Genomic DNA, 57671 nt, shown 5'->3' on the forward strand with positions numbered 1-57671 from the left:
CTATTTAGCCAACAATGGGGGCGAGGAGGATTCATATGGAGCGAAATGCAACGTCGGTGCGAACGATCAGCCTGCTGGAGCTGGCGCCCTATGTTCGCTTGGTGCAGCACATCCAAAGCAACGACAGCTACCGCCTTCCTCCGCGCATCATCTACGATTACGAGTTGAAGTTTGTCGTAGCAGGCAGCTGCGAGTACACGATCGACCAAAAGCTTTATAAAGCTGGACCGGGAGATATGATATTCCTCTCTCCCATGGTCAGGCATTCATGCATCGTTCCCAAGGACAATAGGTTTCACTACTACGCAGTCCATTTCGATCTTCTCTATATGGGAGAAGCATTCGATTTTTCTGTCGAGGATGTCTATCTCAACTGGAATTACCTGCAAGAAGCTTTTATACCCGTTGAGCCCGAGCTAACGGATCGCCCAATCGTCCGTCTATCCGATATCGAGCTGCCGTACGTTTTTTCAATCTCCGATCGTCATGGTTGCGAATCGTTGCTGCGCTCGATGTATGCTGCTTTTGCGGAAAGAGAATTCGGAGCAGAACTTCTGCTTAGAGGCGAATTGCTTAACTTGCTCGCGCTGATCGTCCGTGAACTGACTACGACGGGTGGCAAAAGCCTATATCATCCCCGCAGCGAACGGGTCGGACAAGCCATCCGGTGGATGGAGACCCATTATCGGTCACCGATACAACTTCATGACATCGCATCATCCGTTCATCTGTCCCCGAGCCGCTTTCGTGAGCTGTTTAAGGAAGAGACGGGCAAGTCGCCTATCGAGATGCTTGTTGCTATCCGGATGAAACGGGCAAAAGATCTGCTTCTTCATTCTTCGCTGTCGGTAGGGCAAATTGCCGAAGAGGTCGGTTACCCCGACATTCATTATTTCAGCCGATTGTTCAAGCGCGTTGAAGGCTTGTCGCCACTCCATTACGCCCAATCCCTCCGTTCCAAATTCCGGTGAATATTGCAACAAAGCCGTCGATTTGTCCAAATACGCTCACTCCCCCTTTCGTTACACTTAAAGTGCGTACTAGAACTAGAATTCAAAGGACGAAGGTGGATGCATGAGCAGCAAATACGAAGTCGCCGTCTATTACTTTCCGAATTATCATGTCGATCCGCGCAACGAAGCCGTTCATGGCGAAGGCTGGACGGAATGGGATCTTGTCCGCCGGGCGACACCTCGCTTCCCAGGTCATGAGCAACCCAAGGTGCCGCTGTGGGGATATCTGGATGAGTCCAAGCCCGAGACTGCAGAGAAGCAGATCGCCCATGCAGCAGATTATGGGATCGACACCTTTATTTACGATTGGTATTGGTACGAGGACGGTCCATTTCTAAATCGGGCACTGGAGGAAGGATTCCTTAAAGCGAGCAACAACGATCGGCTCAAATTCTCCCTCATGTGGGCTAACCACGATTGGATTAACATCTTTCCATACAAACGGGGAATGGACCATACCCTGCTGCACAGTGGCCAGGTGTCGCTGTCAGCGTTCGAAGCAGCCTGCGACTATATGATCGAACGTTACTTCTGCCATCCCTCTTACTGGCGAGTAAATGGAGGCTTGTATTTCTCCGTATACGAGTTAATGAGCCTGATCCAAAGCCTCGGCGGTCTCTCGCAGACAAAGGAGGCGCTGGCTGCCTTTCGAGACAAAGTGCGGGCGGCCGGTCTTGGAGAGTTGCATCTTAACGCGGTCGTCTGGGGCATTCAGAACCTGCCTGGCGAACGAACGCTGGAGAATCCCGGTGAACGCGTGCGAGACCTGGGCTTCGATAGCGTCACTTCCTATGTATGGGTTCATAATGTACCTATGGACACTTATCCAACGGTAGATTATCAGGCTTACGCCAAACTAGCCGAGGCCGGTTGGGAGAGCTATCGCCAGGATTTCAACAAGTACGGAATACCTTATTTCCCTAACGTATCGATGGGCTGGGATAGCAGTCCCCGTACCGTTCAATCGGATATCCACGCCAATCTTGGCTACCCATTTACACCAATTCTGGCCGACAATACACCCGAGCAATTTCGCAAGTCGCTCGCCGCAGTAAAGGAGTTCCTGGACCGCAGCGGAACCCTCCCCCCAATCGTTACGATCAACTCTTGGAACGAATGGACCGAGGGTAGTTACATTGAGCCGGACACCGTACACGGCCTAGGTTATCTCGAAGCTATTCGCTCCGTGTTCGGAGGATAAATCCCGCTGCCCGTAGAGAGTAACGGATTGGATGTAAATCCGTTACTCCTGTTCCTTCCGTTGCCGATATTCCAACGGCGCTAGGCCGCAATATTTTTTAAATACTTGCGAGAAGTAGGAGAAGTTGGAGTAGCCCACTTTGGATGCGATGAGATTGACCGGAATGTTCGTATTCGTCAATAGCGACTTGGCGATTTCCGTCTTCTTCATCGTAATATAATCATTAAGCGCTATCCCCTTTACTTTCTTAAACAACCGCGACAAGTACTCTGGATTCATGTAAATCGCTTCGGCAATTTCCGCACGGCTGCAGCTCTTCTCAATATTTTGATCAATGTAGGCTATAACTCGCTCAATTGGATCCGGGACAAGGTTCGCATCCGTGGTATGCTCTTCCACATAGTCCAATACAAAATTGACCAGATCCAGCATTTTACTAAGCGACGTGTAGGCCTGAATGTACTCGGAGTAAGGGTAACGATTAAAGAAAACTTCGCTCGCATCCAGCTTCATCTGTTTGGCGACGGCAAAAAAAAGCTGAATGAAATCCTGATGGAAGCGCGCAAGAAATTCGGCGTGAATCCTGCCTTTCCCTTTCTGCTGCTCCATGTAATTATGAATTTCGCTGCGCACCTTCCGGCTGCCGCCATTGGCTATGAGCATCACCCATTCCTGCATATCCGGCACTCCGTATGAGCCTTCCTTAAGGTAGTTCATATTTTGTCTCGTAAATACTTTACTGTACAAAGCAACATTGTGCTGACGCATCTGACAGAGCGTCTGATAATGCTGCTTAAGCATGTCGGCCAGCCCAATATCCGAGAAATAGCAAATGATCGAGCAGGAATGTTTCTTTTGAACATTCACGATCAAATGTTTAAGCAAGCTTTCAACTGGAGCGTCGAACGAACCTTCCGTATATAGAATGGCCATGTAATTCGCATCATCCAACTGAGCGAACAATACCTTTAAGTTATACGGCTCCATCAACTGAACCACTTCGCGCTTCAACTCGTCTTTGCCTGCCTGCTCGCTCGGTTTTGCATATTGAATGAGCACCGACCGAAAAGAGGTTTGGGCAGTAAGGCGTATGTTCAGATTGTTTAAGTCGCGCTGGAGCTGCTGATAGGAGTGGCCTGAGTTAAGCAGAAAGCTGCGAAGATAATTCTCCAGTAAAAAAGGCTCGTTTTCCCGCCAATATGCTCCATATTCATAAAGCTCCCGCCGCTCTGAGTTCGCCTCGATTTGCAGAATTGCGCGTTCGATCGACGCTTGCACGTCTTCGTAGCTGGCCGGCTGAACAATGTAGTCAAAGCTGCCAAGCTGAATGGCTTCTTTGGCGTACTCGAATTCGGAATGGGCAGAAAGAAAAATACACTGCAAGTCCGGATAATCTTCTTTCACCCGCTTGAACAATTCCAACCCATTCTCCCTGGGCATCTCGATGTCGCAGAGCAGTACTTGTATCTCCTTTTCCTGGAGCAGCCTCCTCGCTTCATCCGCGCTATAGGCGTGATAGACATAAGTAATGCCAAGCTTCTGCCAATCCACGCCTGTCAAGACGCCTTGCACAACGTCATATTGGTCATCTACGACTAGTACATTCATTCTGTCCCGTCCTCCCGTTGCAGTCTGGACCTAAGCGGCAAAATCATTTCGGCTGCTGCTCCGTTTTCCGTATTAAAGAAAACCAGCCATGCCTTGTCACCATACAGCAAAGATATACGATGACGCAGATTACTGATTCCAACATGAACATCGGTATAGATCGTGGAATCGCCTTCATTCAGCTCTTCCAGAATCGAATCGTTAAATCCATCTCCGTTGTCTTGAATTGTAATGTCTACATAGTTGCCTTCATCCGTTTCCAGTATAACGGCTTTCACATGAATACGCAGTTGCTCTTCCGGCCTCGTTGCGTATTTCACGCTATTCTCTACGAAAGTTTGAATAGACAGCGGAGGCAAGGAAAAATCCATCAAAGCCGTATCGACCTGCCATTCGCACACAGGCGGAATGTGATGAGCGATATGCTGAATACGGATATAGTTTTGTACATGCTCCTTCTCTTGAGCAAGAGATACCAGCTGCAAATTATCTTTAAAGTTGTAGCGCAAGTGATTGGATATGGCTAAAATCATTTGCTGCATCCGCCCAAAGCTTTGCTGCTGCGCCATACCGTATAAGCTTTTTAAGCAGTTGAGATAGAAATGAGGGCGAATCTGAAGCTGCAAATGCTGCATTTCTGCCTTCTGCCGCCTTATTTCCTCCTCATACGCCGAAATTTTTAATTGCTGAATTTCATTCGACATATGCGTAAAGGCAGCATCTACCTGCTTGAATTCTTCAATCCGATATTCCTCGCGCCGCTCGGGATCAGAACCCTTTCCAATACGATTAACCAGCCGCAGCCACGGCAGCAATAAAGATCGGTTCAACATGACAAGGCGAATAAAGACGAGTACAACCACAACCAGCGACAAGGAGAATAGAATGGCGAATCCGCCCTTAAATGCATTAGGTTTGGGAACGGCAAACATCAATTGAATTTCACTGTTCTCGATCGGGGAGCCGACGATCACATAATCGTCATTGTTCCAGGGATCTTCTTTTTCCACAAACTGCCGATTTGTCAGAGCAACTTGATCCTTTGTCGCGTGGATGACCTCGACGCCGTCATGCACCAGATCCGTTGAATAGATGCGCCCAAGATCCACCATTACGGCTGCATAAGTTCCTTCCTTGCCGAGCAGTCTGAACAAATAGTTTTTACCTTGAACTTCATAGGCTAACCAGCCTTTATAATAAAAGTTATCACTGGTTTGGGTCAACGCATGCATCTTCTCCCGGATCGCTTCTTTTAATGAATAAGGATAATCGGATGCAAAAATATCGCGATAGGTTTGACTGACATCGCTGTATGCAAAAAATGCGTCCGCCATCTTGTAGGTACTGAGCGCCGATTTAAACTGAATCATCAATTCATGTGCCGCCACATGGGCTTGAATTTTATCGGTAGGATGACTAAATAAGCGAAAGGTATGGTCCATCACCGTCACATGAGTTAATAGCGTGTCCAGCGCATTCAGATCAATCTGCATATTCCGCGCGTATAACGCGAGCGACTGTTGATTGGATTCTACGAATTTGGCGTTAAACGTGTAGTAAGAGTAGAAATTATAGACCGACAGTAAGCCAATCAATGGAAGCGTAATCAACAATAAGTTGCGCAACACATTCATTTGGATTGATGCACGGACCCTTTTTTTCATGAAGTGATCTCCTAGCTGCTCAAATTATAGCAAGAGGCCACCATGGGGAAGATTCTCCACGGCGGCCTTTTAGGGCGTGTCTGAAAACCCGCTACCCTCGGAGTATTCAGACACGCCCTAGTCTAACGTCAACCTTTGACTGCTCCGACTGTAATTCCTTTGACAAAATATTTCTGAAAAAATGGATATACAATCAAAATAGGAACAGCGCCTACTACCGCAATCGCCATCTTGATCCCGACGCTTGGCATGGCCGCCGCAATTTCTCCGGCGTTCCCGCCGGCTCCGCCGCTGGCAAGGAATTGAACATCCTGAAGCATCGTATTAAGCATATTTTGAATACTGAACAGACTCGAATCCGTCAGATAATAAAAACCGTTCCGCCAATCATTCCAATAGCCGAGCCCTATTAACAGGGATAATGTAGCGACCATTGGCACCGACATCGGCAGTACCACGCGAGCCAAAATTCGCAACTCTCCCGCACCGTCGATTCGCCCTGCCTCAATAACTTCTTCCGGGATGCTGGTCATAAAATACGTACGCATCATTATGACATAAAAGGCATTCAGTAGCAATGCAGGGACGATGAGCGCCCAAATCGTATTATCGATATTCAAATACCGGGTCCACATAATGTACGTTGGTACAAGCCCGCCGTTAAACAGCATGGTAAAAAAGACTAGAAACGCAAAGGTGTTGCGATGCGGCAAATCTCTTCTCGACAACGGATAGGAGAGCAGCACCGTAAGCATCATGCTAATCAACGTACCTGATACCGTGACGACGATCGTGATGAGGTAAGCTCGCGCAATGGTTTCTATCTTCTTAAACATATAGGCATAACTATCCAAGCCTAGTTTAGCCGGGAATAAAGAATATCCGTTACGAATGAGCGTGCTCTCATCTGTAAATGAGGAAACAACAAGCAGTACAAACGGAAATAAACAAAAGACGGTCAATGCTAGCATAATGATGTTTGCAAAAACCTGAAATCCTTTTCCATTCTCAACCATGTCGATTCTCCTTTACTTAGAATAGAGCATTCTCTTTGCTAAACCTGGTTACGAGCCGGTTCGCAATATAAACAAGCGTAAAACCTACGAGGGACTGATATACGCCTGCCGCAGAGGACATTCCCACATCGTTGAGCTTAATCAGACCGCGGTATACATATGTGTCAATGGTATTCGTTACATCATATAGCGGGCCCGAATCCATTGGCACTTGATAGAACAAACCGAAGTCGGAGTAGAAAATGGTACCGACCTGCAACAGGACGAGCGTAATGACTGTCGGCTTAAGCGCGGGTAACGTAATGTTCACAATCTGTTGCCACCGGTTCGCTCCGTCAATAACCGCCGCTTCATAGTAGCCCCTGTCAATACCAACCAACGTTGCATAATAGATAATACAGCTATAACCAAACACTTTCCAGATATGCACAATAGTCAAAATAAAAGGCCAATATTTAGGTTCGGTGTACCAGGTCAAACCGTCCAAACCTAACGGCTCCAAAATGCTGTTGTTCACAAATCCGGATTCTGAACTGAGCATAGCGAACACCAAGTAGCTGACAATAACCATAGAGATCAAATACGGCAGCAGAATGACCGTCTGGTAACTCTTTTTCCAAAACTTCGACCGAATTTCATTCAGCAGGATGGCAACTCCAATGGAAATGACCGTCCCCAAAACAATAAACAGTACATTATAACCAAGCGTATTGCGAGTAATCACCCAGGCTTCTTTCGTTTTAAACAGGTATTCGAAATTGCTTAGTCCTGCGAACGGACTGCCCAGAATGCCCGAGTTCCAGTTGATGTGCTTGAATGCAATGATGATTCCGGCCATAGGCACGTAGTTGTTGATCAGCAAGTAAAGCAAACCCGGAACCATCATTACATACAGGGGTATAAACCGTTTATATTTGTGCTTCCGTTTGTTCGTCCCAAGCGCAGCGTTCATTGATGTTCACCTTCCTCATTACCGCAAGACGACCGAATTACTTGTTCTGAGCTGCAGCCCACTTATCCAGTTGAGCTTGCTTCTCTGCAACAATATCCTTGATCCCCGCAGATTCTAATTCCTTCAAGAACACTGGCAATGCTTTCTCAGGGTCTAGCATGCCTGTCATTAATGCATCGTGGTATTTCGCCACAACATTAGAACTTGCCGTCATTTGATTACGTACTTTGCTTGAGTCGAATGTAAAGCCATATGCTGCGGATACAGCGGCTGTGTTGTTGAAATTCGTTTGTTCTTCCCAATAGTTAGCCGCATTGCCTGCCCATACATGACCAATCGTTTGGTTCGGCCACAACCAGCCGCCGCTCGGTCTGTAACCTGTAGTCGTAGCATCCAAACCTTCTGGATAATCAATGATCGATTGACCGTTTGATGCCTCGCCAATCGCAACGTAGTGCTTGTCCTTAATACCATTGATCAGCAGATTCGACAATTCTGGATCCGAGTACATCAAGTTCAACAGCTTCATGGCTGCTTCCGGATGTTTAGATCCGTTGCTGATTGCCCAAGTAGCCATTTGCACATCCGATGTTGTTTTGTATGCTGGTATAATTTCCGACACAACAATTTCAGTTCCATAGTTTCTTGTTTCCTGTACATCAAATCCAGGCTTCAAGTTCATGAATCCTCCGAATGCGCTGCCTGCTTTCATCATCGTGCCTACATTTTCCGTATTGTTGATCGCATCTTTCATGATGAGACCGTTGTTGTACCACTTGTGCATGCGAGTAATAAATTCTTTATAAAATTCGGTTTCGTACAGATTGACCACATTTAATTCCTTGCCGTAATCCATCAATACGCCAAGGTTCGTCATGTCATCCCCTAGCGTATCCCAGCCCCAGTTACGTACGAGCTCGCCGTTGGAAGGAACAACAGGGATGACGTCCGGCTCATTAGCGCGGATGATCATTAACGCTTCTTCCAATTGATCCAGCGTCTTGATATTGGCATAATCGATGTTGTACTTGTCCGCCAAGTCTTTTCTCATTTCAAAGCCATAGGCTTTGGCCAAATCACGACCCGTTGTAATGCCGTAGATGTCTTCGCCGATGCGACCCGCTTCAATATACTCCTCGCCAATCGCTTCCACCATCTCTTGACCGTACTTGTCGATCAGCTTGGTCAGCGGGATGATTTGTCCGTTGTTCGCCATCGTTGCCAGCGGAGTCATGTAGATCGGCAACAGGTCAACACCTTTGCCGGAGGACAGCATCATCGTCGTTTGCTGCACATAGTTGCCGTAAGAGATAAAGGTTAGTTCAACTTCAACATTTAATTTCTCTCTAGTTATTTTGTTGACTTCCTCCACAACTAAATCTTTGTCTTCCTTGTCGTTCGACATCATGACGACATTAAGCTTAACAAGCTCTTTTTCTCGCAAATCATTTCCTTCTTGTGCAGCGCCGTTCGTTGCATTTTGTCCTTGTTCTCCGTTCGTGCTATTGTTGTTATTCGAATTTCCGCAAGCTGCAATCAAACTCATGGTCAAAACAAGGAGAAGAACATTTGAAAGTAAACGTTTCATTAAAAAGACACCCCTCATAGTTATAGAATGAAATTAGTTTAGCAGATTAAAGTGTTTTATCTCTGTCAAAATTATGTCCTATATAATCAAAATAATGACTTGTTAGTCAATGAGACCGCTAAAACAACCTAGTAGTCGCTATAATGGGATAAGTTTCATTGAAACATATACGGTTCATCAACTAATAAAAGCGAGGGGTAATTAGCTATGACCCATTTAAAGGTAGCCTTACAACTGTTCACGCTGCGCGATTACGATAAGGGGGATTTTGCAGAAAAATTAAAAAAAGTCCGCGAGGCCGGCTATGACGGCGTAGAGTTCGCAGGTTACGACGATATTCCTGCGGAAGAGATGAAGGCGATATTGGATCGTCTGCAGCTTACTTCCATGGGAAGCCATATACGAATCGAAGAATTGCTAAACAATCTCGATGAAGTCATTGCTTACAACCAGACGATCGGTTCCTCCTACATTGTCATTCCTTATTATGAGATGACATCCGAGGAGCATGTTCAGACTTTGATCGGTATTGTCAAGGAAATAGCTCCCAAGATTAAAGCTGCGGGCATGGATTTGCTATACCACAACCATTATCATGAGTTCATTAACGACTTCGGCGACAAGCCTATCCTGGAGACTTTAAAGGAAGCAACGACCGAAGATGAGTTGAACTTCGAGATTGACATGTTTTGGACTACACATGCTGGCCGCAAGCCGGTTGAAGTGATGGAACAATTCGGTTCGCGCTGCAAGACCGTCCATCTAAAGGATATGGTAAGCAGGGAAGGCAAAGAAATGACCGAGCTCGGAACAGGCATTCTGGATCTGAGCGGCATTCTTGCAAAAGCTCAAGCATCGAACTATAAATGGGTCGTTGTAGAGCAGGATCGAATGACAATCGACGGATATGTCAGTATCAAACAGTCGCTGGATCATGTAAGGACGTTGCTCTTGAACTAAAATCGAACGGGGCTGTCCCATTAGGTCAATTTATGAACCTAATGGGACAGCCCCGCTGTTATTTGGAGTGGAGACAAGGAATTTGCCGCCCTCTATTTATGATCGATCATATCCAAGTAAGCGTCGAAGAGCCCCCCTAGTTTGATTCAAAAGCTGCAGACATTCCCCCATAGGAGTCCTCTAACAGCAACTCTCTGATCGCAACCAACCGTTTCTCTTCAATAGACAGGTTGGCGGCCGCGCCTATAATCAGCGACATCGCGCCTGCTCTGGAACCTGCCCGCTGCCCAAGCGGATCCGCCACATTGTCGGTAAATATCATTTTGCGCAAAATAGGGTCTCCGCCGCCATGGACGCCCGATGCTTTCCGACTGTGCAAGGTCATACGTTCCCCCGCGCTGTTATAAAGGCGAATTTCGTTCATCTCTCCCTTTTCGAAGCCGCTTTGATAATCCTCTGCTTCGAGCCGGCCTTTCGTACCGACGAATGTCGCCTTCCAGCCCTCGTAAGGGCTATACGCTTGCAGTGAATATGTCAACAATGTCCCTTTTGAATATTTGACGTTGACCGACATCGTATCGTAAATGTCAATATCGTCCCCGAATACACATTGGTCTCGGTAATACCCGTCCGCCTGCTCTGCTTGCTGATACATCGATCTTGTAAAGTCGCTTTGCGAAATATCATAATGAAATTCGCAAGTCGATTGATGACGGCATGTCCAGCATCTCTCGCCGCGCTCGGCTCTCGTCGGTCCATAGAACAGCAGATCGCCATTCGCGAACACGCTCTCCGGCTCGTCCTCCAGCCACCAGTTGATCATATCGAAATGATGCGTCGATTTATGAATCAATAATCCGCCGCTGTTGTCCATTTGCCGATGCCAACGCCTAAAGTAGTCCGCTCCATGGCTTTTGTCCAGCGACCACTCGAGGACAACGCTGTGAATTTGGCCTATCGCCCCTTCTTTCAGCAGTTCTTTTACTCTAACCACATAAGGCATAAAGCGGCAATTGAAGGTCACCGTTACCTTCTTGCCCGTCCTTCGCTCCGCCTCCAATATCGCCCTGCATTTATCCGCCGTCGTGGTCATCGGTTTCTCGGAAATGACATCGCACCCCGCTTCGAGAGCGCGGATAATGTAATAATCATGCAAGCTGTCCGGAGTCGTCACAATAACCGCATCCGGCTTGGCCTCCCGAATCATTTGGTCGAAATCGTCAAACACGGCGATGCCGTTGGCGGCGGAGCTTAACAATTGGGCACGGACCGGATTGACATCATACACGCCGACAAGCTCCACTTCCGTCTTTAGCTCGGCGGTCAGCGGGACGGCGAACATTTGCATCGCTCTGCCGCCTGCGCCGACGATTGCAAACTTTTTCATGCACTCAGCTCCGAGGCCGATTCCTGATCCAGAAATAAACGCCAATCCTTATGGGTCTTCAAAATGGATGCCGGTACCTGCTCGGTTATATCCTCTCTCAGAGCCAGCATAATCGCGTTCGCTTTTACTTGATAAGGTACGCAAGAAATAATCGTTTCACTGTCGAGAATTTGCCGTACCGTCATCGTAATAGCTTGCTTTGGCACCTCGTCAATTGAAGCAAACCAGCCCTCGCGCACCTGCTGGCTCTTGCACGCTTCATCCAATTCAACGACTTTATACGCAGCCGTCGTGTCAAAATCGGCAGGCGGATCATTGAAAGCGATATGAGCATTCTCCCCTATTCCGATCAACGACAAGTCGATCGGCGCTCGGCGAATCTCCCGGGTCAGCTCCGCGATATGCGCGTCAATATCCTCCGCCTCCCCATTCACGAGATAGGCTTTGGCGCGGGCAGCATAGGACAGAAATCGCTCCTGCAAATATTTACGGAAGCTGGCCGGATGTGTCACCGGCAGTCCCACGTACTCATCGAGGTGAAACATTTCGACTTTGCTCCAATCGACTTTGCATAAGGCAAGCGCTTCTAAGAACGTAAATTGCGATGCGCCGGTCGACAACACGATTCTCGCCAATCCGCGCCGTGCAATACAATCGTTAATGATCGCCGCAGCTTGCTCTGCCGCAGCAACTCCAAGCTTTCCGGCTGTCTCTGCTACTTTTGGTTTCATACTACCGTTTACCTCCATATTCGCGATATGCGTTCCTTCTACCTGACTGTTTGTTCGCTTAGCCATTTATTGGAGGGGATCAAGACGGGAAGCCCCGTCTCTTCCGATTCCGCAGCTGCAATCGCAATGGCGGCGCTGTCCCGCGCTCCTTGAATGCCCGGCATAGCTGGCAACCCTTGATGGATCAATTCTACGAAGGAGTTGACGATTTTCGTATCTCCCCCGCCATGCGATCCGGCCCTGCGCTCCGGATAATAAATGTGTTCGCCGCCATTATGCCGCTTCGTAACCGTAATTTTGAAATCCTGCTCATTATTATAGAAGCCCGTGATCTTCCCCTTGGTTCCGATAAACATAAATTCACGCGTATACTCGGGGGTGAAATGACATTCCAGATAGGAGATTCGCGCGCCATTATCATAGTCGATCAGAACAAGAGAATTATCATGCGTATCGCATTCTTCCGAATAAACGCATAAATCATCCTTCATTCGAACATTCCCGTAGTCCATTTCCAGTCCCAGCTGGTTGTCGACATAGTAATTGCAGTCAGCCGCCTCCCCGCAGTTCCGGCAGCGTTTCTCCTTTGGCGCCGTTCCCCCGAACACATCGAGCCCCCCGGAGCCATACACTCTTACCGGCGAGGCATTGATCAGCCAATTGGCCAAGTCCAGCGAGTGCGTCCCTTTCTCCAAAATCAGGCTTTTCACATATTCCTTGCGTCTCCGCGGACCATGGTAATAATAATCGCCGCCAACCGATACATTGTCCGTGACGGTGCCGATCTTGATCTCTCCAATCTCACCGGAAGAGATGATGCGCTTCATGTCCTCCATCAACGAACAGTAGCGCAGTTCAAGGCCAATCATGAATACGCGCCCCAGCCCCGCAGCCGCTTCGATCATCCGATCACAGTCTTCAATCGTTTGCGCCATTGGCTTCTCCAAGTAAACATGCTTGCCCGCCGCAATGGAAGCAAGGGTATGCTCGGTGTGCGCATGATCGTTACTGCAAATAATGACAGCGTCCAGCCCGGGAAATTGCAGGAATTCCTCAAGCGAGGTCGTCATCGGTATGTCCCCTAGCAGTTCCCTCGCCTCCAGCAGATTTTCCATTCTTATATCGCAAAGTCCCACCAGCTCGCAATCGGGATGATTGCCGAAATATTTACCTCCGAAGTACACGCCGCGCTTTCCCGTGCCTAATATGCCTATTCCAATTTTGTTTGGTTTCATGATCCTTGCCGCTTATGACGGCTCCTCCTCTCAAGGAAGTATGATTTCTTCCACATACCAGTCGTCAAACCATGCCGTACCGTCCGTGAGCTGATTCGCTTGGAAATACACCTGCAAATAATGAGCGTTCGCTCCAGGCGTGATCTCCAGCTCATAGTACGTCCAATCGGTATCGGAGCTTACCTCTTGCCAGTTGTAGGTCAGAGTGGATGTCTGGTTCTCCCTGATCTGTCTGAACCCAAACTTGACCTCCCCCGTTGTGGAATCGTTTTTCACCCAGCCGCTAAGTACGTATTTCGCTCCTGCCTGAACGGGAATAAAACCTAATGAATTAACGACGTTATACACGTTTTGACTGTCCGGCAGCAATGCAATCGCATATTGTCCACTATGCACGGTATTCTGGACCCAGCTTCCCTGACGCATAAGCCAGCCATCAGGAGTCGTGCCTGCACCTGTGCCTTGTTCAAAACCCGGGTTGTACAGCATATTATAATTAACATTAATCTGCAGCGGCACAGTCTGTACGGTGTTTCCATCCGATACAAGGATCGTCGCCAAGTATTGGCCCTCCGGCACTTCGGCCGGCAGGTATACTGACCCGGTAACGGTCATCTGTCCATTGCCGGCCAAAGTGAATACGCCAGGCAACTGCAGCGTCATCCCCGCAGGCAGCAGCCCCGGACTTAACGCAATCTGCTTATCCTCCGAATCGGTATTCGTCACGCTGATTGCAAACGAATAGTTGCCGCCCTTGTTTGTTGTAATCGACGCGGGAACAGCTTCCACTTGAACCCGGTCTATAAATTCCTCTACATAGAAATCATCAAACCATGCGGTCCCGTTCGCAGCGTTGCCCGATTCCAGGTAAACCTGCACATAACTTGCCTGGGAAGCAGCTCTAAGCTCCAGCTCATAGTACGTCCAGTCGGAATCGTCATCGACAGTTTTCCACGTATAGCCGATTGTAGACGTTTGGTTTTCTCTAATCTGCCTGAGGCCGATTCTGACCTCTCCAGTTGTGGAATCGTTCTTCACCCAGCCGCTCAGCTTATACCGGGCTCCCGGCGTTACAGGCATCAACCCCGAAGAATTAATGACATTGTAATTACTGTTAGGGTCGGGATTCAAAGCAACGGCATACTGTCCGCTGTGTACCGCATCCTGGACCCAGCTTCCCTGACGCATAATCCACCCTTCCGGCGACGAGCCTACTTCAGTCGCTTGCTCAAAGCCCGGATTATGCAGCATATTGTAATCGACAACGATCGTAAGCGGCACCGCTTGAACGGTATACCCACCTGTCTGGATCCCTATGGATGTTTCGTATACCCCTTCGGTTATCTCCATTGGCAAGTACACCGAACCGGTGACTGTCGCTTGCTCTTGTGCAGGCAAGGTAAAAGGTTGCGGCAGTTGCATCGTTATTCCCGAAGGTAGTGGACCGTTATTCAACGTGATTGGTAAATTCCTTGAAGCGTTGCTAGTCATATCCAATGCAAACGAATAAGCGCCGCCCTTATTGGTGGATATGACCGCCGGTTCTGCCGCTGCTCGCAGCAAGTCCGTATACGAATAGGCAATCGACTTCATTATAGTGACTGGGGCTCCCTTATATTCAAACTCGATCTCCAACCGAATCGGGTAACGGCCGCGTTCGATCGATGAGGCGATCTGAAAGCTGAATGCCATAGAATCGGACAATCCGCTGCCGATCTGCTGCAGCGACTGGCTTATCGGAGCCACATTAAAAGCTTCCGGCAGCAGCAAGTTGACATTTATATTTTCCGCGGAGCTTGGTGCTTGATTCGTCAAGCTTACCTGCAGTTCATTCAACTCACCTTGACCGAATATATGATTCTCGCCCAGTTCAAGATCGGCGAGTGCATAAGCGCCGGCTATAGGTCCCAGCAGCTTCTTCATTTGGTCAAGCGCATCCAGCATTTCCTGTTTCTCCGGATTCACTGCAGATGCATGAACCCAATCATTCAGATCACCCAGAATTCGCAAAGCCTTGAGCGTGTCCTTCGCTGCATCCGTCAAGCTTGGACTCACTTCTTCCAGTTCATGTTCAATCGAGGTCAATCGGGAATCCAATGCACTCATCTTGGCAATCCAATGGGAATGCGAAGATAACGCGGATGCTGCATTCCCCGCAACGATCGCTTGATCGACGGATGTCTGGAAAGGAACGATCCGATAGAGAAGCGCCTGCTCCGGCTCCATCGTCAAGATTAATTCGTCGTCAAATTCATCGATCGACGGGCGGGAATCTCCGAACAACAGCTCCGCATGATAGCCGGTCACGCCAAGCGGAACGGTTGCTTGCTGCGTTTCATCGCTGACATTGACAGCCATCACATATCGTTCGTCGCCATCTTCCCACATCGACCACTGAACGTCCCCGCTCTGCCCCTCACTAATCCTGTCCGCATCGACGACAAGACGGCCTATGACATCCAGCTCTTCCTTGAAATCCATTAGGCCAAGCCACAATGGCGAGTATCGCAACTGCCATCCTGCCTCATTAATGGAATAATAAGCGATTCCTTGCGACCCGTTGATAAAGGACTGATAGGCCATGTTTCTAACTTCCTCAATGGTTGGTAAATAAGGCCGTGTCGGCGGATTATACATCGCTTGCAGTACCGTCCACACCGGTTTATTCTCCCCGACCATCTGCTTGGCTAACGCGGTATGCTCTCCTACCAGCGAGATAGGTTGATCCGGAAGCGGATAGTAATCCGTTGCGAATATATCCGTTGATTTCGCAGTAATATCATAGGTCGCATAAGGGGCCTCGACCATATATACGGGATGTTTTTTGTCAATCGATCTTATCGTTAGATAGGCATTAATAAGCTCTTCCGAGGTTTTGCCATTATAAATGGGCTCATCCATAATCATCCATGCCAGAACGGCCGGATGGTCTTTGAATCTCGTTACAAACTCGGTGGTCATGGCCTCGTTTTCACCGACCTGCATGTTGTAATATAACGGGACCATGACCTTCAAGCCGTTAAGATCGGCGTCATCGAGCACATCTTCCAGCACATCGGCATTATTCGTCACTCTGCCCTGAACGGTGTTTACCCCTACCTCGGCCACATAGGGATAATCCGTCTGAAACACATGATAGGCGGCAATCGGAAAGAACGGCTCTTCATCCACGAGAAGCGTTCCATCCTCGCGCAGCATCTCTGGCGGATCATGACGGTAGATGGTCGATTGGGCCGTTTCAAGCACCGTATTCAAGCTGTCCAGCAGCTTGACTTCTACCCGGTAGGGCTCGTCCTTGGCCATCTGCGAAGGATCGAAGCCGAAATTCAACGGCTGCCCGGCGCTCGCCTGGGAATACGTAGCGATAGTGACGCCAGTCGATTGCCGATAGATGCGGGCTTCCGCATGCAGGTCCTCCAAAGGCTCTTCTGCCGAGAAGAACGATGCCCTGACCTGACCTTCTGTCACTTGGGAATAGTAGAAATATTGATCGGTCGCCAGCTCGATCATCGGTCTGTGCTTCAGCAGTTCGAAGGCCGCGTTGTCAAAGTAGACGGTGCCAGTGCCGTATAGCCGCAAATAGACTTTGACGAGCCCCGCTTCCAGCGGCGCCACGTCCTGAATGCTGATCCGCTGCCAATCGCCGGTAACGGAATCGCTCAGTATCGAGTGGATCGTATCGTATTCGAGCAGATGATTTTCGCTAATAATCTCATTACCCTTGTAATATTCCAGCTTGAAGCCTACCCCTGCCCCTTGCACCGAGACCCCTTTCAGCCAAGCCGAAATTTCATACGTCGCACCGGCTTCGTAGGGGATCGTTTGAACAATCCAAGGTTTCGTATTCTGCTGTGTTTGAATGGCCACGCTGTTCAATCCGGCATAGACCTCGCTGGTGGACAATGCAATCTCCGGATTTCCCCAGCCGGCCATCGCATCCCAATTAAGGGGATTACCCAAGCCAAGCTGCTCGAACCCCCCATTGCTCATTACATTGTCTCCGATATTTTGCGCCTGTGCGCGAGATGCTCCGATCAGATTCCCTATAACGAGCACTACCAAGAATCCCGTAAGGATCGCGATATCCCGGAAGCTGCCGACAATCGTTTTTCTCTTCACCGTAGTGCCAGTCACAATGAATCACTCCCACTTAAGAATAGTATGTTTCTTGCGGGTGAATCACATTGCACATTAAACCTTCGGATGACTGCGACCACTTCACATGGATGTCCCCATAGGGTGTTGGTATGGTGCCGGAGGCTTGATGGAATATCCCCTGAATTGGCTCTACTCTAAACCGCTTAAAACCCGGTTCCAGCGGTCGAATCCCCAGTATATACGCATAATAGAAGTAAATCGGGATGGCCGACCAACCATGACACAAGCTGCCCGCCAATCCGAAATCGGCCGCACCGCCTTTCGTTTCCCAGAAACTAGTTGCGCCTCGATACAGCATGCCGCCCCAATCCTCGGCAATGCTGCCAAACACAACAGTCCCGTATTGGTCCGGCTCATCCAGCAAAGCCTTGTACTTAAAGTAAGAATAGCTGAGCGTAACCGGTATGAACCCGTTGTCGGGAGCCGCCAGCTTTGCCCTCAACCGCTCTGCCGTCCCTTCGGGGCAAGCCCCGGCGCATAATGCCAAGGCTTGCGTCAATTCCGCATAATGATCCTCGCTGTCTCCGCCCAGATAGGTACGATATGCAAGCCTCTCGGCATCCCAGAACCGTTCGTGGAACGCTTTCTTCACCTGCTTGGCGATATGCAGATAATACTGCGACCGCTCTGCGCTTCCACAGTGCCTCTCCATGATCCCTGCCGCATCCAACGCCATTGCAAAAAATAAATTAAGAGGTGCGTCGCACCGAATATTCCCTTTGCTGTCGACAGCGGACTGCTTCCAATTGTGCATGCCCGGGGCCCAATCATAGAAGTTCCAGTACGCAGGATCCTCCGGCGTAACAAGCAATTGCTCCCGCATGCGATAGATATGCAGCTTCAGCATTTGATGAACATAGCCCAGCATTTGCTTTGCCTGATCCGTATTTCCGCTGTACAACAGATGCTCCTCCAATGCAACGACCCAGAGAAAGCTGAACGACGGAATGGCAATCGGCACGACCGAGGGGGCCGTTAACGTCAGGAAACCATCCTCCTTCAACCCTTCTGCCAATAGCCGGAAGGAAGCAGCCGGGAACTCGTATTCGCCGAAGCTGTAATACCCGCATAAAGCTTGATTCCGGGAGTCCATCGCATACAACGCTTGCTCGCGCCAAGGCGTATCCTCGTAATGCTCGTGCATGCATAGATGGAGAGTGCGGACGGCAATCTTCTCGATCTGCCGGTGCAGGCTGTCCGGACAATCGAATTTCCCTTTCGCTTCAACCGGATATTCAGCCGGCCTCAATCCGGCGTAATAGAGCACCAGCTTCTCCTTCACGCCGCTGATATGAAGCTGCAAATACCGGCCAGCCATTCTCTTAAAATAGTAGGTGAACATTTGCCGGCCATCCCCACACCGATATCGAACAGCAAAGTTTTTGCCGCGCGCATGGGATCGGACCCGAAGATCGTCCAGATGTTCGCCATATGCGATATCAATCGTTGTCCCAACCTCCGCCTCCAACTCCAGCTCCAGATAACCGCACTCTTCCCTCCCCAGATCCAGCAGCAGGTACAGTCCGCCATCCGCACGGAATAATTCAGGGCTTATGGCGCAACCTTCGGGCCGCGGCAGCGGAGACGGCTCCTTCTGTCCAACAATGACCTCCGGCAATCGATAGGACAAATAATCTTGCTGCATCAGCTCAGCAACCGTTGCGCCTTGAACCTCTTGACGCACATACAAGCCTTGGGACACGATATGCGCGGTGCATCGATTGTTCAGCTCAAGCTTGCGGATGGGTCTGGGGTATAACGCGGGACTCATCTCGGTCGTCCGATGCTCTGGATCATATCGCTTCCAATCCGCTTCCCGCTCATATTCAACGTCCCGCCATAAGGAGTGATTGGCCGCATCATATTCAAACGTAAATCCCAACTGATTCGTAATCTTGGGAACCGGCCCGCTCACATACGTCGGAGACACTCGATAATACGTGTCCTTCCCGCTGACAACCGTCGCACCCTCTGTTTCCAGCGCGTAGATTAACCCTGGATTTCCCTTTATATATTGAAAGCTGTCTTCTCCCTGATAGTGGGCGAGTATCGAGATGACGTTATTCCCACGCCGCAGCAAATGGCCGATCGCCAAACAATCATAGGCCTTATGGTCCGGATAATCGTCGTATTGCCCGGCATCTGCGAACGTCCCATTGATCCAAAGGACGTAATCTGAATCGACGGAAATATAGAATCCGGCATCTGTCATTGCTTGGTCAAGCACAAACTCATGACGAAATTCAACATACTGATTGACCTCATCCGGGCCGCCTTCATTCCAGATCCATACCGCGTGTTTGAAAGGTTCCATTGTTGCGGAGTTCCCCTTTTCCAACCTTATTTAACTTTTGCGTACCATTGACGTACACGATCTGTCACGACTTGTCCGCCGCTTTGATGCCATTCTTCCACAAACTTGTCGAATCTTTCGATAGGTTCATCGCCAATAATAATTTTGGTCATGACTTCCTGATATAACGTATGGTTCTGAATATCGGCGTATCCTTCGTATACACTGGACGGCACGCCTTCACCCGCTATTATCTTGGCATATGGCTGGTTGTCGATCAGAATTTGCTCTCTCTGCTGGAACAGGCTCGCGCGCTGTTCATCGACAGCCCCCCGCTCAAGCTCAAGCTGATAGAGCAGGTCTTCCAGACGAAAGATGAAATTATTTATAACCTTTGCCGAATTTTTCTCGAAGTCTTGTGGAAGAATGATTTTTTGCCCGTTTTCCACCTTATGATCAATTCCTTCAATCCCGAATATGACATCTTCCCTATTCGCAGGATCGTGGAACCAATCCAATATTTTCAATGCATTAATAATGGTTTCTTCCCCTTTATTCGCGATAACAAATTCTGGGCGGTTAATACGCGTTTGTGTCGTAAAGCCTTCGTAGCCCTCCACTTTCGGAACCGGCAACGCCGTTAACTGAACGTCCGGATTAACCTGGTAAATACTTTCTATATTCGCGTGGGTGTTCTTATTAATATGGAACCAGGAACCTACCCGGTCGGCATTAATCTTGCCCGTCCAGTCCGCTGCCTTGTTCAAGAAGGTTTCATTGTCCAGGAAACCCTTCTCGTACATCTCTCTCAAATTGACAATGGCCGCCCTCATATTCGAACTGACTCCTGAATAAGTAATTTCTCCTTCATAAAGGTCCCACATTGGAAACCCTTCCCACATGGCTACTCCGTACATGCCGAACAGAACGTCCATCCACCGTCCGAACTCTCTCCCCGAGATTGGAATTTCATCGTTGGGATCTCCGTTGCCATTGGCATCCTGGTCAAGGAACGCCTGGAATACAGTCTCAAGTTCTTCCTTTGTTTGAGGCACTTTCATGTCAACGCGATCCAGCCAGTCCTGGCGAATGAAGGCTCCGTATCCCTCATAAAGCTCTACTCTTGGGATATAATAGATTTTCCCTTCACCCGTCGGATCTGAGGTGCGCACAACGTTCCAGATATCCTCTGGAATTTGACTCCATATGTTAGGTGCGTACTCAGGCAAGTATTCAGTCAGATCCGCCAAAGCGCCTTGATTAATCAACGTACCTTCAATTCCGCCCCAAGGCAGGAACACATCAGGAAGATCATTGCTTGCAATCCGCGTATTCAAACGTTGAATGTATGAAGCGCCACCTTCCCAAGGAACCAAAGGCGAAGTATAGCCTACTCCAGTCTTCTCCACCATCCACTTCGAATAAGGAGAATCCTTTTCGATCGCATTTTTGAAATTCCCATGGTTCCCCCATACTTCGATGTACGGGGTTTCTTTCTGCGTCTCCCCTTGCGAAGAGTTTGCCGTGCCTGCCGGTGTGGCCGTGTTGTTTGTTTCATTGCCATTCGGCCCGTTAGAGCACCCTGCAATAAATAGAACCAGTACCATCATGAACATCGCCATACGGTTGATTTTGTTTCTCTTTTCATTTTGCATAAAACGTAAACTCCTCCCCTAAATCTCGATTATGGTAAACAGTTAATAATCAACTGAACAACCCGGTTCGAATTACTTGACAGAACCTAACATGGCGCCTTTCACGAAATACTTCTGTAGGAACGGGTACACGAGCAAAATAGGAATGGTTGCAAAAATAATCGTTGCAGATCGCAGCGTCTCATTGCTGTATGGCAGAATCTCTCCAAATCCGCCTGCCTCCATATCGACATTCACGATGTATTCTCTTAGTTTCAACTGCAGCGGATACAAGGATTGGTCCTCGATAAACAATAACGGAATCATAAATTGATTCCATATCCCAACCGCATAGAAAATCCCTAATGTAGCAATTACAGCTTGCGAGGATGGCAGGACGATTCGGAACAGCAGCTGGAAATATCCGCAGCCTTCCATCTGCGCAGCTTCTTCCAGCTCTTTCGGGAGCCCTTTGAAGAAGGTCCGCATAATAATCAAATTAAAAGCAGTAACCGTATAGGGAATAATTAATACCCATATCGAGTTGTACAAGCCATACGAACGCAGCGAAAGGAAGTACGGAATGATCGGATAGCGGAAGATCATCGTAATCACGATCATAAACATTAAGATTTTCGCTAATTTGAACTCATTCTTAGAGAGCGGATAGGCGAATAATGCTGTAATCAGCAGACTAAGGAACGTTCCTGCAACCGTTGCGAATAAGGTAATGAAAAAAGAACTCCATAGCGGCTCCAGACCGAGAATGTACTTCCAGGAAGCCCATGTAAATTGCACCGGCCAAAGGTAGACTTGGCCTGCCCCCACTGCATGAGGTCCGCTGAAGCTCGTGGCCAAAACTTTAACAAAAGGTATAAGCATGACGATAGATATCAATCCCAGAATGGTAGCGTTCGTATATCGAAATATCAAATCACCTCTGGATTCTCGCGACGAGATCATTACCACAGCCCTCCATCCTCTTGATATCTTTTGGCCAATCGATTGAATACGACAACCAGTACGAGTCCGATTACCGATTGGAAGACGCCAATGGCAGTCGTAGAGCTGTATTGTCCCTGAACAATTCCAACCCGATACACATAAGTATCAATCACATCTCCGACCGGATAGGTCATTGGTGTCAGCAAGTTATAAATTTGCTCAAAACTCAAATCCAGGAAATTCCCAATATTTAATAGAAAAAGAATGACTACGGTTGGCATAATTAACGGTAATGTAATATTTAACACTTGTCTGATTCGATTCGCTCCGTCCACCATGGCGGCTTCATACATTTCGGGGTTGATGCTGCTTATGGCGGCAAGCAATACTATGGTTCCCCAGCCAGCGTCTCTCCATATACTGGTTAACACCGTTATTATCCGAAAGTATGATTCATCTTGCATGAACAGGATTGTATCCAGGCCGAACCACCCACGAACGGAATTGACAACTCCCGATGAAGACAGAAAATCAAACGTGAGCCCTGCAATAATGACCCAAGAGAAAAAATGAGGGATATAATAAATCGTTTGCAGCGATCTTTTGAATACGATATTTCGAATCTCATTAAACATCAGCGCCAGAACGACCGGAACGGGAAAGACGAACACGATGTTATATAAGCCTATAATGGCTGTGTTCTTTAACACTCTCCAGAACTGAGGGTAATCAAAGAGAGCCTGGAAATGCTTAAATCCGACAAACGGACTATCCATAATTCCTTTAAAAATCAGATAATCCTGGAAGGCGATGACAATACCGGCGAGCGGAATGTACCGAAACATAATTAAGAACACGACGCCCGGCAGAACCATCACATAAAGTGGCCAATATTTTCGAATATTTCTCGCGCCCCCTCTTTTCTTTATCCTTTCATTTGAAATCGCTTTCTTAGTTTCGTGCAATCTGTTTGCCATTTGCATCATATCTCACTCATTTCCAACTCAGACTTCTCAACGGTGAACACAATTAATTGATTGATTTCAATTGTAGCTTCTGACATTCGCAATAGAAATACGACAATCTTTATCGTTTGGTAAGACAACTATTAGCTAATACAGCCAAAATCAATCACTTCTATCTGCCATGCAACAGTTTCAAAAATGCCCGCAAATAAAGCTCATGCCCATAGTCATTTGGATGATTAATATTGTTAAGCAGTAAGCTTTCCGGAGTTTTGCCGGCAGCAAGTTCTGCTTCCCACACAGCATAGGTGTCGGCTACGCCCACGTTGTACCTTACCCCCAACTCGCATAGTGCGGCAGCGTAATCAACGGTTCTCCCGCTCGTACGTTTCCAGTCTGGATTTGGGGAGCAGGGAGTAACCAAAATTATGTCACAGGAAGTTTGATCACGCAGCCATTTGATCATCGTTTCAATATTTTCTACAAATTGAGATAATGGTATAGCACTATCTTGCCCTCTAGCAGATACATTCTGATCATTCATACCGTACCCTATCGTTACTAAATCAGGTCGTGTTGGAATGACGTCGCGCTCTATCCTGGCCAAACCACCCCTGCTTGTCTCACCGCCGATTGCTCTATTAACCAAGGCGACGTCTGCTCCCAATGCAGAACCATATTGCTCACATAAATAACGCGACAACCTGCTGAAAAATGTCCATTGCTCAGCGCTTGCTTCCCCCCCTGTACTGATGCTATCACCCAATACCGTGTAGGTCGCTTGCTCGCCTGCCTGAAGCTTGGCCAACGTCTGGGGCAGAATAGAGGAGGCTATTGCAGGGTCTATTTCACCCTCATAATGTTCTGCGATGTAGTCATATTGCGCATACACCGTGTAAGCTTGATTACTATAATCAGTGTACAAGGTATGGTCAAAACGTTTGATACCATACATGGGGTGCAAGGACCAATCCGGAATACGACTGTTTGGCGTACGACTTATGACCCCGCGTTCGTAATCGACTACATAATCCACATGCTCCTTGAACATCACATGTTCATCATTCGTATTCTCCTTTACAGCATGGCTTCTGACCACAACTCCTTGACGCAAAGGCATATATCGCAGATTTAATGCTTCTTCGCCCACAAATACAAAAGACTCGGCACGTTGTTGTTTAATCATCTCACTCATCAACCTTATCCCCGTCTAAATAATTTGGATTGTCTTTCTCTGTTTAATTGTAGGCCTCGTGAAAATCGAATGAAATACGACATTCTTTATGATTTAGTACGTCATCCTTTAGATAGCGCTTTCAAACAGCCCGTACAGCCTTGTCACTCCCTACTAAATCTTCTATACTGATGCTACGCTTCAGTCCGAATGGAGAGAGTATACATGCTGCTATATGTTTGGGAGAAATTTCAATCTATCAGCTTCTTCAAAAAGTTATTCTTATACTTTCTCGTATTGTGTATCATTCCAATTCTGATTATTACTCAAACCTTATATTCGCAAGGGAAAACGACCATTCAAACCTCCACTACGGATTTCATTCAGTTGTATGTCTCACAACTGAATACAACCTTAAACAACTATATTCTTCAAATCGATTACACCTCGAGAAGCATATTCAGCGATTACAATATGATCGCGTATTTGCAAGGAGAGTCGGTTTATTCGACCGGAGAACGTATTGAAAATAATCTGTTGATTTCCCGTCAGCTCCTCAGATTTTATGACCAGCTTCCCTACGTGGAATCGGTTCAAATCATAAGTAAAGAGGGCAAACCATACTCTACTGGCAATATTAATGCGCCTACAGATTATAAATTGCTGTTGGAACAAAAATGGTTTCAGGAGATTCTGAGGGCAAATGGCGAGCTCGTTATCACGCCCTATTATGGCAAGACAACGCTTAAGGAGAAGGAGTTCGATGTGTTTACTGCAGGGCGGCTAATCAAGGATCAACAAGGAAAGATGGCCGGCGTTATCTTGTTTGAGCTCTCCTCCGCCAGTCTGATTACGATGGATAACCGTTTATTCGATATCCGCGATCAATATCAATCCCAAATTTTGGTTTACAATAAATATGACGAGCTCCTATTCGATATAAGCCCCGAATATGGCGCATCAGATCAATCCATAATCAACCGGCCCGCTGAGCTGGATAACTCGATACTAAGCATTACGGATCGTTCCTCGGCAACGGGCATTAATGTGGCCGTATTCGTCCCCGTTAAAAATTTATATAAACAACTGGAACATTATAAACGCCTATCCATTTTGATTACATTATTAATATTGGTTATTATCATTCCCGCTTCGATTTGGATCAGCTATCAAATTACAAGGCCCATTCAAAGACTCATCTATAGTATGAAACACGTAGAGCAGGGATACTATCGTCCGATCCTGGGGTCCCAGCATTCAGACGAGCTTGGTACATTAACGAAGCACTATAATCAGATGATTGTGCAGATCAAACATCTCATTGAAGATGTGTTAGCCTCCAAAATCAAACATAACGAAGCCCGTTTCCTTGCTTTGCAAAATCAGATCAATCCGCATTGGCTTAACAACACGTTAGAGTCCATTCGAATGGAGGCGCAGTTGAACAAGGCCCCTACCGTAGCCAAGATGATCCAGACACTCGGCAAGCTTTTCCAGATTGCTTTAAACAAATCGAACCGCAAAAATCAAATTCGCCATGAAATGGAGTATATAGATACCTATATTGCCCTGCAAAACATTCGATTTGACAACCGTTTTCATCTGCATGTAGAGCTTGATGAACAATTGCTCGATATACAGATTCCCAGAATTATCTTTCAGCCTTTGATAGAAAACAGTATTATTCATGGATTTCTGAGGCATGACCGTCATTATCATATTTATATTAATGGGAGTATCGGCGTTGATAGCTGTACGATCTCTATCAGAGACGATGGCGAGGGGATGACGGAAGAGGAACTGGCGTTCATTCGAACTAGTGTGCACGATCGAAGCGCCGAAGAGGAATCTACCCATTCTCTGGGCCTAAAAAATGTTGTCGAACGCCTGCAATTGCATTACGGCGAAGCATTGGCCTTTCATATCGATTCATCTCCAGGCGTAGGCACAAATATAATGATCTCCTTTCCTGTCAACCCTATCTGAATGTAAAAGGAGCCCTGTCATGTACAAGGTATTATTGGTCGATGACGAAAACAGAATCACGCGCGGCTTGCAACAGATCATTCCTTGGGAGCAATTACGTTGTATCGTAGCAGGTACCGCATACAATGGAGAAGCAGGCTTGAAGTTAGCCGAGGAAACGAAGCCCGATATCATCATTACGGATATCAATATGCCTTACATGAACGGTCTGGAGATGATTGCCGCGCTTAAGCAAAATAAACATTCGATTAAATTCATTATTCTAAGCGGATATTCCGATTTTCAATATGCCCAAAAAGGAATTCAGTTCGGCGTTTTAAATTACGTGCTTAAACCAGTGGACGAACATGAATTAGAGAGAAGTATTAGGCAAGCCATTACTGAAATTGAAGATGAACGCCTTAAAAACGATCAAATTGCAAGCTTGCAAGCTCAGTACGGCAAATTTAATCCAGGGCAAGCTCCGCTTGATGCCGAAGTGCCAGAAGGACACCGGCAAAAGGGAATGATCCAGGACATTAAAAGTTATATAAATGAACATTATGCAGAAAATCTATCGCTTGTCGCTTTAGCTGATCTTTTTTTCATTAATCCCAGTTACTTAAGCCAGCTGTTCATGAAAAAAACGAATACTACTTTTCTTAATTATTTAACCTCCGTACGAATAAGCAAAGCCCAACACCTGTTAAAGGAGACAGACCTTAAAGTGTACGAAATCAGCAATCAGATTGGATACAAAGATACCAAATATTTCAGTAAAATATTCGAGAGGACCACCGGTTTAAAACCTGTCGAATACAGGAATCGGCAGGTTTAAAATCATAACGGGTCCGATAGACAGTGAGTACTTATGGGCCGACTTTATCCCAATTGATGAGCTTTTCAAGCAATATCGATAATAGAACACCCATAATAAATCCATTCGTAAGCAAAGGTTGCAAGAGCGCGGGCATTCCGCTAAACAGAGTCGCGTCTACATTCATAATGCAGACCCCTACCAGAAGAGGGAGCGCCAAACGATGAATCGTAACGGAATTGAAATCATAACCTTTAATGCCTTTTAAGGATGTCCCCAATAATTGCAAATACGCGGCAAACAATACCGCATTCCCCACTGTTATAGGCAAGGTTGCCAGAATTCCCCCGAGAAATGGGATTATCCCCAGCAACGACATCAACCCTCCGCCAATTAAAAAGGGTTTGCGATCGAAGTTTCTTGTGCTTTCCAAAAAACCGATGCTAGAGGCAAATGTCGCATATGAAACCAGTCCCAGAACGGACGCCGGAATAGAAAACAAGCCTGTTAGCACATACGAACGTCTCAATTGGCTTTCCGTTGCTTTTTGCTGCAATAAATTAGAAACGGCTCGGACGGATGCGATCGTATTGCTTAAATTCACGAAGCTGGCCAAAAATGTAACCGCGATAATGCTGACATTTAAATTTGGCTTTCCAAACGGGAATATCGGGAAGCTTAGTGAAGACTCAACGTCAACGGATTGTCCTGACGGAAACACAAGCACATACAAGATCCAGCCTACGACCATTCCGATAAGGATGGAAAAGTTCCCGATCGCCGGTTTCCCTTTTATTTTGAGCAAAATGACGAATATGGCAATGCCTATGGAAAACAAACTTACGGGCATGTCCAATACCCCATCTGACGAGGTCTTCAGCATGCCCTTGAAAAAGATTAAAATCAATTGAAACGTTAATAAAAACAAAAAAACATTCATGACCATCGGCGTAAAGATTTTTTGAATAAAGCCAAGGAGATTCAATGCCCCTAGCGTCGCAACAACGAATCCGGCAAGCAACATCCCGGTGGCAATGCCTCCGCCAATCGATGTCAAGCTCATGCCCATGGAAGAGGCAGATGCGCTTAAAGTTAACGTTAACCCCCACATGACTCCGGAATGTCCTTCCAGAAGCGGATATCGGTGGCCGATAAACCCCTGCAGCATGCAAGCAATTCCCGTAAAGATCAAAGAGCTTCGCAAAATTCCGGCTATATCATGTGTCGGCAGATCGAAGGCTGAGCCCACAGATAGAGGAACAACGACCGTATTGGCAAAAATAAAAAACAACCATTGTACAGAAGCAAGCGGTAATGTCCATGATGTATGTTTTCGCATGTTTTCATTATCCTATGTTTTGTTTAATTGTCAACATGAGCTGTTCCATCGTTCTATACACCTAAACCAATACACGGCATCGAATTGCGATTTTACCAAACCGCAAATTCGAGGCCGTGTGTTTTGGTTAATACTATCATTCCTCTAAAGCAAAAGATCATTCCATGGTCGATATCAACGATCCATGTCTGCAAACTCCCTATCTTGAACCTCGGCCAAGCGAACGAATAAACGCTCATGCATTCGTTTTTGAAGTTCGACATAGACGCCCTCAAAAGCGTCATCGAGGAGGTTTTCCGTTTCATACGGGTCGTTTTGGGCATGAATCAGGCGGATGGCCTTTACGGTAGAATCCCTTTTCTCGACAGCGTAGAAATACGTCCCGTCAAACAAAGCTCGCCAGTTTCCGACGCCAAGCAAAACATCCTGCTGGCAAACGCCTTCCCCGCTGGTAATCCAGGCCGCCTGCGATACGCCGGGCAAATTCGTTGAAGGTTTTATGCCGGCCAGCTCAAGCAGCGTGGGCATAACGTCCACCGAATTGATAAGCGCGTCCGTCCCTTTTCCCGAAGGAACCCCTGCCTCCGGCCCCCATGCGATAAATGGAGTCCGGTAAGCATTCTGGTACGGCAAGCTCTTTTCGCGCAGAAAATTGTCACTCAACATATCGCCATGGTCCGATGTAAAAATGACAATCGTATTTCGGGACTCTCCCGTCCGCTCTAGACAATCCATCACACGCCCGATCTGCTCGTCAAGGCAAGTGATCATCGCGTAGCATTCCTTCAGAAAAATGCTGGTGAGCTTGCGGAAACGCTCAGGAACATTGGGATCCAGCGTCAACTCCGTTTCGTCATACCTATCCAAATACCGCTGCGGAAGCAATTGGGTCAGCAGCGACTGAGGAAATGTGCCGCAAAATGCCAACGGATTGGCGACATTCAGCATCTCTTCCGTCAATCCAAGCTCCAGGCTTTGGTTCAACTCGCGTATATATTCTCGCGTTGCCGGCATACCGTACAAGGCCGGCATCGTGGCAATATGCGGTTCGCTGTAATTCAATTGCAAAAGCCACGGCTTGCTTTGGTGCCGCTCGATAAAGTCCATCGCGATTTCGCTGCGCACTTCGGCTCCATATCGGCCGTAATACTTCGTGTCCAGCATGCCTCGTTCGTCGTATATCGGCGTATCCCAGTGGTGGTCGCCGCCCGTTCCGTACCAGTGTTTCCAGCCGAGTCGATGCTCCGGTCTGACCCATCCGTCCTTTTCCTCGATCTCGTCCAGGCCGAAATGGGATTTGCCGACAAAACAGGTTTCATAACCTGCCTCGCTGAAATACTCCGCCACGCCTTTAAAACTAGGCGTAAATAAATCCGCATTGCTCCTTACTCCATGCTGGTGCGGATATAAACCGCTTTGCAAAGAGGTTCTGTAAGGCGCGCACACGGGCGACGCAGATACGCTGTTCGAAAAGGTTACGCCCTCCCGCGACAATTTGTCGATAACCGGTGTTTCTACATCCCGGTTTCCGTAGGCGCCAACCGCTGTTTTACGCAGTTGGTCGGCCACAATAAGCAGTATATTCGGTTGAATCATCATGCAACGCCTCCAAGCTGAGATGGCAAAAGATCATTCCACGGTCGAGCGCTTTTGAAAGCCTTTAATCTCGATGACAGGGCGGACCGATAAGTCCGTCTCATCTGGTTGGGCTTCAAAAAGCAGTCCTTTTTTCTCCACGCAGGTGACCGTCATCGTGATCGTCTCCCCTGGGAATAAACTTTCGAACGCCCCATCCGCAAGGAGCCAGAATCGGTCGCTCGTTTCTTCCGGATAGAGATGCAAAGCAACGACAGCGCCCGAATTTGTAATCCGGTAACGATAGTTGTGCTCCGGACCACTCAAGCTCTCGTTTGTCCATTGTTCAACCAATTCTATATCAAGCCTGGAGTCCTCCAGTTCCAACGCAGGCGCATAAACGGCCTCATCCCTGACGGAGAAAGTATACAGATTGCGGTTTTCGCCCGATGCAGCGCCTTCCAGCGTCAATCGTACAAAGAACAGCTCCTCCCCCGTTCGCGGCACTTCGAAAACAAGCTCGCCGATCTCAAGCGCTTTGTCCGCTTCGGAAACTCCCAGGAATTGCTGTTCATGAAGCAGTTGCCCGTGTGCGTTAAGAACCTGGGCAGTCACTGCGGATTGCTCCGAACCACCTGCGCGATGAACAAAGATCCCTGCTTTAAAGCTCTCGCCAGGCTTATAGTTTAAGCGACGGTAATCAAGCGACACATGGTTTGGCGAGAATGCTTTCCTTGCCGAGTAATACGCCATTTTGCCTTCGCCGTAATAATCGACCAGGTTCGTACAGGATACGTTCGGCCAAGGCTCGTTTAATTGCCAAATAATGCTGCCGCTATTCCGGAACTTCCGTCTGCGGTTCGCTTCCAGTATGAAACGCAATCCTTCCGACTGGATCCATTGACTGCAAGCGACGAACGTCTCCAGGTCAGGCACGGCCCCAAACATGTTAAGCTCGCGGCTGTAGGTATCCCACCATTCTCCATGATGGCGCCACACGCTGCTGTTCTCCATGGACGCAGGAGCAAGATGCGTCTCGCTCAAGCATTTCCGAATGCTCTTTGCCGAGTTTAAGCCATCGACTCCGAACTCGCTATGGAATAAGTTATCCGACTCTCCATACAGCTCATAATGATTCGGATTTCCTTCATACTTCCACCATCCGTGTATATCATGGCTTACGCCCTTCTCCCGGGTAATATGTTCGACGGGACCGGAAGCCGAGGTAGGCAGGAACAACCGCTGCGGATCATAGGCTTCGACCAGAGCCTTCAACATGGACAGATTCTCATCCTCATAGGTCGACGGCACTCGGGATTCGCTCATCAGCTCGTTGCCGCCGCTCCAGACGCTCAAGCTTGTATGGTTCCGACGGTCCTTAAGCGCCGCAATAGCGGATTGCTCCAGCAACGCAAGAAATTCCGGCCGCTTGGAAGGGACATTATCGATACCGGAGCTGGATTGAATAAATTCCTGCCAGACCATAATGCCATGCCTGTCGCATAAGTCGAAAAATTCCTTCTTCTCGACAATTCCCCCTCCCCATACTCGAATCATATTGATGTTGGCATGTTTTGCCAAACGAACGATCCATTCGTATCTGGATAAGCTGACATTACCGTACAAATGATCAAGCGGCGTCATATTGACGCCTTTGATATAGACTTTCTTGCCGTTGATGACAACGGTATAAGGGAGCGCCTCCTCGGGACTGTCCACGTTGCTGACGTAATTCAGGCTCCGAATTCCTACCTTGTATATTTTTTCGTCGAGCAACGATTCTCCATGATGTAGGAGAATACGCATCTCATACAAAGGCTGTGCACCGTATCCGTTGGGATACCACAATTCGGGAGCTTGGATCCGAAACTCGGTGGAGTATGAGCTGTCGTCGGCAGGAATGACCGCCGCCTGCTCGCCTGCCTGATTTCCTTGCGGATCCGACAGGATCACGCTGATTGTCAATTGTCCCGCGATACTTCTATAGGAACGAATATCCGTCGATACGGTTATAATGCCTTCCCCTTCGGAATCCACATCCGATCTTACATAGACATTGTCCATGGAATGGGATTGATGAACCTTGAAGACTACGTCTTCCCATAACCCTATATTGACCAGCCGCGTCGAGAAATCCCATTTATAGTTGAAACGGCTCTTTTGGGTAAAGGTCTGCGACGTTTTTCCGATTTGCCCCATCTCATCCGGTACATGCTTGAGAATCATCATAAGCTGGACCGTATCTTTTTGCTTAAGTACCTCCGTTACATCCAGAACGGCCGGGTGGAACATGCCTTTATGCTCCCCTAGCCACTGGCCGTTCATATAAATGATAGCTTCATAATCCAAGCCTTTGCATATAAGCTCTATTTTCTCGCCTTCAACATCCGGCCGGGGAAACTCCGTCTTATATACCCACCAACGATGCTCCACCCATTCGCACAGAAGACTGTTATTGTCTTGGTACGGATTGTCGATCAGCCCCGCCCGGAACAGGTCGTAATGCACGCCTCCCGGAACGGTTGCCGGCATCCAATCCGTTACTCCCATGAGCTCCATGCCGGTTTCCGCACTGTTTCGCAGCATCGGCACCCAAGGCCAAAACCCTTTTACCTGCCACTCCATGGCCGATAAGGAAATTTCCATAACGCTCCACACCTCTTCTGTTTGTATACCTGACTAAGGTTCTACGACCGCAAGCTCTTTCGATATTCATTCGGCGACATTCCCGTCTGACTCTTGAACACTCTTCGGAAGGTCTGTTCCGTATACCCCACCTTCTCCGCAATATTGTAGATCGGATCATCCGTCTGTTCGAGTTGCTTCTTCGCTTCATCTATCTTGATAGAAGCCACATATTGCAAGAAATTTTGGCCCGTTTCTTTGCGGAATAACCTGCTGAAGTAAGAAGGATTCAAGTTCACTTGCTCCGCTACGAGATTTAAAGAATGATCTTGGTCAAGAGTCATCGCGATATATTGTTTGGCCGATTCGATGATTTGCGTTCCTTTACTTTCATTCTCCCGTTCGATCAGCAGGAAGCAGGAGATAATCCATTCTTGCTTAAACCATTGTTCGATCTCTGTAAAGGACTGTGCTTTGAGTATTTTTTCATAGCCGTTTTTGTTGAGCAGCTCGTTAACCGCTTCGTAAGAGAAGTAGTTCAACCCTTGAATCATGGCGTCATAGAGCATCAGGAAGATTTGCCGGTAGGTTTGATCCGAATACGTTTTTAGTCGGATGATTTCCACGAACTCGTTGAAGCTGCTTTCCACCTCCGACTGATTCGCGCTCCGGAGCTCCTTCACGATTTTTTTGCTTGTATCAAAGGGATATTCGAACCGATCCTTCACTTTTATCACATCATTTATATCCAAAATTTGTTCATCCTCTCGGATGATGCGATACTGCAAGGCTTCTATCGCTTCTAAATAGGAGTCCCTTAGCTCGAACACGGAATGCCTGAGTCTTCCTAAACCTAAGGTAGCCCGGAATTTCAGATACGTCTTGATCGACATAATCAGCGCCTGCGTAATCTGCTTGCTTACCTGCTCCGCCTGCGCATCGCTTAGATCTCGCGGATAATACAAGATGAAGATCGTTTGATTGACCTCGGATCTTCTAAACGAATCGCCCTCCAGATGATAATGGCGGATCAAGTCCTCGAAAATATTAGACATCGCCGCGTGAACCAAAGCTTCATCTTCCACTTTAAAGCTTTTGTATAACAGATAATCCCCGGCATCGATAATAAAGGCAACACATTTTTGATCGTGGGGAATTTTGTGCCGTTTTAACAAATCAGGCAAATCTTTTTCCGATTCGGAGTAATAGCCGGCCAATAAAGCAGACAAAAACGATCTTCTCAGTACCGGTTCGTTTATCTGCAAATCCTCTTTGAGTAATTGCCATCTGGCACGCAGCCAAGACCATTCGTCCTTGTTGTCGATCTGGCCCTCCAGAGCGTAATTTTCGGCTTTCAACCATTGATAAATAGGGGCATACAGCCTTCTCGAATTGATGTAGATGATGACTCCGCCCGTCACAATGGCCAAAAGGCTGATCAAGATGGTTACCCAAATAATCTCGGCTACAAATCCAGCCTGAGCATTTAGGGGAATCAATAGAGCCGTATAATAGCCGGTCTTCTCCGATTGAATATAAAGCGCGGTTAGATTGGACGGCTTGTCCTTCCAAATGTCGAATTGCCGCTCATTCCCTTTGATCCATTCGAGTCCCTTCGCTGCTTGACTCCCATCGATGTTCCCCTGTTTTCTGCTTAAAATAGGCTGAAGCTCGGTATCCAAAAAGTACAAGTCGCCCATTTCAATAAAATCAATATCCCTTAAAATATCGGCAAATGCATTGTGATTCATATGCACAGTCAAATAAGCCCGGGGCGTCTTGGAGAAAGCAGGCAGCGCGATGGTATAGGAAACGACGCGAAAATTAGCGTTTGTCTGGTAATGCCACTCGCCAATCGGTCCGTGCTTTGGATAATCGGAGATCCACTCCTGATCCAGCATCGTTATATACCTGTCGTTAAACAACACCGCTTTGCTGTCGACGAAATAAAACGACACGCCATAACTGCCTTCAATGGATTGATTGAGCAGAGCCAGCTTTTCTTGCGCGTCCATCATTTGCTGGGAGCTTAACGAGCTGCTGTTCGTTTGGGCTGCCCTGACAAGATCCGCATCAAACACCAGAGAATACAACGCTTTCCTTGCCGCTTCCAATCGTTCGTCTACCCGTGATTGCAGCTGCCCCAGCATATTCATCCGGGCCTGATAATTTTGTTTCTCCATATTGTTTATCGTTATGTTATAGCTAATGGAGGAAATAAGAATAATAGGCACCACGACAGATACAAGTCCATAACCAATCAGCCTGTAAAAATATTGTTTGGAACGCCGTTTTTTCAGCAGTTGCTTTAATAAGCGAATCATCTTTCCCCCACCTTCCCTTCATCCGGCAGACGTTTAAGTCTTGCAGGACGAGGTGCGGGTTAAAAACCGCCTCATATAGCAAGCCAGTAAAGTCGTTTTTTTGCATAGACAGGAAGCCCGGGAGAATCCCCCAGGCCTCCATTATGATGTCATCTAGCCGTTCATAAGATCATATTGCGCTTTAAATTCTTTCATCATTTGCTGAACCGTTGGATTTGCCTTCAATTGCGCCACGTATTTATCCCAATCTTCCATGCTGGCTTCGCCGGTCGTAACTTTAACGATTGTAGCATCCAAATCCTTAAATACGTCCGCATAACGGTCCGAATACGTTTCGGAGATCAGCGTGTCGAACAGGCTAGCGGAAGTAAGCTCAATGTGCTCATCGATACTTTTAATTAACTCTTCTTCAAGGCCGTCAATCGTGAAACCGTTTTTGGTAACGTCATTGTACGGTCTGTATTTGTTAAGGAACACGATCGTGCCTTGTCCCGCCTCTTCGTCGCGCAGCTTGACCTGGGCTTCCGTATCGTTTACTTTCTGGCCCTCTATGCTGTCGTAATGAACGCCTTCGATTCCATAATTGATCAGATTGTTGATTTCCTCCGAAGCGGTTTTGTCCAAGTAAGCCAGAATTTGCGGAACCTTCTTCTTATCCACGCTGGACGGGATTAACCACATGCCATAGTAGCCCAGCTTTTGTTGGCCCGTATAACCTCCCGGTCCCTGGATCGGACTCAGGTTCGTGAAGCTGGCTTCAGGAAGTTTTTTCTGAATGTCTACCGTATATTCGCCTGCTGCATGCAGAGGAGTGCTGTACATGCCGCCAAGTCCTTGGACAAGCATATTTTTCATGTCGCTGTTTTTCATCAGGAAGTACTCTTTCGGCATTACTTCGTTGGCATACAGATCATTCATATACGCCAAGTATTCCTTATAGTTATCCGTCATCCAGTTCAACAACATCATATCATCTTCAAATTGCGGCTCATGGACGCCAAATGCCCCAAGCAGGGACAGGCCTCTCCCGACTAATCCGTAAGTGTCTTTTTTGCCATTGCCGTCTGGATCCTTCTCGCGGAAGGCGATCAACACTTCTCTTAACTCCTCTAATGTTGTCGGAGCTTTCAGATTAAGCTTGTCCAGCCAGTCTTTTCTCACCATGAAACCGTCGGCATTTAACCCAACGGGACTTGGAATGCCATAAATTTTGCCGTTAATCTTCGAATTGTTCCAGATCAACTCCGGAATTTCCGTCATATTAGGGTAGGCGCTCAAGTCGAACTCGCTCAAATCGTGGAAAGCCCCTTGATTTATCGCTTTTACCAAAGTAGGCGCCTTGCTGTTGAATGCATGCACAAGATCCGGGAGGCCGTTCGCAGCCATAACCAGATTGAGATTCTGATCGTAGTTGGATACCGGAACAACCTGAATATCCAGTACCGTGTTTGTTTCTTCTTGCAGCTTTTTGAATATGGAGCTGTTCTTGATATCAGCCGGAGGCTGGCCCCAGACTCCTGTCAGCATGCTGATGGATGTCGCTTCCTCATTCGCAGGCGTATTCGTTTCAGTGCCATTGGCGGCAGGACTGCCCGCAGGCGCTCCGTTATTTGAATTGTTGCCTGCGCAAGCTGTTAAAAATACAAGCATTGCCGATATGATTATCGCCGTTTTTTTTCTAACGTTCATGGTCATAACTCCCCTATTATATAATTATTTATCCCTTAACCGAACCGAGCAATACGCCCTTTGCAAAATGTTTCTGTAAAAATGGGTACACAACCAATATAGGAAGCATAACTAACACAAGAGAGGCCATCTTGATCGTCTCGGAAGGAGGCGGAACCCGGTTAAACTCATCGAAATTAATCGATGAACCCATACTCGTATTCGACTCAATGATCATCTGTGATAGAAATACCTGCAGAGGCCATTTTTGCGGATCCTGGATGTAGAAAATACCCGAAAGATAAGTATTCCATAGGCCGACTGCAAAAAACAATGAAAATGCTGCCATTATTGGCTTTGACAATGGCAATATGACTTTTTGGAAGATTTGCAGATCGTTAGCGCCATCGATATAGGCCGCTTCTTCCAGACTTCCGGGAATGCTTTTATAGAACGACCTGACTACAAACAAAGCCCATGGATTCGTTAATCCCGGCAAGATCAAGGCCCACAAAGAATTCATCAGGCCAAGCTCTTTGATTAACAGATAGCTTGGAACTAATCCTGCGTTAAAAAACAGAATCAGCAGCACCATGTAAGTGAAGAACTTCCACCCCGGCATGCCGTTTTTGGTCAGCACGTAGGCGAAGGTCATCGTAAAAAACAGATTTAATACCGTACCAACCACGGTAATAAACACCGTGGACTGGAGCGAGTTCCACAGTTGGCCCGTCCCTAGAACAAATTTATAAGCATCCAGGGAAAAGTCTTTAGGTATTAATAGAAATTCTCCCTGAACATAGGTATCCGGATCCGTTAATGACACCGAGAATACATAAAAAAACGGAAATAACATCGTTAATGAAATTAGAGTCAAAACGATATAGTTTACGACATCTCCGAATTGGAGTTTTCCCTTTGTCATCGCTCCTTCCTCCTTCGATTATTAATACAATCCATCTTCGCCGGCTTTTTTGGCAAGATAGTTGCCTCCTACCACAAGAATAAGTCCGGCCACCGACTTGAACAGTCCGACCGCTATACTATAACTAAAGTTTCCGCTAAGAATGCCCTGCTGGTATACATAGGTGTCGAATACTTCCCCGACATTCTGCACCATAGGGTTCAACATTAACAGAATTTGTTCAAACCCGACGTCGAGCATGTCCCCCAATTTCAAGATCATCAGAATTACGATCGTAGATCGGATGGCCGGCAATGTCACATGCCATATTTTGCGTAATCTTCCGGCCCCGTCAACGGTTGCCGCCTCGTACAATTGTTGGTCCACTCCCGCGATCGCCGCAAGAAAAATAATCGTTCCCCAACCCACTTCCTTCCAAACATTTTGCCCGACCAGCAGACCGTAAAAGTATCGCGGCTCCGACAAAATAGATATTTCCGCAAACCCCATAAAATTTAATGCCTTATTCAGAAACCCGATATCGAAGGAAAAGAACAAGAAGGTAAAGCTCACTACGATAACCCAAGATAAGAAATGCGGCAAATAAATAATGGTCTGCGTGATTCTCTTGAAAGCTTCCGCCCGCACCTCATTTAACATTAAGGCCAAAACGATAGGAGCTGGAAAAAAGAAAATCAGATTCAAAATACTGATGGTCAACGTATTTCGAAGCAAAGGCCAAAAATCCCCATAGGTAAAAAATGTTTTGAAATTTTCAAAGCCTACCCATTCGCTTTCCCAAAAGCCTTTGAACGGATTGTAGTCTTGAAAAGCCAACAAAATTCCCCACATCGGCAAATACTTCATAATCAGGAAAAACAGAAAACCGGGCAAAGCCATGAGGTACATCCATCGGTAACGAATGATCCGTTTCCAAAGAACAGATGAACGTTTTGATGTCTGACTTGTTGGTACATGCTGATCAAACGTTTCTAAACTTGCGATTTGACTCCCCCCCCTTCTAAGCTGTCCGCAACGCTAAGGCTAAATATATCAGAACAAAATCCAACTAAAAGATTGAATATTCGACACAGGCTGCATGTGCGAAAAGTCATTGACACATCAGGCCTTGGGCATCTTTACGATCATTTTTTTACATACGAAGAGGGGCTGAGGTAAAGAAATGATCGCTTGCAAATTGCTTGCTCTGCGTATCCCGACAACGCAAAAAAGACACCTGATAAGGTGTCTCCCTGATATTCTGTTCTTAATCCCTATTCCGTTGGAGGTTGCGATCGTTTCGTAAAGAGCGCCACGGCAAGCGCAAGTAGGGCGAAAATAAAGCCGAACAGAAATGCATTTTGCACGCCCGAAACCATTGCCTCCGTTAGTTCGACCGGAGCGGTCGGATCGGACGATTTCTCCAGATAACTGCGTTGCCCTGCAGTCATGATGCTGATAAAGAACGCGACTCCGATCGCACCCGCTACCTGGGACAAGGTATTGAGAATAGCCGTTCCGTGAGGATAATAACGCCGCGGAAGCTGGTTCAAACCATTGGTTTGCGCCGGCATCATGATCATGGAGATAGACACCATCATACAGACATGCAAGATGATAAACGTCATCTTGGACGTTTCCGCCGTTACCTGCGTAAAGAACCACATCACGACCGCTAATAGCACAGCCCCGGGAATAATCAACGCTCGGGGACCAAAACGGTCAAACGCCTTTCCGGTTAACGGGGAAAGAAACCCGTTCAAGATACTGCCCGGCAGCATAATCAGTCCCGAAGCATAGACGGTCAGACCAAGAGCCCCCTGAAACAAAAAGGGAAGCAGAGACATCGTCGAGAACATCGTCATCATCATAATGCACAACAGAATCGTTGTAAAAGTAAACAAGGGGTATTTGAACGCACGCAGATCCAATAGCGGATCCTTCAATTTCAATTGACGCAGCACGAACAAAAGAAGCGCTGCAAAACCCACCAAGATGACTCCGTAAACCTGCGGGCTGTCCCATCCCTCGCCGGAGCTGCTAAATCCATACACGATCCCGCCGAATCCTATCGTAGATAAAATGATAGATACAACATCCACTTTCGGTTTCGTAGGCTGAGAGACATTTTTTAAATATATGAATGCAAAAATGATAGAAAAGAGCGCGAACGGTATAACGACATAAAATAACCATCTCCACTCCAATGATTCCAGAATGACACCCGAAAGCGTTGGCCCGATAGCAGGCGCGAACATGATGACGAGTCCGATACTCCCCATTGCCGCTCCCCGTTTTTCCGGAGGGTATAATAAAAGGATCGTGTTCATCAGGACAGGCATCATTAATCCCGTACCTCCGGCCTGCAACAAACGACCGATCAAAAGAACCGAAAATCCGGGGGCCATGCCGCTAATGAGAGTGCCTAAGGTAAACACGATCATGGCGCCCAGAAAGACTTGTCTTGTCGTAAACCACTGCACCAGTAACGCGGAAGCCGGAATCAGAACGGCAACAACCAGCATATACCCGGTCGTAAGCCATTGCAGCGTCGAAGCAGACACATTCAATTCAATCATTAATTGAGGAAAAGCAACGCTCAACAGCGTTTCGTTCAATAAAGAAAAGAACGCCCCAATGATTAAGGAGATTAAGATCGGGAGTCTCTTTACATTCCCAAGCTTCAGAGAACTCGGAGCAGCGGTCGAAGTTGGAGTGTTCATCATTAACCCCTCTTCATTTGTTTCATATTTTTGCTCAACCCGGGAACACCCGCCGGAAACAGATAACGATACAGCACGACTACGGCAATGATCACCAGGGACATGACAATAAATATGTTGCTGTACACATAAGCCCCTTCATTTGTAATCAAGGGATTGAACTGCATGGAAGCGGTGCCCTTGTCGAGCATTTTCCCGACTACGCTCATGGCCATCGCGCCAGAGATGAAATTAATCATGGAGAGCAGTCCCATGCCTACGCCTGTTTCCTCTTTGGACAACGTCCGCGAAATCGTATTGGACATCGCGATCTGCATGAAAGTCTGACCCACGTTTCCTAGTATCAGAATAATCGCGATGACATATGCGGATAAGCCGATAAAGGTAGATAATAAGAAGAAGGCTAAAAATAACAACACCGAAGCGACGAATACAAGCGCGAAATTGCCTCGGTCGTCGGCCAACCTGCCGCCCTTGCGTCCCATGATGGCCGAAGCAATTGCCGCTGGAACTAACACGAAACCAATATTAGCAGGGGACAAACCGTTTACCGCCGCTAAAAATTGAGGGGTCATAAATGTCATGCTAAAGCTCATTGCCGTCGTCAAAAAAGCAAGGAGCAACCCGATCGAATAGGTTTTGTTGCGGAACAGCCCCGGTTTAATAAAGGGTTCTCCGGCTTTCCGAATCCGGATGATAAATAAGGCCAGCATGACAAGCCCTCCGAGGAACAACCAAACTTGCATCTGCGTAATCGCAAGCAAGAAGACTGCGACCGCAACAGCAAGCAAACCGCCGCCAAGGACATCGATACTTCCCGCTTTCCCTTTCGCATTATCCAAATACTTCCGAAAGAAAGGAAGCGTCAGCAGCGGAAGCAAGGAAAGGACGAACATGAGTCTCCAGCTTCCAAAGCTGGTGATCAATCCCGCAGCGACCGGGCCCAAAGCATTGCCTAGCGCCAGCCCAACCGCGGAAGTGCCGAGCGCCCGCCCCCTTTTCTCGGGAGCAAAATATCGGATGGGAATGATCATCGCCGTTGCAGGAAGAACAGAAGCACCCGCTGCCTGAATCACGCGCCCCAATATGATAAGCCAAAACTCATTGGCAAGCAGACCGATCAAAGAACCGATAGCGAAAATTAACAGTCCGTACGTCAACAAATCCTTCAGCCGATATTTATCCGCCAATTTCCCCATCACGATGGACCCTACCGCGTATACGACCATATAACTTGTCATTATCCAACTGACTTGCGAAGGAACGAGACTGAACTCCTTGCCTATCTCAGGTAGAGCGACATTGAACATCGTACCGTTCATAACCGAAAATATCAACGTGACAACAAGAATCTTAAGCAGCTTGTCCGCGTTTTGCGATGATGCGTCCGTCATAATCGGAACCTCTTTTCTATTCCTAGTAAATTATTCACATAACTTAAACTAAGTGTTCTCATAATGAGTATCCTCTGCATTATATAATACTGAGGATACTCATTATCATCTTGCGTGTCAAGTTATATTCCAATTTACTTCGAACGTACTAAGAATACAAAACGTTTAAAAAAGGTCTGTCATTGCGGAAAAATGGAGACTTGCGAGAACCAGAGTTAAAATCATGAGCATTGCCGCCGGAATCATTTTACCAATAGGATCTCTCGAACGAATATGGAACAATACCGCTCCTAGCATAATACAAGCAAGCCATAGTGCCGCTAACGCGAGTACTCCCTCATTCCAAAAACCAATAATCAGGCCGACGACTCCCGCCAAGGCGATAAAACCCGTTGCAACTCTAAACCATTGGGGCAATCCCAAGTGCCTGAAGGTGTCTACCTGCATTTTGGCTCCCGTTATTTTGCCTACCCCCGAGAAGAAAAAAGCAAAGATCATTAAGGATTGCAAGACTATCGCTATAATACCCATGTGAAACCCTCCGTTTTTAATATGTGATTTAAACCTTGCCGCTAACCAACAACTAAAATAAATATCATTTTTACGCGCAAACACCTCGTTTCATCATAAAGATCGACTACGAATGGGAGTATCAGCAGTATTAAAATACTCTCATGGCTGGATCTATAGCTTAATACTCATTATGAGCGTATAATATAGAGAGGTTACTCACTAAGAGTAATCACATATTTACTATACTCACGAAATTGAGAATATAAAAAAATAGTGATTCTGTCAAGGAGGTAGTTCGTGCATTGAACTCAGATCAGCCAAAGTCGATTGACGTCATCCATATCTTAATGAGATCAGCAAACTACATTCAGAGAGAGTTCCAATCCCAGTTATTAGCGATAAACACGAATTATCAACTGACAGGTCCCAGGTTGCGTCTGCTCTCCGTCGTTGCCGAAACCGGAAAGATTCGCATGAATGAGTTAGCTGTAAAATTAGGCATTAAAGCACGCACCGTAACCGATTTTGTTGATGCGCTCGAACAGGATAAGCTTCTCGTTCGCATTCCCGATCCAACCGACCGACGTGCCACGCTGATCCAGCTTACGGAACTCGCGCAGTCCAATATTGAAAAAGTTCTTGCTGTCCAGGATATAATTGCGGACAACGTGCTGGAAAATCTTTCGTCAGAGCAGCAGAAGCAGTTTTTTGACCTTTTATCGCAACTAATCAGTAATAAGGAAGTTTCTGAAACATGCGGAGATTCCGAGTAGCGGAATATGCCGGCACTACGCAAAAAATGTTGACGCAGCAACTCCGCGAGCTGGAGGAGGAGGACATTATCGCGCGTAAAGTGTATCCTCAGGTTCCGCCAACGGTCGAGTACTCCATTACGGAGTCTCTCCCCCTGATATATGAAAAAAGCCGCCTGGGACTTGCATCCGGGCGGCTCTGCAAAACGGTGTTATTTGCCTTTCACCTGCTTCAGCTCAATCGCGTTGCCGTCTCCGGCATAGTTGTAAACGTTGAAGTAACCTTCGGCAGCGATCGGGTTGCTCGGGTCGGAATCCCATTCGTTCAGGATGACACGAGAGCCCGATTTCAAAATGTAGCGTTCTCCGCCTGCGGAGCGGATCACGCCAATCTCAATCTCATACTCGCCTCCGGCTTTGAACTCGTCATTCGGGATGATCCTGACCATTTTATGCCCCGGCTTCCATGTCTGGAACTCGATTTGGTCTTCCTTGATGACAAGCAGGTAACCTTTGTTTCCTCCCACCCAGGTCGGATCACCGGTTCGGTCGGAGCGCAGGGCAAAGCCGTACCAACCTCCGTCGAACGCTCCGAACTTCGTCTTGAACCGAAGCAACTTGCTGCCGAACTTCTGTCCTTCGTAGCCGAATACGCCTTCCCCGTCGATCCGGACATTTCCTTTATGGAACTCGACCGCATCGGAATCCGTCCAGCGTTTTTTGTCTTTCAACGCTTTATTCAACGATTGAGTAGAGTATTTGGGCCAGGACTTAACGGTTACGGTTGCTTCAGCCTTCACTTGTTCATTTTCGTCAGATACGGCCGCAATGACTGCTGATCCGGACTTATGTGCTATGACTAAACCCGTATTGTCTACGCTTGCGACCGCAGGGTTACTGGATACCCAGTCAACCTTCCGATTAGACGCTTCCTGCGGCAATACATTTGCGTTTAGCTGCCTTCTCTCGCCCATCTCGAGCGACACCTTGCTCTGATCCAACTCAATTCCCGTTACCGGTTCTTTGACGAGCGAGATCTCTTTCGTCTTAAAGGAAAAGACTCCTTCTGAATTCCATGTATTATCGATAAATCGCGAACTTCCTTGAGCTTCTACCTTCCAATAGTAGGTTGTCTTTTCAGATAGATCTTCCAGGATAATACTCGTGTTATTAACCGTTTCATGATGAACAACTTGCTCAAAACCATGATCTAGAGCAAGTACAAAACGATAAGCGGAGGCAGATTGGGAATGCTCCCAAGTAAATTCTACTTTCGCTGGTTCTACATCTTCCGATCCGAGTACTGGTGAGTTGAGGTTAAAGGATCCTGTTGATGGCATACGGATACGTTTGTCGTTTTGATATAAACCGATATTATCAAATGGGATATCTTCAAAACCCTCTACTTGGTCGAATACGATAGATTCTGGTTTAAGGCTAAAATTCATGTTATCGGCATCGACAAACCCTGGATCCTGACCTGCATCTAAAGTTAAATTATTTTCAACAACGCCATACTCCTTGACAATATCGGCAATCTGCATTTCTCCAGAGTTAACCATTACATTTTTCCGTACGGAGTTACCTGCTGGAATGCCCGGGTTATCATCAAGAATACTCGCTAATTCCGGATAGCGTGAACTCCAGGGCTCCTCTTGGAAAGGTACTGCATATAAACTCGTGTACAGGGGTCCGTCCGGATCCATACTGTGTTTGAACCAATCCGGCAAACTATATGCGCGATCATCTATGAAAATGGACTGTACGCCATCTATGATGAGGTTATTCTCTATAGAATGATCACGTCCCCCGCCTATAACAACAGCGCGATACAAATCATAAAATACGTTCCCATATGTGGCGGCACTGCTCATGGCATCATCTAAATAGATAGCGTTGACACCGACTCTTCCGCCGAGACCTCCAATATCATGGAAAAAGTTATATCGAATAACATTCCCTCTTTCCGTCCAATTCCTTCCTGCATAAACGGCCCCCGCATCATCTGACTCTGTTACGACATTAAAAAACTCGTTATATTCTATAAGATGATCGTTTCCGTATAACACCAGAGCAGTATGAGGTCCACCATGAATAAGGTTATGGGATGCCGAATTTCCTACACCCTCAATTAGAATGGCTGGAGTGTATGTTCTTACAATTCGTGAAAAGTTATAGATGTGATTGTTATCTGCCACATTCTCACCAGGTGTTAATGTCATTCGGTCACCGCCGCTAAGGGTAATTCCCCCAGCACCTGTGTCAAATATATCATTGTTTATAATTTGCAACTTTTTACTATTTTCGGTTATGATCGCTCTATTGCCTAGTTGTGCTAAAGTCATGTCATTAATTATGATATGAGATGAATCTTCAATATAAAAAGCATTCTTTCGACTCGTCCCCATATACATGCCTTCAAAAGAAAGATGGGATGCATTCGAAATATGGATTAAATCTTCTTCTAAGACGGAGAGCTGAACACTGGCTTCTTCTAATTGCCCCTTTGGATATAAATATAAGCTGCCGCTTTCTCGATCCAAGTAATACTCGCCGGGCATATCAATTTCCTCAAAGAGATTATATACGTAATAACGTTGACCTTCCAAGATTCCGAAGGCGCTTGGTTGTACTGACTTTATTTGCTTCTTATCGGTATCAATCCAATCCACTTGCAGAGATTGATCGGACCAATCCCATCTCCAATAACCATACATCCATATGTCATTGGCTTCTGTCCATCGACTAGGTCGATCTCCATCGTACTCAATAACAAATCCTTCCCAAGGACCGGAATCATCTGCAGGCGGCGGATAAATTTCGTGTGTCGTTCCTCCATCGATGACCTTCTTCACCGTAGCAAAGTCGTTGTTTGGCCACCGTGCCAAAGTTTGACTTTCCCCATTAATAAATAATTCTGGGGCTGAATATTGTGAAATTCCCTCTGGAAAGTAGTTCATACTATGCCCGTATCTCACTAATTCTCCGTATTCCGTAATTCCTTGCTGTGCCAAATCAACTTTAACTACTTTACCACGCGCACTTTCAACTAATCTGTTTAAAATATTTTCATCTGTTACCGTTTTAAATTCTGAAGCATCTATGGTAGCCCCGCCCATAATTTTAACTTCTTCATTATTATAGGCTTTATAGATAATCGGATTATCTTCTGTTCCTGAATCCTCCTCCGTTAGCTCAAAAGATTTTCCAAGACGATATTCTCCTCCTCGCAAATAGACAGTAATTCCGCCATCAGGAAGACCTGAATCCGCTTTCAATTCTCTTATGGCATCACGCGCTTTCTCTAAGGTGGCAAAAGGGGCGTTTATCGTTCCTAACCCACTTTCATTATCGCCATTTGGCGCTACAAAAAGGGTATGGCCCAGGTTCTCTGCGGATACTTCTGTAGATAAGCTGAATCTAGGAAACAAACTTCCTAATAACACAAATGCCATGAAAACAACCATAAATTTTCCCTTTGCATTGTTCATCATGATCGCTCACCTCTTCTTATTTGAATAACTACAAAGTTAACAAGTAATAAAACGCTTACAACGATAATTCTTAACTCTTCCACTTTGGTCGATCATACCCGTACTTAAATGTCCCCTCCCTCAGAATCATTACCACTACCGCCTGTTCATCACATCACGCCTTCCTGCGATTTTATGTCTGCTTGCAATATTTATTTTGACAAACTTTCATCCGCATCATCAATCCCAAAACGAAGTCAACGTACCAATTCCGATAACAGGATTTGTATTTTGTATCAAATTTGATAGATTGGTCCAGCTGTCTTTCTTATCCGAGCGCTACATTCATCCGAAAGTTCAATTGGCCCCATAGATTCCCTGATCCTCGGATGTCGATTTCGCCAATGCTTCTACCGTTTGTGGTCTTCTTGTTGGCTATGCACTTCTGCCACCTGCGGTATGCTTGGGACTATCACACCTCAGTCTCTTGCGCTGTCAAGCGCACCAAAAAAAGATGAACAGTTTCGTTCATCTTTTTCGCGCTGGGAGCTGCACGCTACATTTGCCTGCAGTTTCAAATTCTGTTTAATAAAACGTTCCGTTACGGTAATCTCTATACGCCTCAGCAATCTCCTCTTCCGTGTTCATGACAAACGGACCGCGAGCAACAACTGGCTCTCTAATCGGCTCCCCTGCAAATAGAACAAGCCGCAGCTCTTCGTTTGCCGTGACCTGTATACTGCTCATGCCCGCCTCATCGGCAGAATCCAGCCACAGCGCTTGCCCTTTCCCCGCTTCGGCCCTGTTCGCTCCGAACGTGCCGCTTCCTTCCAAAATATAAATAAAACCGTTGTAGCTGCCCGGGAGGTCTTGCAAGACGGAAGCTCCGCCGTCTACGACCATCTCCACGAAAGTGACAGGGGTATAATTCAGCGTGCTGGAAACAACGTCGCCCGACGAGCCCGAATAAACCCGGATTACAGCACCGTTCTCCTCGCGGACGGGCATATCATTTGCCTGCATGTTCTGGTAGCGAGGCTCCGTCATCTTGTATTTGCGCGGCAGGTTGACCCAAAGCTGGAGCATATGCACCCTTTCCCCGTCAGCCGGAGTCTCGTTATGGACGACCCCTCGGCCGGCGGTCATAAACTGCAAATCCCCCCTCTGAAGCCTCCCGCCATCGCCTGTTGCGCTGTCGTAATGATTGATATTGCCATCGATGATAAAGGAGATCGTCTCGATTCCGCGATGCGGATGGACATCGAACGCCCCTTTCTCAAACTTGTCTTCCATCATCACAAGAAACGGATCGAAGTCCGCCCAGCGCCCGGGCTCAAGAACAGGGGCAGCGCTATGAATAGGGCTTACTTGCTTCTCCGTGATTGTCCATACTTTTTTGATGCCGCGCGGTTTCATGTTGCTCGTATCCATTAATTCGCACCATCCTTCTTAGCCGATAAATTTTGAACTTGCTATTATTGCTTGCTCCGCATGATGCATCTGGAAATACGCTCTAGCCTGAAGCTCGTCAAGCTTCATCTGTTTGACGAGCTCTTCCAGATTGTTAAATTTAAGTTCTTCGCGGAGATAACTATAGAAGGACAAGTTTACCTTCTTGCCATATACATCGCCCGAAAAATCAAGCAAATGGGCCTCGATCAAATAATCGCCCCCATCGACAGTAGGACGATAGCCAGCGCTAATAAGCGCATGACGATGCTCGCTTTCATTAGGACTATGGCAAATCTCCGCGCTGCCTGCGTATACACCGGCTTTAGGAGGAACATATTGCTCGGCGCCATGGCCTAGATTAATGGTCGGAAATCCAAGCTCTCTGCCCAGGGCATTCCCATGAATAACCACTCCAGCAACAACGTAATGGCGCCCCAATAACTTCTCGGCAGCTTCAATATCGATGTACTCCATACGATCCCTCTCTGTTGTTGAAATAATAAAATCGATGCGTTAATATATTTAATATACATTAAACTATAATATATTTCAAAATATGAAGGAGCGAACGGTTTTGGAACTTGAACATACAGATGCATTTACAGACATCACGATTATTGGAGGCGGTCCTGCTGGCATGTTTGCAGCGTTTTATGCCGGAATGCGCCAAGCAAGCGTTAAAATTATCGATAGTATGCCCCAACTGGGCGGACAGCCAATCGCCCTGTACCCGGAGAAGAATATTTATGATATCGCCGGATTTCCTAAGGTGACCGGCGCGCAGCTTGTCAAAAATCTGGAGGAGCAAATGAGCCTGTTCCCCGTCGAGGTGTGCTTGGAAGAAAAGGTTCAGCAGGTTATAAAGAGGGACGAGCGCCATTTTGAAATTGTCACCGATAAAGCGATCCATTACAGCAAAGCAGTCATCATTACCGGAGGCATCGGAGCTTTTGAGCCTCGAAGGCTAGAGCTCGCGGAAGCTGGACGTTACGAAGACGCAAACCTCCATTATTTTGTAAAAGATCTTAGCCTGTATGCCGGCAAAAGCGTCGTCATCAACGGAGGAGGCGATTCGGCCGTCGACTGGGCGCTGATGCTGGAGCCGATTGCAAAAGATGTAACGCTCATCCATCGGCGGGACAAGTTCCGCGCGCATGAGCATAGCGTAGACAATCTAATGAAATCGAAGGTTAACGTCATCACGCCTGCGGAAGTAACGGGGCTCCATGGGGATGGACAAATCGAGCGCATTACGGTTGCTTTCCCTAAATCCGGCGAGACCAAAGAGCTCCCATGCGATGCGCTTATTGTCAGCTTTGGATTTGTATCCTCGCTTGGCCCGATCTCCGACTGGGGCCTGGATGTCCAGAACGGTTCCATTGCGGTTGATACCCGCATGCAGACGAACATTCCGGGTATATTCGCGGCTGGCGACATTACGACCTATCCGGGAAAATTAAAGCTGATCGCGGTCGGCTTCGGCGAAGCGCCCACAGCCATTAACAATGCAAAGGTGTATATCGATCCTACGGCAAAGCTATCGCCAGGCCATAGCAGCAATATGAAGCTATGAATTAAAAAAACAGTGAGACGTCGCTGACGGTCTCACTGTTTTTTTTCTTTTTTCTTTTTGATGGAATAGGTGCATCGCTGACCGCCCTTGGCCAGACACTCCGTCCGCGACACATCCGCATCCCCCAGCAGAGATTTAAAGAGCTGAAGCTCGCATTGGCATGCATGCTGATATTTGGAAGCCACCTGCTCGATCGGACAGTTGTGCTCCTTCAGCAAATATTCGTCGTCGTTAACCTTTTCCCACTCGACCATATAGCCGTTCTCATTCTGAATTTCCGCAAGCTTGGAGACACGATCGGATATATCCTTGCCTTGCATGCTCTGATCGTATTTTTTCAACATTTTGTCTTTGCGGCCATCAAAGAGCTGATCAACCGCCTTTTCGCCAAAATGGTCCTCCAGTTCATTGAGCAGCTCCAACGTTAATGTATGGTATTTTCGGGGAAAAAATCCCTCCGCTTGCCCGGTTAACGTATACACCGCCGTCGGTCTGCCCATAGACTGCCTAATCGTTTTGGAAGCGATAAGATTGTCCCGCTCCAACGATTGAATATGGCGCCTTACAGCCATGACCGTGATGCCGAGCTCCTCCGTCAAATCCTTCGTGCTGAGCGCGCCTCGCGTCTTCAGGAGCTGAAGGATATATTCTCTTGTCGAAAGCTGGCCTTGCTCTATATTCGTCATTCGTTATCACCGTCCACTACCTATTCTGTTCTTATCGTATACCGTATCTTCTAATAAGATACTACCATCATACCATTTACTTAGTCGATATGTGTCAGACAACGATATATTTGACCTTTTATATACTATTATATATAATAAGTTTAATAATTCAAATCAATTCAATTCATACAGTGTAGCCAAACTTTATTAACGAGGTGATTGCGCCATGATCGAAATTAGCGATAAAGCCAAATCGATGATTAGCGAAATGATTTTGGAAAACGGCATTGAAAGCTTATTCCTTCGGGTTGGGATCGACGATGGAGGCTGCAGCGGCTTATCTTATAACATTAAATTGGACGATTCCTTGACGGAGCATGACCGCTCTTTGCAAAACGAGGGCTTTAAAGTCGTTTGGGACCAACGGACCGAGGAATATTTGGAAGGCATGAAAATCGACTACCTGCACCAAGGCATGACAGGCGGGTTTACCATCGACAACCCGAATGCTAAAGCTACGTGCGGCTGCGGAGCCAGCTTTAGAACGGCAAATTTTAAAGGGACCCGGAAAAAATGCGATTAAATGAGGTTAAGAGCTCCCCACATTTTATATTAATTATACATTTATGTTGAATAAGTTTTTGGAATGCGGTATTATAGCCGTATAACAAATCCATTTAAATTTTGGGAGGAATGAAAATGTCTCATCAATTACCTGCTTTGCCTTATGCGAACAACGCGCTTGAACCCCATATTGACGAACAAACGATGATGATTCATCATGATCGCCACCACAACACATACGTAACGAATCTAAATGCAGCACTCGAGTCTGCTCCGGAATTGAAAAATAAATCCGTGGAGCAATTAATCGCAGATCTTGCCGGCGTTCCGGAGGAAATCCGTACGGCTGTGCGCAACAATGGCGGCGGCCACGCGAACCACAGCTTGTTCTGGGAAACGATTGGCCCTGATGCTGGTGGCGCGCCAACGGGCGCATTAGCGGCAGCCATCGACAGCGAGCTGGGCGGCTTCGAGGAATTTAAAACCAGCTTTGCCAAAGCGGCAACAACCAGGTTCGGCAGCGGCTGGGCTTTCCTCTCCGTTGCCGGCGGTAAATTGAAAGTATCCAGCTTGCCTAACCAAGACAGCCCGATTATGGAAGGAGAAACTCCGCTTCTCGGCCTGGACGTGTGGGAGCATGCCTACTACCTCAAATACCAAAACAAACGCCCGGACTACATTGCGGCATTTTGGAACATCGTTAATTGGGCGGAAGTCGGCAGACGCTACGAAGCCGCAATTCAAGAGGGGTAAAACAAATGGCCTTTGTCATAACAGAAGCGTGCATCACCGAAAAAGCTGCCGATTGCGTGGATGTCTGCCCTGTCGACTGTATCGAGCTTGGCGAAGACCAATATTTTATTGACGGCGATATTTGCATCGACTGCGGAGGTTGCGAAGCCGCATGCCCTGTCGGCGCCATTTACTACGAGGAAGACCTCACGCCGGAGCGCCAGATCTATTTGGATAAAGCTATACGGTTTTTTAACAATTAACGATATTAAAGAACGCACGCCTCCCGGAACGGGAGGCGTGCGTTGTGCTTAACGGCGACATCACATTCTTGCTGAAAGCAGGTTCTAAGCTAAGCATAAGCCCGACCGCGTGAGGTCGGGCTTTTTTAAAAGGCGAGGGGGGGCGAACCCCTGTCCGAAGATCACGCCATACAGGCTTCTACGGGTGGAGTCACAGACTTGATATCCCCCAGTCCCATATACAGCCTAATCGCAATCAACTTAACATTCCCGAATTCGTTGCTTACGCATCCATTGCGTAGTCACCCATTTTTCGCCGCGGATTACAGGCTTGCCGCTATGTAGCGTAAGTTCATTTAATGCTTGATTACTATAAAAATATTCGAAGTAAACAGCAGAACCTTTAACTGGTTTAACAGTAATCTCTAAACTCGGAAATGTAGTTTCTCCTCCTTCTTCTACATCATTTAAGTATATGATTAATGTACTCATTCGATTATTATCACTAGAGGGATTATTGGACCCAAAAAAATCATAATGCTCTTTAAATTCTTGTCCAGGTTCATACTTTAAAACTTGCAACCCTTCGGCATGTACAATTGGCACATGCATTAAGCTTGAAATGCGGTTCTCAATAATAGTAATTAAAGGGCTTTCATTTTCATCAAAAAACATACCGCTGCTAGTACGAATTTGGCTCACTTCTTTATTAGCCAACTTCGATTTTTCAAGACGGGATGCTGCAGAATCAATAAGTGCTTGGCATTCTTCATCGCTTAGTACACGATCAAACTTCATTAATAAAGGTTCTTCATTTAAAACTGTGGCCGTAATGATGTGATTGTCAATAGAATAGACAGATTGAATGGGTAAGATAGAAACTTCGGTTATCATAAATCAATCAACCTCCGTTATATTCTTTTATGATGACAAAAACATGAATCTCTAAATGAAGCACAGTGTATTCCGACTGATTAAACGATATTGAAATCTATCAAATATTGGAATGCATTTCTTTGCATATTTTTTGGACTATGTGTATAAAGCAGGGAATAACCCCATCCTCGCGCGGATGGGGTTATTTAGCCATGCAACCCTCCCGTTATACGAGGGCTCTGACGATAAGGGCCTACCGGGACTTGGATTAGGCTGGTTAATCCTTGCGGAGACATCTTGTAGATCTCGTCGCATAATCGGGCGTCAAAGCCGAGAAGCGGATGTCCCCCTAACCCGATAGCTGATGCTGTTAACAGCAATCGCTGTACAAGCATCCCTGCTTCCATCTGCTGGATGCGGTATCCCCTGTACCCCATCGTTGTTGTAAGATGATCCTTGGCCCCAGCTATATGAAAGCATAACGGTACTTGAAACAGGTTCACATTATCGGAAGGCATTCCCCGCTGCAGTTGAAGCCGATAATCCCCAGGATGTATCAATCGTAATGCATGAGCATCGCTGTCATAATGATACGCACCTGCTGGAATACCCTCCACATTATACAGACATACGTACAGTGAGACGCGGGAAACGGAGTTCTCATAGCCTCCATCTAGATCATTCCAATACCTGAAGGAAGCCGTCGTCTCCTGCAACAGCATCGCCAGCTGCTCTTGGCTTACCTTGCTCATCATAAAATCACTGTCCGGCGAATACCGCTTCCGGCTCACAGACGCCAAATCATACAACAACCGCTTCATGCGGGGCAGCGCTACCGCCGAATCCTCGCCGTCAACGATCTTCTTTTCCCTAATTCGCGGTATCGACGGAAGTGATTCGAATAGGGAAGCCTCGTTCATTCTGATTAGCATCGGAAATTCCCTGACCCTCCGGGACCGGATATAATGGTCATGCCGAACCGTTGGCAGCTCCCGGCATAATTCGGCAGCGGAGACAATGTCCTCACTCTCATTCGAATTCGCAGCCCAATAAATTCCGGGCTCTATCGACAGCGGAATTACCGCATACACGCTTTCCTCTTGTTCGGATACCCCAAGAAGATGATTTACGGCTCGATCAAGAAACTGGAAATGCACCCCCGATGCAAATCCAAACCGTTTGGCCACTTCCAAGAGCTGCCCCATCAGCGTACCCGCATCAAGACCTTGCAAGCGATAGGAAAAGTTATTGTATTTAAAAAAGTTTTTCCAAAACATGCTCGATACAAATACAGCGCCAAAGCAAGCCGACAAGTCATAGCGATTACCAAGAGCCCTTGCCAAATAGGAATCGAAGTCGCCTTCTCGCAGCAACACCAAACGATGATGCGCTACATCATAATGATAGACCCCCGCAGGCAAATCCTCTACTTTTAGATACACATATAATTCATTCGGATATAACGCTCCCCCGGAAGGAGCAAAACGCCGATACAGCTGAAGCAGGCCCATGGTTGGCATCATGGAATTCGAGGCGAGGACTGCTTGGGACATTTGAGTGAGCCCAAATACGTACCAGAGAAAATGACCCATCTGGCGGAGGTCGGGCAACAGCTTCGCTTCACTGCCCTCAAGCGTCAGCGGTACTTCCGGAGATAGCGGAACCACAGGCAAACCGCGATAAAGCTTATAGGCAAGCGGTCCGTCTTCCCAATCCACCGCTAAGTCGCGCGGTTTGGTCTTATCGATGTCAAAATGCAGATCGTGCAAAAATGCTTCCAAACTCATCCTTGTCCCTCCTTATATAACGAGGGTGGTCAACCACGCCGCATTTTTTATACTTATGGAAACGGATGCGGATAGGGATTGAGATCCTCTAGCTCAAGCGGCTCCTTTACGTACCCGAGCTCCGCAGGTACGCGGAGCACCCGCTCCAGCCCTGCCAGACGGGTAAACTGGTGCCCGAATGTCATCGGCAGCATCCCGGGGATCAGCACTTTTACGCAATGCAGACCATTTCGTTTAATTTCCGGCGCCGTTACATCTACCACAATGACATCGAGATGGAGCCGGCGGAATGTATGAAGAATATCCTTCAGATCATCCGTTAAATCAGTATGCCTTGCTCCCCGCTCGAATTCCTCTTCAAACGTTCGCAATGGGCGATTTTCATCCAGCAGAAAGTTCAGACGCTCCTGCGCTTGCGGCAATCCGTAAAGCAGGGAATGATCCTCCATCTGCTGCACCAGGGATGAATCCTGGAACATTCGAACATAGGTCTCGCGGTTCGCATCCAATTTCTCGTCAAGCGACTGCATCATGCCAGCCAACTCGAGAACCGCACCCTTCACGGCGCTTACCGGATCCGGATGAGCTCCGGCCGCACAGATGAGATTCACTCCTGTTTGCTTTCTGTTTTTCGCGATTCCCCATACACTTGGAATGCCATTCTCCATCGTCGAGTTAAAGAAATGTACATCAAACCCCGCCACTGCCTGCAAACGATCGATCATCAATCGCAATTCCGGGTCATTAGTTGAATTTATGTCAAGGCGCGGGAGAGGCAGCCGAGCGTACCAGGTCATCAGAAACGAATCCCGCTCCACCACTTCCAATATGCCGTAAAAAACTGCCTCCTCCAAGCTCCCGCCTAACGCGCACCCGTTGGACGTTTCAAACACAAAGTGGTGCCCGCAGCCCGTGCCGTAGTAGGCGAGCTGCTCTGGAACCAAGATTGGACGCTCTTGCAAAAACGAATAGCCCCATACCCAGTCGATCGGTTGATCGGGATTAAACGTTGTAAAAGAAGCCGTTGGCCGAGCATATTGCTCCTCTGTATGCACCCCTACCGTAACAGGGTCGAGCGCTTGATCTTTCAGGCTGCGGAAGCTGCCACGGACGACCGTCCGTTTGCTTCGTGGCGCCAAACCGCAGTACCGCTCGAGCCCCTCCAATATAGCGGTCAACTCGCTCGCCGCATAGGAATGAGATCGGCCCGCCGTTCCCACATCCTCTCCGGGCAACGGCAGATTAACACTCACATCGGCAAATAGCGACTTAAGGTTAGCCAATTTCAAATTCAAAAAGCCGGTTCGGTAATCCAGGTAGTCGTTGGTCAATACTTTACCCAACTCATCCATGGAGCGGCAGCGATAACTGTCTGCGCTAATCTTAGGGCTTGGTTGCAGCGAAATACGGGCTGCTGTCGAGGAATCATCCTGTAATCGACTGCAAAACGGACACAGCGGATCAGGAAGAATGCGGTGAAGGGAGCTCTCCAGCGTTTTTAAGTTGATCAAAAACATCTTCCCTGCCGATTGGACCGTTTTGCCTTGCAATAACCTTCCAGTCTCATCTGCCAGCAAGTGAGCAACCTGGAAAAGCCCCGTACGTGACGCCCATGCATCACGCGAAATCCCCCCATGCGTACCCAACCTCTGCTTTAGCCCCCGCATCTCTTTGCGTTCACGTCCCGCCATGAGGCGCCGCGTGTCTGCACACTGGGAGCAACCTTGTGTACCCGGACGAACCAACGGTCCGACCACGCCTTCACCAAATGAAACGAAACCTCGCAGCCAAGGGATGCCAGCCGGTTGCAGCGCCTCTTCCGCCTTATGATGAACATAAGGATGCCAGGCATCGTGCAACACCAGCACCAAATCCGCCTTTTCAGGTACTCCTGCCTCGAAATCAATCTGACGAACAACCTCAAATTTCGCTGACAGTTCCCCGTACACGCAGTCTGCCAATACCCCTTCTCCCACAATCGCAATCCTAGCGCTCACCGGGATTCCTCCTCTCGCAGCACCACGCCAAATACTCCTGCTATTTCCTCCTTCAAAAACGGTTCTACTGCCAGATCGAGAGCGAGGAGCCTCGTACTGTTCGAATTCAAAACCTGCAAGGCGGACTGAAGCACCTCATGTTGCGACGTCGCTTCGCAGGCAGGGATCTCGACGAACCTGAATGGCAACCGCTCTTCCAGATGCACGGACGAAAACGCCAATGCTTGCGAATGGAGGCCATCCGATTGGTTTTGTGCTGCTAGCAGAGCCTGTTGCAATGCCTTCCGCAAAGCTAATGTCACATTTAAGCCTGCATGTCCATACCAGCCATCCCTCATACCGACCCACATCACAGGAAATCCGCACACTTCCTCCCCCATGGCGATGGACGGCTCTCCCTTCATGCTCGTCAAGGCCTGCAGATAATAAGAGCAGTGTCGATCATCTACCGTACCTAACTGTACCCGGGAGACAATGGATAACGGGTGCTCCCGCCGCGTGACCAATACTTCGTCCAAGCATCTTTGCAACCCTCGGCAAATCCCTTCCGCAACCGTTTCTCCTGCTCCTACGCCAATAAACTCCTGCGTTTTCAGAACAACGGGCAAACCGGCCATTCTCGATACATAGGCTTCAATCCCGGCTAACCCCGCTTCCCGCCTTGCCTCCTCATGCGTCAGATCGGCACAGATGATGTCCGGTAGCAGACCGGCCGGTCCTTCCGTTATTGGATCCATTGCCTGAACGCGGCACTGAGATAGCGGCAGCTGCTTTAAATCCCCCTCTTCCCAAGCATAAAGAATCCCTGATTCCGCCGATGTCAGTCGGATGAAGTAAGGAATTAATCCGTTCTCACTTTTGCTCGAGCTCCGTTCAAGCCGTTGGTCCAAATCATGAATCCATTCAGGCGTGCGAAGTCCGGTCACAAGCGGATGAGGGATGAAAGAATGCCACCTTCCTTCCAAAGTCTCCAGATCCAATAGGTAAAACCGATTATTTTGTTCCGAATCGTCCGTTCCCGTCAACTTTTTAAATAATTCAAACACGATCACATTGGCCAACATCGCTCCTGCCGTAGAAGAAAAGGCATGCAATTGCGGATCTTTAGAAATCGCGGACTGGTGTATGCGACGCCATGCCGACTCCCAGCATCCCTCGGCATCCGGACACACAAGCGGTCCCGC

Annotated in this window: 42 protein-coding genes and 1 pseudogene (1 of these 43 running past the window's edge); 11 read left to right on the forward strand and 32 right to left on the reverse strand. The window is 47.5% G+C overall.

All coding sequences use genetic code 11. The features are described from left to right. The first annotated feature begins 35 nt into the window (after positions 1–35). Together B1748_RS08535 and B1748_RS08540 are read left to right on the forward strand one after the other, a co-directional pair. Positions 36–971, forward strand: coding sequence for an AraC family transcriptional regulator (locus tag B1748_RS08535; protein WP_179215479.1), 936 nt, complete (start codon positions 36–38; stop codon positions 969–971). Positions 972–1074: 103 nt separating this feature from the next. Then, complete coding sequence (locus tag B1748_RS08540; protein WP_087567471.1) at positions 1075–2214, forward strand: glycosyltransferase WbsX family protein; 1140 nt, start codon at positions 1075–1077, stop codon at positions 2212–2214. Between the two features lie 42 nt (positions 2215–2256). Here B1748_RS08540 and B1748_RS08545 read toward each other — a convergent pair whose 3' ends face one another. From B1748_RS08545 to B1748_RS08565, 5 genes are all read right to left on the reverse strand, one after another. Then, positions 2257–3822, reverse strand: a complete 1566-nt coding sequence (locus B1748_RS08545) for a response regulator (protein WP_087567472.1) — start codon at positions 3820–3822, stop codon at positions 2257–2259. Next, entirely contained in the window at positions 3819–5486 is a 1668-nt protein-coding gene (locus B1748_RS08550; RefSeq protein WP_087567473.1) for a sensor histidine kinase, read from the reverse strand. Before B1748_RS08550 ends, B1748_RS08545 begins: the two co-directional genes overlap by 4 nt. A 128-nt stretch (positions 5487–5614) precedes the next feature. Then, positions 5615–6502 (reverse strand): carbohydrate ABC transporter permease, encoded by an 888-nt coding sequence (locus B1748_RS08555; protein ID WP_087567474.1) that lies wholly within the window; start codon positions 6500–6502, stop codon positions 5615–5617. Between the two features lie 16 nt (positions 6503–6518). Further along, a complete protein-coding gene (locus tag B1748_RS08560; RefSeq protein ID WP_256975579.1) occupies positions 6519–7454 on the reverse strand; it encodes an ABC transporter permease in 936 nt (311 codons plus the stop codon). 37 nt (positions 7455–7491) lie between these two features. After that, complete coding sequence (locus B1748_RS08565) at positions 7492–9042, reverse strand: ABC transporter substrate-binding protein (protein WP_179215480.1); 1551 nt, start codon at positions 9040–9042, stop codon at positions 7492–7494. Between the two features lie 207 nt (positions 9043–9249). Here B1748_RS08565 and B1748_RS08570 point away from each other — a divergent pair, with 207 nt between their 5' ends. After that, complete coding sequence (locus B1748_RS08570) at positions 9250–10002, forward strand: sugar phosphate isomerase/epimerase family protein (RefSeq protein ID WP_087567476.1); 753 nt, start codon at positions 9250–9252, stop codon at positions 10000–10002. Between the two features lie 136 nt (positions 10003–10138). Here B1748_RS08570 and B1748_RS08575 read toward each other — a convergent pair whose 3' ends face one another. The 9 genes from B1748_RS08575 to B1748_RS08615 all read right to left on the reverse strand — a co-directional run bounded on the left by B1748_RS08575 (position 10139) and on the right by B1748_RS08615 (position 24545). Next, positions 10139–11389 carry a Gfo/Idh/MocA family protein gene (locus B1748_RS08575; protein WP_087567477.1) on the reverse strand — a complete coding sequence of 417 codons (1251 nt, stop codon included), beginning with the start codon at positions 11387–11389 and terminating at the stop codon, positions 10139–10141. Continuing rightward, positions 11386–12120: a 6-phosphogluconolactonase gene (locus B1748_RS08580; protein WP_087567478.1), complete on the reverse strand. Its 735-nt coding sequence runs from the start codon at positions 12118–12120 to the stop codon at positions 11386–11388. Before B1748_RS08580 ends, B1748_RS08575 begins: the two co-directional genes overlap by 4 nt. A 38-nt stretch (positions 12121–12158) precedes the next feature. Further along, entirely contained in the window at positions 12159–13355 is a 1197-nt protein-coding gene (locus B1748_RS08585) for a Gfo/Idh/MocA family protein (RefSeq protein ID WP_087567479.1), read from the reverse strand. 30 nt (positions 13356–13385) lie between these two features. Then, positions 13386–17489, reverse strand: coding sequence for a carbohydrate binding domain-containing protein (locus B1748_RS08590; protein ID WP_087567480.1), 4104 nt, complete (start codon positions 17487–17489; stop codon positions 13386–13388). A 16-nt stretch (positions 17490–17505) separates the two neighbouring features. Continuing rightward, a complete protein-coding gene (locus B1748_RS08595; protein WP_087567481.1) occupies positions 17506–19827 on the reverse strand; it encodes a family 78 glycoside hydrolase catalytic domain in 2322 nt (773 codons plus the stop codon). Positions 19828–19853: 26 nt separating this feature from the next. Beyond that, positions 19854–21461 carry an extracellular solute-binding protein gene (locus tag B1748_RS08600; protein WP_087567482.1) on the reverse strand — a complete coding sequence of 536 codons (1608 nt, stop codon included), beginning with the start codon at positions 21459–21461 and terminating at the stop codon, positions 19854–19856. A 72-nt stretch (positions 21462–21533) separates the two neighbouring features. Beyond that, on the reverse strand, positions 21534–22403 hold the full coding sequence (locus B1748_RS08605; RefSeq protein ID WP_087567483.1) for a carbohydrate ABC transporter permease: 870 nt from the start codon (positions 22401–22403) through the stop codon (positions 21534–21536). Then, positions 22403–23230: an ABC transporter permease gene (locus tag B1748_RS08610; RefSeq protein ID WP_306299317.1), complete on the reverse strand. Its 828-nt coding sequence runs from the start codon at positions 23228–23230 to the stop codon at positions 22403–22405. Before B1748_RS08610 ends, B1748_RS08605 begins: the two co-directional genes overlap by 1 nt. A gap of 292 nt (positions 23231–23522) precedes the next feature. Then, positions 23523–24545: an SGNH/GDSL hydrolase family protein gene (locus B1748_RS08615; RefSeq protein WP_087567485.1), complete on the reverse strand. Its 1023-nt coding sequence runs from the start codon at positions 24543–24545 to the stop codon at positions 23523–23525. Between the two features lie 204 nt (positions 24546–24749). Between B1748_RS08615 and B1748_RS08620 the strand changes: the two genes are divergently transcribed. Together B1748_RS08620 and B1748_RS08625 are read left to right on the forward strand one after the other, a co-directional pair. After that, positions 24750–26510, forward strand: a complete 1761-nt coding sequence (locus B1748_RS08620) for a sensor histidine kinase (RefSeq protein WP_179215481.1) — start codon at positions 24750–24752, stop codon at positions 26508–26510. A 19-nt stretch (positions 26511–26529) separates the two neighbouring features. Continuing rightward, complete coding sequence (locus tag B1748_RS08625; protein WP_087567487.1) at positions 26530–27327, forward strand: response regulator transcription factor; 798 nt, start codon at positions 26530–26532, stop codon at positions 27325–27327. Positions 27328–27358: 31 nt separating this feature from the next. Here B1748_RS08625 and B1748_RS08630 read toward each other — a convergent pair whose 3' ends face one another. From B1748_RS08630 to B1748_RS08675, 10 genes are all read right to left on the reverse strand, one after another. Continuing rightward, a complete protein-coding gene (locus tag B1748_RS08630; RefSeq protein WP_087567488.1) occupies positions 27359–28645 on the reverse strand; it encodes a uracil/xanthine transporter in 1287 nt (428 codons plus the stop codon). 174 nt (positions 28646–28819) lie between these two features. After that, entirely contained in the window at positions 28820–30244 is a 1425-nt protein-coding gene (locus B1748_RS08635; RefSeq protein ID WP_087567489.1) for a sulfatase-like hydrolase/transferase, read from the reverse strand. A gap of 30 nt (positions 30245–30274) precedes the next feature. Next, complete coding sequence (locus tag B1748_RS08640; RefSeq protein WP_087567490.1) at positions 30275–32866, reverse strand: glycoside hydrolase family 2 protein; 2592 nt, start codon at positions 32864–32866, stop codon at positions 30275–30277. A gap of 41 nt (positions 32867–32907) precedes the next feature. Beyond that, positions 32908–35169, reverse strand: a complete 2262-nt coding sequence (locus tag B1748_RS08645) for a helix-turn-helix domain-containing protein (RefSeq protein WP_087567491.1) — start codon at positions 35167–35169, stop codon at positions 32908–32910. A 153-nt stretch (positions 35170–35322) separates the two neighbouring features. Further along, entirely contained in the window at positions 35323–36858 is a 1536-nt protein-coding gene (locus B1748_RS08650; protein ID WP_179215482.1) for a type 2 periplasmic-binding domain-containing protein, read from the reverse strand. A 28-nt stretch (positions 36859–36886) separates the two neighbouring features. Continuing rightward, positions 36887–37762, reverse strand: coding sequence for a carbohydrate ABC transporter permease (locus tag B1748_RS08655; RefSeq protein ID WP_087567493.1), 876 nt, complete (start codon positions 37760–37762; stop codon positions 36887–36889). A gap of 21 nt (positions 37763–37783) precedes the next feature. Beyond that, a complete protein-coding gene (locus B1748_RS08660) occupies positions 37784–38641 on the reverse strand; it encodes an ABC transporter permease (protein ID WP_306299318.1) in 858 nt (285 codons plus the stop codon). A 374-nt stretch (positions 38642–39015) separates the two neighbouring features. Next, positions 39016–40464, reverse strand: coding sequence for an MDR family MFS transporter (locus B1748_RS08665; protein WP_087567495.1), 1449 nt, complete (start codon positions 40462–40464; stop codon positions 39016–39018). 2 nt (positions 40465–40466) lie between these two features. After that, positions 40467–41858, reverse strand: coding sequence for an MFS transporter (locus B1748_RS08670; RefSeq protein WP_087567496.1), 1392 nt, complete (start codon positions 41856–41858; stop codon positions 40467–40469). A 165-nt stretch (positions 41859–42023) separates the two neighbouring features. Then, the gene (locus B1748_RS08675) at positions 42024–42389 is read right to left on the reverse strand and encodes a DoxX family protein (protein ID WP_087567497.1); all 366 of its coding nucleotides are present in this window, start codon (positions 42387–42389) and stop codon (positions 42024–42026) included. A 284-nt stretch (positions 42390–42673) separates the two neighbouring features. On the opposite strand from B1748_RS08675, the gene B1748_RS08680 reads away from it, so the two are divergent. Further along, on the forward strand, positions 42674–43144 hold the full coding sequence (locus B1748_RS08680; RefSeq protein ID WP_087567498.1) for a MarR family winged helix-turn-helix transcriptional regulator: 471 nt from the start codon (positions 42674–42676) through the stop codon (positions 43142–43144). A gap of 8 nt (positions 43145–43152) precedes the next feature. Continuing rightward, positions 43153–43269, forward strand: a pseudogene (locus B1748_RS08685) (winged helix-turn-helix transcriptional regulator); the annotation flags it as partial. A gap of 66 nt (positions 43270–43335) precedes the next feature. Here B1748_RS08685 and B1748_RS08690 read toward each other — a convergent pair. From B1748_RS08690 to B1748_RS08700, 3 genes are all read right to left on the reverse strand, one after another. Then, complete coding sequence (locus B1748_RS08690; RefSeq protein WP_087567499.1) at positions 43336–46617, reverse strand: Ig-like domain-containing protein; 3282 nt, start codon at positions 46615–46617, stop codon at positions 43336–43338. A gap of 564 nt (positions 46618–47181) precedes the next feature. Next, the gene (locus tag B1748_RS08695; RefSeq protein WP_087567500.1) at positions 47182–48027 is read right to left on the reverse strand and encodes a pirin family protein; all 846 of its coding nucleotides are present in this window, start codon (positions 48025–48027) and stop codon (positions 47182–47184) included. 18 nt (positions 48028–48045) lie between these two features. Beyond that, the gene (locus B1748_RS08700; protein WP_087567501.1) at positions 48046–48522 is read right to left on the reverse strand and encodes a riboflavin kinase; all 477 of its coding nucleotides are present in this window, start codon (positions 48520–48522) and stop codon (positions 48046–48048) included. A 100-nt stretch (positions 48523–48622) separates the two neighbouring features. On the opposite strand from B1748_RS08700, the gene B1748_RS08705 reads away from it, so the two are divergent. Then, entirely contained in the window at positions 48623–49621 is a 999-nt protein-coding gene (locus tag B1748_RS08705; protein WP_256975580.1) for an NAD(P)/FAD-dependent oxidoreductase, read from the forward strand. A gap of 32 nt (positions 49622–49653) precedes the next feature. Here the strand turns inward: B1748_RS08705 and B1748_RS08710 are convergent, their stop codons facing one another. Then, positions 49654–50307 carry a helix-turn-helix transcriptional regulator gene (locus B1748_RS08710; RefSeq protein ID WP_087567503.1) on the reverse strand — a complete coding sequence of 218 codons (654 nt, stop codon included), beginning with the start codon at positions 50305–50307 and terminating at the stop codon, positions 49654–49656. 208 nt (positions 50308–50515) lie between these two features. Here B1748_RS08710 and B1748_RS08715 point away from each other — a divergent pair, with 208 nt between their 5' ends. From B1748_RS08715 to B1748_RS08725, 3 genes are all read left to right on the forward strand, one after another. Further along, positions 50516–50872, forward strand: a complete 357-nt coding sequence (locus B1748_RS08715) for a HesB/IscA family protein (RefSeq protein WP_087567504.1) — start codon at positions 50516–50518, stop codon at positions 50870–50872. A 116-nt stretch (positions 50873–50988) separates the two neighbouring features. Next, positions 50989–51606: a superoxide dismutase gene (locus tag B1748_RS08720; RefSeq protein WP_087567505.1), complete on the forward strand. Its 618-nt coding sequence runs from the start codon at positions 50989–50991 to the stop codon at positions 51604–51606. 5 nt (positions 51607–51611) lie between these two features. Then, on the forward strand, positions 51612–51848 hold the full coding sequence (locus tag B1748_RS08725; RefSeq protein ID WP_087567506.1) for a DUF362 domain-containing protein: 237 nt from the start codon (positions 51612–51614) through the stop codon (positions 51846–51848). A gap of 240 nt (positions 51849–52088) precedes the next feature. On the opposite strand, the gene B1748_RS08730 is transcribed toward B1748_RS08725, so the two are convergent. From B1748_RS08730 to B1748_RS08745, 4 genes are all read right to left on the reverse strand, one after another. Beyond that, on the reverse strand, positions 52089–52721 hold the full coding sequence (locus tag B1748_RS08730) for a 2OG-Fe(II) oxygenase (RefSeq protein WP_087567507.1): 633 nt from the start codon (positions 52719–52721) through the stop codon (positions 52089–52091). A gap of 188 nt (positions 52722–52909) precedes the next feature. After that, on the reverse strand, positions 52910–54490 hold the full coding sequence (locus B1748_RS08735; RefSeq protein WP_087567508.1) for a SagB family peptide dehydrogenase: 1581 nt from the start codon (positions 54488–54490) through the stop codon (positions 52910–52912). A gap of 53 nt (positions 54491–54543) precedes the next feature. After that, the gene (locus B1748_RS08740; RefSeq protein ID WP_087567509.1) at positions 54544–56487 is read right to left on the reverse strand and encodes a TOMM precursor leader peptide-binding protein; all 1944 of its coding nucleotides are present in this window, start codon (positions 56485–56487) and stop codon (positions 54544–54546) included. Then, positions 56484–57671, reverse strand: the 3' portion of a protein-coding gene (locus tag B1748_RS08745; protein WP_087567510.1) for a putative thiazole-containing bacteriocin maturation protein. The gene runs 738 nt beyond the window's last position; 1188 of the gene's 1926 nt are visible here — the last part of the coding sequence; the start codon falls outside the window, past its right edge; the stop codon is at positions 56484–56486. The genes B1748_RS08740 and B1748_RS08745 overlap by 4 nt, the downstream gene beginning before the upstream one ends.

This window comes from Paenibacillus sp. MY03 (genome assembly GCF_002165585.1).
GTDB classification, from domain to species: Bacteria; Bacillota; Bacilli; order Paenibacillales; family Paenibacillaceae; genus Pristimantibacillus; species Pristimantibacillus agaridevorans.

What these genes read in the sequence shown, in the direction of transcription:
- B1748_RS08535 (WP_179215479.1), top strand. Translation starts at nt 36, where the DNA reads ATGGAGCGAAATGCAACGTCGGTGCGAACGATCAGCCTGCTGGAGCTG.
- B1748_RS08540 (WP_087567471.1), top strand. Translation starts at nt 1,075, where the DNA reads ATGAGCAGCAAATACGAAGTCGCCGTCTATTACTTTCCGAATTATCAT.
- B1748_RS08545 (WP_087567472.1), bottom strand. Translation starts at nt 3,822, where the DNA reads ATGAATGTACTAGTCGTAGATGACCAATATGACGTTGTGCAAGGCGTC.
- B1748_RS08550 (WP_087567473.1), bottom strand. Translation starts at nt 5,486, where the DNA reads ATGAAAAAAAGGGTCCGTGCATCAATCCAAATGAATGTGTTGCGCAAC.
- B1748_RS08555 (WP_087567474.1), bottom strand. Translation starts at nt 6,502, where the DNA reads ATGGTTGAGAATGGAAAAGGATTTCAGGTTTTTGCAAACATCATTATG.
- B1748_RS08560 (WP_256975579.1), bottom strand. Translation starts at nt 7,454, where the DNA reads ATGAACGCTGCGCTTGGGACGAACAAACGGAAGCACAAATATAAACGG.
- B1748_RS08565 (WP_179215480.1), bottom strand. Translation starts at nt 9,042, where the DNA reads ATGAAACGTTTACTTTCAAATGTTCTTCTCCTTGTTTTGACCATGAGT.
- B1748_RS08570 (WP_087567476.1), top strand. Translation starts at nt 9,250, where the DNA reads ATGACCCATTTAAAGGTAGCCTTACAACTGTTCACGCTGCGCGATTAC.
- B1748_RS08575 (WP_087567477.1), bottom strand. Translation starts at nt 11,389, where the DNA reads ATGAAAAAGTTTGCAATCGTCGGCGCAGGCGGCAGAGCGATGCAAATG.
- B1748_RS08580 (WP_087567478.1), bottom strand. Translation starts at nt 12,120, where the DNA reads ATGAAACCAAAAGTAGCAGAGACAGCCGGAAAGCTTGGAGTTGCTGCG.
- B1748_RS08585 (WP_087567479.1), bottom strand. Translation starts at nt 13,355, where the DNA reads ATGAAACCAAACAAAATTGGAATAGGCATATTAGGCACGGGAAAGCGC.
- B1748_RS08595 (WP_087567481.1), bottom strand. Translation starts at nt 19,827, where the DNA reads ATGGAACCTTTCAAACACGCGGTATGGATCTGGAATGAAGGCGGCCCG.
- B1748_RS08600 (WP_087567482.1), bottom strand. Translation starts at nt 21,461, where the DNA reads ATGCAAAATGAAAAGAGAAACAAAATCAACCGTATGGCGATGTTCATG.
- B1748_RS08605 (WP_087567483.1), bottom strand. Translation starts at nt 22,403, where the DNA reads ATGATCTCGTCGCGAGAATCCAGAGGTGATTTGATATTTCGATATACG.
- B1748_RS08610 (WP_306299317.1), bottom strand. Translation starts at nt 23,230, where the DNA reads ATGTTTCGGTACATTCCGCTCGCCGGTATTGTCATCGCCTTCCAGGAT.
- B1748_RS08615 (WP_087567485.1), bottom strand. Translation starts at nt 24,545, where the DNA reads ATGAGTGAGATGATTAAACAACAACGTGCCGAGTCTTTTGTATTTGTG.
- B1748_RS08620 (WP_179215481.1), top strand. Translation starts at nt 24,750, where the DNA reads ATGCTGCTATATGTTTGGGAGAAATTTCAATCTATCAGCTTCTTCAAA.
- B1748_RS08625 (WP_087567487.1), top strand. Translation starts at nt 26,530, where the DNA reads ATGTACAAGGTATTATTGGTCGATGACGAAAACAGAATCACGCGCGGC.
- B1748_RS08630 (WP_087567488.1), bottom strand. Translation starts at nt 28,645, where the DNA reads ATGCGAAAACATACATCATGGACATTACCGCTTGCTTCTGTACAATGG.
- B1748_RS08635 (WP_087567489.1), bottom strand. Translation starts at nt 30,244, where the DNA reads ATGATGATTCAACCGAATATACTGCTTATTGTGGCCGACCAACTGCGT.
- B1748_RS08640 (WP_087567490.1), bottom strand. Translation starts at nt 32,866, where the DNA reads ATGGAAATTTCCTTATCGGCCATGGAGTGGCAGGTAAAAGGGTTTTGG.
- B1748_RS08645 (WP_087567491.1), bottom strand. Translation starts at nt 35,169, where the DNA reads ATGATTCGCTTATTAAAGCAACTGCTGAAAAAACGGCGTTCCAAACAA.
- B1748_RS08650 (WP_179215482.1), bottom strand. Translation starts at nt 36,858, where the DNA reads ATGAACGTTAGAAAAAAAACGGCGATAATCATATCGGCAATGCTTGTA.
- B1748_RS08655 (WP_087567493.1), bottom strand. Translation starts at nt 37,762, where the DNA reads ATGACAAAGGGAAAACTCCAATTCGGAGATGTCGTAAACTATATCGTT.
- B1748_RS08660 (WP_306299318.1), bottom strand. Translation starts at nt 38,641, where the DNA reads ATGGCTTTGCCCGGTTTTCTGTTTTTCCTGATTATGAAGTATTTGCCG.
- B1748_RS08665 (WP_087567495.1), bottom strand. Translation starts at nt 40,464, where the DNA reads ATGAACACTCCAACTTCGACCGCTGCTCCGAGTTCTCTGAAGCTTGGG.
- B1748_RS08670 (WP_087567496.1), bottom strand. Translation starts at nt 41,858, where the DNA reads ATGACGGACGCATCATCGCAAAACGCGGACAAGCTGCTTAAGATTCTT.
- B1748_RS08675 (WP_087567497.1), bottom strand. Translation starts at nt 42,389, where the DNA reads ATGGGTATTATAGCGATAGTCTTGCAATCCTTAATGATCTTTGCTTTT.
- B1748_RS08690 (WP_087567499.1), bottom strand. Translation starts at nt 46,617, where the DNA reads ATGATGAACAATGCAAAGGGAAAATTTATGGTTGTTTTCATGGCATTT.
- B1748_RS08695 (WP_087567500.1), bottom strand. Translation starts at nt 48,027, where the DNA reads ATGGATACGAGCAACATGAAACCGCGCGGCATCAAAAAAGTATGGACA.
- B1748_RS08700 (WP_087567501.1), bottom strand. Translation starts at nt 48,522, where the DNA reads ATGGAGTACATCGATATTGAAGCTGCCGAGAAGTTATTGGGGCGCCAT.
- B1748_RS08710 (WP_087567503.1), bottom strand. Translation starts at nt 50,307, where the DNA reads ATGACGAATATAGAGCAAGGCCAGCTTTCGACAAGAGAATATATCCTT.
- B1748_RS08715 (WP_087567504.1), top strand. Translation starts at nt 50,516, where the DNA reads ATGATCGAAATTAGCGATAAAGCCAAATCGATGATTAGCGAAATGATT.
- B1748_RS08720 (WP_087567505.1), top strand. Translation starts at nt 50,989, where the DNA reads ATGTCTCATCAATTACCTGCTTTGCCTTATGCGAACAACGCGCTTGAA.
- B1748_RS08725 (WP_087567506.1), top strand. Translation starts at nt 51,612, where the DNA reads ATGGCCTTTGTCATAACAGAAGCGTGCATCACCGAAAAAGCTGCCGAT.
- B1748_RS08730 (WP_087567507.1), bottom strand. Translation starts at nt 52,721, where the DNA reads ATGATAACCGAAGTTTCTATCTTACCCATTCAATCTGTCTATTCTATT.
- B1748_RS08735 (WP_087567508.1), bottom strand. Translation starts at nt 54,490, where the DNA reads ATGAGTTTGGAAGCATTTTTGCACGATCTGCATTTTGACATCGATAAG.